The organism is Streptomyces sp. NPDC049954 (genome assembly GCF_040656295.1).
In the GTDB taxonomy this organism is placed as follows: Bacteria; Actinomycetota; Actinomycetes; order Streptomycetales; family Streptomycetaceae; genus Streptomyces.
The window spans coordinates 510264-566963 of record NZ_JBFALS010000003.1; the positions used below are offsets into that span (position 1 = coordinate 510264).

General features: G+C 71.2%; 51 protein-coding genes, 3 tRNA genes and 4 pseudogenes (2 of these 58 running past the window's edge). 24 read left to right on the forward strand and 34 right to left on the reverse strand.

The annotated features are described in order from the left end of the window. From AB0J21_RS08665 to dnaG, 4 genes are all read left to right on the forward strand, one after another. Positions 1–761 carry the 3' portion of a CbiX/SirB N-terminal domain-containing protein gene (locus AB0J21_RS08665; RefSeq protein ID WP_363145102.1) on the forward strand. Its footprint begins 394 nt before the window's first position, so only the last 761 of its 1155 coding nucleotides appear in the window; its start codon lies beyond the left edge, outside the window; it ends in the stop codon at positions 759–761. A gap of 64 nt (positions 762–825) precedes the next feature. Continuing rightward, a complete protein-coding gene (locus tag AB0J21_RS08670; protein ID WP_363145103.1) occupies positions 826–2310 on the forward strand; it encodes a deoxyguanosinetriphosphate triphosphohydrolase in 1485 nt (494 codons plus the stop codon). A 287-nt stretch (positions 2311–2597) separates the two neighbouring features. Further along, positions 2598–3866: an FAD-dependent oxidoreductase gene (locus AB0J21_RS08675; protein WP_363145104.1), complete on the forward strand. Its 1269-nt coding sequence runs from the start codon at positions 2598–2600 to the stop codon at positions 3864–3866. Positions 3867–3963: 97 nt separating this feature from the next. Then, a complete protein-coding gene (gene dnaG / locus AB0J21_RS08680) occupies positions 3964–5883 on the forward strand; it encodes a DNA primase (protein WP_363145105.1) in 1920 nt (639 codons plus the stop codon). A gap of 15 nt (positions 5884–5898) precedes the next feature. Here the strand turns inward: dnaG and AB0J21_RS08685 are convergent. Continuing rightward, positions 5899–6090 (reverse strand): annotated as a pseudogene (locus AB0J21_RS08685) (NADH-flavin reductase); the annotation flags it as partial. Between the two features lie 18 nt (positions 6091–6108). Here AB0J21_RS08685 and AB0J21_RS08690 point away from each other — a divergent pair. Further along, positions 6109–6480 (forward strand): MarR family transcriptional regulator, encoded by a 372-nt coding sequence (locus tag AB0J21_RS08690; RefSeq protein WP_363145228.1) that lies wholly within the window; start codon positions 6109–6111, stop codon positions 6478–6480. 323 nt (positions 6481–6803) lie between these two features. After that, positions 6804–7859, forward strand: coding sequence for an RNA polymerase sigma factor (locus tag AB0J21_RS08695; protein WP_363145106.1), 1056 nt, complete (start codon positions 6804–6806; stop codon positions 7857–7859). Positions 7860–7881: 22 nt separating this feature from the next. Here AB0J21_RS08695 and AB0J21_RS08700 read toward each other — a convergent pair whose 3' ends face one another. Then, positions 7882–8304: a MarR family transcriptional regulator gene (locus tag AB0J21_RS08700; RefSeq protein ID WP_363145107.1), complete on the reverse strand. Its 423-nt coding sequence runs from the start codon at positions 8302–8304 to the stop codon at positions 7882–7884. Between the two features lie 209 nt (positions 8305–8513). Between AB0J21_RS08700 and eno the strand changes: the two genes are divergently transcribed. Both eno and AB0J21_RS08710 read left to right on the forward strand, forming a co-directional pair. Continuing rightward, positions 8514–9875, forward strand: coding sequence for a phosphopyruvate hydratase (eno, locus tag AB0J21_RS08705; RefSeq protein WP_363145108.1), 1362 nt, complete (start codon positions 8514–8516; stop codon positions 9873–9875). A gap of 124 nt (positions 9876–9999) precedes the next feature. Next, entirely contained in the window at positions 10000–11532 is a 1533-nt protein-coding gene (locus tag AB0J21_RS08710) for an FG-GAP-like repeat-containing protein (protein WP_363145109.1), read from the forward strand. Positions 11533–11620: 88 nt separating this feature from the next. On the opposite strand, the gene AB0J21_RS08715 is transcribed toward AB0J21_RS08710, so the two are convergent. The 4 genes and pseudogenes from AB0J21_RS08715 to AB0J21_RS08730 all read right to left on the reverse strand — a co-directional run. Next, positions 11621–13546, reverse strand: coding sequence for an ABC transporter ATP-binding protein (locus tag AB0J21_RS08715; RefSeq protein ID WP_363145110.1), 1926 nt, complete (start codon positions 13544–13546; stop codon positions 11621–11623). Beyond that, positions 13546–15279, reverse strand: a complete 1734-nt coding sequence (locus AB0J21_RS08720) for an ABC transporter ATP-binding protein (RefSeq protein ID WP_363145111.1) — start codon at positions 15277–15279, stop codon at positions 13546–13548. Before AB0J21_RS08720 ends, AB0J21_RS08715 begins: the two co-directional genes overlap by 1 nt. Before the next feature lie 210 nt (positions 15280–15489). After that, positions 15490–16941 (reverse strand): FGGY family carbohydrate kinase, encoded by a 1452-nt coding sequence (locus AB0J21_RS08725; RefSeq protein ID WP_363145112.1) that lies wholly within the window; start codon positions 16939–16941, stop codon positions 15490–15492. Positions 16942–16966: 25 nt separating this feature from the next. Further along, positions 16967–17200, reverse strand: a pseudogene (locus tag AB0J21_RS08730) (hypothetical protein); the annotation flags it as partial. A 226-nt stretch (positions 17201–17426) separates the two neighbouring features. Between AB0J21_RS08730 and AB0J21_RS08735 the strand changes: the two are divergent. The 3 genes from AB0J21_RS08735 to AB0J21_RS08745 all read left to right on the forward strand — a co-directional run bounded on the left by AB0J21_RS08735 (position 17427) and on the right by AB0J21_RS08745 (position 17905). Beyond that, positions 17427–17499, forward strand: a tRNA-Asn gene (locus tag AB0J21_RS08735). 5 nt (positions 17500–17504) lie between these two features. Further along, positions 17505–17577, forward strand: a tRNA-Asn gene (locus AB0J21_RS08740). 254 nt (positions 17578–17831) lie between these two features. Continuing rightward, positions 17832–17905, forward strand: a tRNA-Ile gene (locus tag AB0J21_RS08745). Positions 17906–18055: 150 nt separating this feature from the next. Here AB0J21_RS08745 and AB0J21_RS08750 read toward each other — a convergent pair. Further along, the gene (locus AB0J21_RS08750; RefSeq protein ID WP_363145113.1) at positions 18056–18601 is read right to left on the reverse strand and encodes a hypothetical protein; all 546 of its coding nucleotides are present in this window, start codon (positions 18599–18601) and stop codon (positions 18056–18058) included. A gap of 170 nt (positions 18602–18771) precedes the next feature. On the opposite strand from AB0J21_RS08750, the gene AB0J21_RS08755 reads away from it, so the two are divergent. The 3 genes from AB0J21_RS08755 (at position 18772) to AB0J21_RS08765 (ending at position 20940) form a co-directional block, all read left to right on the forward strand. After that, entirely contained in the window at positions 18772–19461 is a 690-nt protein-coding gene (locus AB0J21_RS08755) for a DUF4192 family protein (RefSeq protein ID WP_363145114.1), read from the forward strand. 186 nt (positions 19462–19647) lie between these two features. After that, positions 19648–20124: a hypothetical protein gene (locus AB0J21_RS08760; RefSeq protein ID WP_363145115.1), complete on the forward strand. Its 477-nt coding sequence runs from the start codon at positions 19648–19650 to the stop codon at positions 20122–20124. An 18-nt stretch (positions 20125–20142) separates the two neighbouring features. Beyond that, positions 20143–20940: a hypothetical protein gene (locus AB0J21_RS08765; RefSeq protein WP_363145116.1), complete on the forward strand. Its 798-nt coding sequence runs from the start codon at positions 20143–20145 to the stop codon at positions 20938–20940. Positions 20941–21556: 616 nt separating this feature from the next. Here AB0J21_RS08765 and AB0J21_RS08770 read toward each other — a convergent pair. Together AB0J21_RS08770 and AB0J21_RS08775 are read right to left on the reverse strand one after the other, a co-directional pair. Next, positions 21557–22174, reverse strand: coding sequence for an FAD-dependent monooxygenase (locus tag AB0J21_RS08770; RefSeq protein ID WP_363145117.1), 618 nt, complete (start codon positions 22172–22174; stop codon positions 21557–21559). After that, positions 22129–22551 (reverse strand): annotated as a pseudogene (locus AB0J21_RS08775) (FAD-dependent monooxygenase); the annotation flags it as partial. The pseudogene AB0J21_RS08775 and the gene AB0J21_RS08770, both read right to left, overlap by 46 nt. 11 nt (positions 22552–22562) lie before the next feature. On the opposite strand from AB0J21_RS08775, the gene AB0J21_RS08780 reads away from it, so the two are divergent. Continuing rightward, positions 22563–23420 carry an NmrA family NAD(P)-binding protein gene (locus AB0J21_RS08780; RefSeq protein WP_363145118.1) on the forward strand — a complete coding sequence of 286 codons (858 nt, stop codon included), beginning with the start codon at positions 22563–22565 and terminating at the stop codon, positions 23418–23420. Positions 23421–23975: 555 nt separating this feature from the next. Here AB0J21_RS08780 and AB0J21_RS08785 read toward each other — a convergent pair. Together AB0J21_RS08785 and AB0J21_RS08790 are read right to left on the reverse strand one after the other, a co-directional pair. Next, complete coding sequence (locus AB0J21_RS08785; RefSeq protein ID WP_363145119.1) at positions 23976–24608, reverse strand: nuclear transport factor 2 family protein; 633 nt, start codon at positions 24606–24608, stop codon at positions 23976–23978. A 67-nt stretch (positions 24609–24675) separates the two neighbouring features. Next, the gene (locus AB0J21_RS08790) at positions 24676–25254 is read right to left on the reverse strand and encodes an NAD(P)H-dependent oxidoreductase (RefSeq protein ID WP_363145120.1); all 579 of its coding nucleotides are present in this window, start codon (positions 25252–25254) and stop codon (positions 24676–24678) included. A gap of 124 nt (positions 25255–25378) precedes the next feature. Here AB0J21_RS08790 and AB0J21_RS08795 point away from each other — a divergent pair, with 124 nt between their 5' ends. After that, positions 25379–26083 carry a GntR family transcriptional regulator gene (locus tag AB0J21_RS08795; RefSeq protein ID WP_363145121.1) on the forward strand — a complete coding sequence of 235 codons (705 nt, stop codon included), beginning with the start codon at positions 25379–25381 and terminating at the stop codon, positions 26081–26083. 197 nt (positions 26084–26280) lie between these two features. On the opposite strand, the gene AB0J21_RS08800 is transcribed toward AB0J21_RS08795, so the two are convergent. From AB0J21_RS08800 to AB0J21_RS08875, 16 genes are all read right to left on the reverse strand, one after another. After that, entirely contained in the window at positions 26281–27486 is a 1206-nt protein-coding gene (locus AB0J21_RS08800) for an oxidoreductase (RefSeq protein WP_363145122.1), read from the reverse strand. 58 nt (positions 27487–27544) lie between these two features. Further along, complete coding sequence (locus AB0J21_RS08805) at positions 27545–28399, reverse strand: NmrA family NAD(P)-binding protein (RefSeq protein WP_363145229.1); 855 nt, start codon at positions 28397–28399, stop codon at positions 27545–27547. 42 nt (positions 28400–28441) lie between these two features. Further along, positions 28442–29086: an NAD(P)H-binding protein gene (locus AB0J21_RS08810; RefSeq protein WP_363145123.1), complete on the reverse strand. Its 645-nt coding sequence runs from the start codon at positions 29084–29086 to the stop codon at positions 28442–28444. A 97-nt stretch (positions 29087–29183) separates the two neighbouring features. Then, complete coding sequence (locus AB0J21_RS08815; protein WP_363145124.1) at positions 29184–29648, reverse strand: hypothetical protein; 465 nt, start codon at positions 29646–29648, stop codon at positions 29184–29186. Positions 29649–29695: 47 nt separating this feature from the next. Then, entirely contained in the window at positions 29696–30541 is an 846-nt protein-coding gene (locus tag AB0J21_RS08820; RefSeq protein ID WP_363145125.1) for a fumarylacetoacetate hydrolase family protein, read from the reverse strand. A 128-nt stretch (positions 30542–30669) separates the two neighbouring features. Next, positions 30670–31230 (reverse strand): VOC family protein, encoded by a 561-nt coding sequence (locus AB0J21_RS08825; protein ID WP_363145126.1) that lies wholly within the window; start codon positions 31228–31230, stop codon positions 30670–30672. Between the two features lie 45 nt (positions 31231–31275). Further along, a complete protein-coding gene (locus AB0J21_RS08830; protein ID WP_363145127.1) occupies positions 31276–32130 on the reverse strand; it encodes an oxidoreductase in 855 nt (284 codons plus the stop codon). A 43-nt stretch (positions 32131–32173) separates the two neighbouring features. Beyond that, positions 32174–33382: a substrate-binding domain-containing protein gene (locus tag AB0J21_RS08835; protein WP_363145128.1), complete on the reverse strand. Its 1209-nt coding sequence runs from the start codon at positions 33380–33382 to the stop codon at positions 32174–32176. Positions 33383–33447: 65 nt separating this feature from the next. Then, positions 33448–34503: an ABC transporter permease gene (locus tag AB0J21_RS08840; protein WP_363145129.1), complete on the reverse strand. Its 1056-nt coding sequence runs from the start codon at positions 34501–34503 to the stop codon at positions 33448–33450. 43 nt (positions 34504–34546) lie between these two features. Beyond that, positions 34547–36157: a sugar ABC transporter ATP-binding protein gene (locus AB0J21_RS08845; RefSeq protein ID WP_363145130.1), complete on the reverse strand. Its 1611-nt coding sequence runs from the start codon at positions 36155–36157 to the stop codon at positions 34547–34549. A 131-nt stretch (positions 36158–36288) separates the two neighbouring features. Continuing rightward, positions 36289–37497: an acyl-CoA dehydrogenase family protein gene (locus AB0J21_RS08850; RefSeq protein WP_363145131.1), complete on the reverse strand. Its 1209-nt coding sequence runs from the start codon at positions 37495–37497 to the stop codon at positions 36289–36291. Between the two features lie 55 nt (positions 37498–37552). Continuing rightward, positions 37553–38092: a flavin reductase family protein gene (locus AB0J21_RS08855; protein WP_363145132.1), complete on the reverse strand. Its 540-nt coding sequence runs from the start codon at positions 38090–38092 to the stop codon at positions 37553–37555. A 40-nt stretch (positions 38093–38132) separates the two neighbouring features. Further along, entirely contained in the window at positions 38133–39092 is a 960-nt protein-coding gene (locus AB0J21_RS08860) for a dihydrodipicolinate synthase family protein (RefSeq protein ID WP_363145133.1), read from the reverse strand. Between the two features lie 11 nt (positions 39093–39103). After that, a complete protein-coding gene (locus AB0J21_RS08865; RefSeq protein WP_363145134.1) occupies positions 39104–39679 on the reverse strand; it encodes a VOC family protein in 576 nt (191 codons plus the stop codon). A 259-nt stretch (positions 39680–39938) separates the two neighbouring features. Beyond that, the gene (locus AB0J21_RS08870) at positions 39939–40595 is read right to left on the reverse strand and encodes a GntR family transcriptional regulator (RefSeq protein ID WP_363145135.1); all 657 of its coding nucleotides are present in this window, start codon (positions 40593–40595) and stop codon (positions 39939–39941) included. Between the two features lie 91 nt (positions 40596–40686). Beyond that, a complete protein-coding gene (locus AB0J21_RS08875; RefSeq protein WP_363145136.1) occupies positions 40687–41172 on the reverse strand; it encodes an Lrp/AsnC family transcriptional regulator in 486 nt (161 codons plus the stop codon). Between the two features lie 272 nt (positions 41173–41444). Between AB0J21_RS08875 and AB0J21_RS08880 the strand changes: the two genes are divergently transcribed. The 3 genes from AB0J21_RS08880 to AB0J21_RS08890 all read left to right on the forward strand — a co-directional run bounded on the left by AB0J21_RS08880 (position 41445) and on the right by AB0J21_RS08890 (position 45484). Then, on the forward strand, positions 41445–43778 hold the full coding sequence (locus AB0J21_RS08880; RefSeq protein ID WP_363145137.1) for a transketolase C-terminal domain-containing protein: 2334 nt from the start codon (positions 41445–41447) through the stop codon (positions 43776–43778). 273 nt (positions 43779–44051) lie between these two features. Beyond that, positions 44052–44834, forward strand: a complete 783-nt coding sequence (locus AB0J21_RS08885) for a CoA transferase subunit A (RefSeq protein WP_363145138.1) — start codon at positions 44052–44054, stop codon at positions 44832–44834. Beyond that, positions 44834–45484, forward strand: a complete 651-nt coding sequence (locus tag AB0J21_RS08890) for a 3-oxoacid CoA-transferase subunit B (RefSeq protein ID WP_363145139.1) — start codon at positions 44834–44836, stop codon at positions 45482–45484. Before AB0J21_RS08885 ends, AB0J21_RS08890 begins: the two co-directional genes overlap by 1 nt. A 354-nt stretch (positions 45485–45838) precedes the next feature. On the opposite strand, the gene AB0J21_RS08895 is transcribed toward AB0J21_RS08890, so the two are convergent. From AB0J21_RS08895 to AB0J21_RS08910, 4 genes are read right to left on the reverse strand one after another with little or no spacing between them, the layout of a single operon-like run. Then, a complete protein-coding gene (locus AB0J21_RS08895; protein WP_363145230.1) occupies positions 45839–47593 on the reverse strand; it encodes a biotin carboxylase N-terminal domain-containing protein in 1755 nt (584 codons plus the stop codon). Then, positions 47590–47844, reverse strand: a complete 255-nt coding sequence (locus tag AB0J21_RS08900) for a hypothetical protein (protein WP_363145140.1) — start codon at positions 47842–47844, stop codon at positions 47590–47592. Before AB0J21_RS08900 ends, AB0J21_RS08895 begins: the two co-directional genes overlap by 4 nt. 19 nt (positions 47845–47863) lie before the next feature. After that, positions 47864–48058: an acyl-CoA carboxylase subunit epsilon gene (locus tag AB0J21_RS08905; protein ID WP_363145141.1), complete on the reverse strand. Its 195-nt coding sequence runs from the start codon at positions 48056–48058 to the stop codon at positions 47864–47866. A 14-nt stretch (positions 48059–48072) separates the two neighbouring features. Then, on the reverse strand, positions 48073–49659 hold the full coding sequence (locus AB0J21_RS08910; RefSeq protein WP_363145142.1) for an acyl-CoA carboxylase subunit beta: 1587 nt from the start codon (positions 49657–49659) through the stop codon (positions 48073–48075). Positions 49660–49766: 107 nt separating this feature from the next. Here AB0J21_RS08910 and AB0J21_RS08915 point away from each other — a divergent pair, with 107 nt between their 5' ends. Continuing rightward, a complete protein-coding gene (locus tag AB0J21_RS08915) occupies positions 49767–50465 on the forward strand; it encodes a TetR/AcrR family transcriptional regulator (RefSeq protein ID WP_363145143.1) in 699 nt (232 codons plus the stop codon). Between the two features lie 123 nt (positions 50466–50588). Further along, positions 50589–51055, forward strand: a pseudogene (locus AB0J21_RS08920) (DUF6640 family protein); the annotation flags it as partial. Here the strand turns inward: AB0J21_RS08920 and AB0J21_RS08925 are convergent. After that, the gene (locus AB0J21_RS08925) at positions 50997–52565 is read right to left on the reverse strand and encodes an LCP family protein (RefSeq protein ID WP_363145144.1); all 1569 of its coding nucleotides are present in this window, start codon (positions 52563–52565) and stop codon (positions 50997–50999) included. The pseudogene AB0J21_RS08920 and the gene AB0J21_RS08925 overlap by 59 nt on opposite strands. Positions 52566–53195: 630 nt before the next feature. Here AB0J21_RS08925 and AB0J21_RS08930 point away from each other — a divergent pair. Then, positions 53196–53756, forward strand: coding sequence for a glycoside hydrolase family 25 protein (locus tag AB0J21_RS08930; protein ID WP_363145145.1), 561 nt, complete (start codon positions 53196–53198; stop codon positions 53754–53756). Here AB0J21_RS08930 and AB0J21_RS08935 read toward each other — a convergent pair. Further along, positions 53734–53931: a hypothetical protein gene (locus AB0J21_RS08935; protein ID WP_363145146.1), complete on the reverse strand. Its 198-nt coding sequence runs from the start codon at positions 53929–53931 to the stop codon at positions 53734–53736. The two genes, AB0J21_RS08930 and AB0J21_RS08935, sit on opposite strands and share 23 nt — an antisense overlap. A gap of 9 nt (positions 53932–53940) precedes the next feature. On the opposite strand from AB0J21_RS08935, the gene AB0J21_RS08940 reads away from it, so the two are divergent. Next, positions 53941–54342, forward strand: a complete 402-nt coding sequence (locus AB0J21_RS08940; RefSeq protein WP_363145147.1) for a LysR substrate-binding domain-containing protein — start codon at positions 53941–53943, stop codon at positions 54340–54342. 24 nt (positions 54343–54366) lie between these two features. Here the strand turns inward: AB0J21_RS08940 and AB0J21_RS08945 are convergent, their stop codons facing one another. Beyond that, positions 54367–55407, reverse strand: coding sequence for a rod shape-determining protein (locus AB0J21_RS08945; RefSeq protein ID WP_363145148.1), 1041 nt, complete (start codon positions 55405–55407; stop codon positions 54367–54369). 456 nt (positions 55408–55863) lie between these two features. Here AB0J21_RS08945 and AB0J21_RS08950 point away from each other — a divergent pair, with 456 nt between their 5' ends. Further along, a protein-coding gene (locus AB0J21_RS08950; RefSeq protein ID WP_363145231.1) for an MFS transporter crosses the window boundary here: on the forward strand, positions 55864–56700 show its 5' portion. The gene runs 375 nt beyond the window's last position; only the first 837 of its 1212 coding nucleotides appear in the window; it begins with the start codon at positions 55864–55866; its stop codon lies beyond the right edge, outside the window.

Sequence of the window (56700 nt, forward strand, 5' to 3'; positions counted from 1 at the left end):
CCGTGCGCGTCCTGCTGGAGCGGGTCCGTGAACTGCGCCCCGGACTCGACGTGCGCCTGGGGCACGTGGAACTCGACGCGCCGCTGCTCACCGACGCACTCCGGGCACTCGACCGGCCACGGAACAGCCGGGAGGTCCCCGGCACGGGCGGCGCCCCGCACACCGGGGGTCCCCCCGGCACGGGCGGCGCCCCCGCCTCCGGAGTCGTCCTCGTGCCGCTCCTGCTGAGTCGCGGGCGCCACGTCAAGCACGAGCTGCCGGCCGCCGCCCGCGCCCGGCCCGCCCTCCCGAGCCGCGTCGCCGCCCCGCTCGGCCCGCATCCGCTGCTCGTGGAGGCGCTGCGCGAACGGCTCGCCGACACCGGCTGGCGCGTGCGCGGCGCCCGCGAGCGGGCCACGAGCGGCGTCGTGCTCGCCGCCGCCGGCTCCCGCGACCCCGACGCGGCGGCCGACACCCGCGCCACGGCCGAACTCCTCGCCCAGCGCCTGGGCGTGCCCGTCGTCCCCGCCTACTCCTGCGCCGCCACGCCCACCGTGCCCGCCGCGCTCCGCGCGCTGGCCGCCCGGGGACGGCACCGGGTCGCCGTCGCCTCCTACTTCACGGCCCCCGGCCGGTGCGCCGCGCGGTGCGCCGAGGCGGCGCCCGGACCGGTCGCCGCGCCCCTCGGCGCACACCCCGCCGTCGCCCGGCTCGTCCTGCGGCGCTACGACGAGGCCCGGGCCGGCGCCCCGGCCGTGCCGCCCCTCTTCGGCGCCCCCTGACGCCCGCTCGGCCCCGTCCCCCGTCCGTCCCGGAATGTCGGTTCCGCCGTCTACCCTCGGACCCATGGCAGGAACCGAGGGACCAGGCAGGACGGCATCGGGAGCGGGACCGAACACGGAAGAAGAAGGACGGGCCGGGGCAGAGGGAAGGACCGCGCCGGCCGGCGGCGGGGACCGGCCCGCCCGGACCGGCGGCGCCCGCGCCGCCGGAGCGGGCGAGGACGCCTACCTCGCGCGCGCCGAGGCCACCGTCCCCGCCGAAGCCCTCGCCTACGACACGGCCGCCACCGAACGCTGGGCCCCCGAGCCCGACAAGCGGCCCGGCCGCACCTCCTTCCAGCGCGACCGCGCCCGCGTCCTGCACTCCTCGGCCCTGCGCAGGCTCGCCGGGAAGACCCAGGTCGTCACCCCGGGCACCCGGGGCCACGTGTGGGACGCGAGCCCGCGCACCCGGCTCACCCACTCCCTGGAGTGCGCGCAGGTCGGCCGGGAACTGGGCGCCGCGCTTGGCTGCGACCCCGACCTGGTGGAGACGGCCTGCCTCTCCCACGACCTCGGCCACCCGCCCTTCGGGCACAACGGCGAGCAGGTCCTGAGCGATCTCGCCTCGGACATCGGCGGTTTCGAGGGCAACGCCCAGTCGCTGCGGCTGCTCACCCGCATAGAACCCAAGCGCTTCGTGCGCTCCGAGGAGACCGGCCAGGACGAGAGCGTCGGCCTCAACCTGACCCGGGCCGCCCTCGACGCCGCCACCAAGTACCCGTGGCGCCGCGGCGAGCACCCCAAGGACCCGGCCTCCGTGAAGTTCGGGGTGTACGAGGACGACCTGCCGGTCTTCGCGTGGCTGCGGCGCGACGCCCCACCCCACGAGACCTGCTTCGAGGCCCAGGTCATGGACTGGTCCGACGACGTCGCCTACTCGGTGCACGACGTGGAGGACGGGCTGCACGCCGGGCACATCGACCCCGGCGCCCTGCTCGCCGACCCGGAGCGCGCCGAGATCGGGCGGGTCGCCCTCGACCGCGGCCACGTCCCGCGCGACGCCGACCCCCAGGAGCTGTCCGACGCCCTCGACCGGCTCCTCGCGCAGGACTGGTGGCCGCACGGGTACGACGGCTCCGCCCCCGCGCAGGCCCGGCTCAAGGACGCCACGAGCCAGCTCATCGGCCGTTTCTGCTTCGCCGCCGAGAGCGCGACCCGCGCGGCGTACGGGCCGGGCCGGCTGACCCGGTACGGGGCCCGCCTCGTCGTCCCGCGCGCCGCCCGCCTCGAATGCGGCACGCTCAAGGCCGTCGCCGACCTCTACGTCATCCAGCGCGCCGAACAGGAGGCCATCCGCGCCGAGCAGCGCGTCGTCGTCGCCGAACTCGCCGAGGCCCTCACCGCCCGCGCCCCCGAAGGACTCGACCCGCTCTTCCGCGCCCTGTACCGGGCGGCCCCCGACGACCGGGCGCGCCGCCGCGTCGTCATCGACCAGATCGCCTCCCTCACCGACGCCTCGGCCCGCTCCCTGCACGCCGACCTGACCGGCCCGGGGCGCGGCCGGTGAACACCCCACAGGTCAGGGCGTACGCGCGTGCGAGCCACCCCCCGTCCCGGTGAACGGAGGGTGGCTGCGACTCCCCGCATATCCGGAAGGCGCATGCCCCCGGTCCCCGCGCCCCGCCGCTACCCGGCCGCGACCTCGTGGGATACGGTCCGTCAGACCCCGTGGGCGGCACAGGGCGTCACGGGACCCGGCCCGATCGGCGGCCCCCCTCTTCCCCCTTCACGCCGCGTGCGGGACGCTCGCTTAGTGGTCGAGGGCCCGGGCCGAAGGTACTGAGGAGGCATCACGTGGTCGACGCGGATCAGACGTTCGTCATCGTCGGGGGTGGGCTGGCCGGGGCGAAGGCCGCCGAGACCCTGCGCGCGGAGGGCTTCACCGGCCGGGTGATCCTGGTCTGCGACGAACGGGACCATCCCTACGAACGACCCTCCCTGTCCAAGGGCTACCTCCTCGGCAAGGAGGAACGGGACAGCGTCTTCGTGCACGAGGCCGCCTGGTACGCGAGCGCCGACGTCGAACTCCACCTCGGCCAGCCCGCCGTCGCCCTCGACCGCGAGGCCCACACCGTCACCCTCGGCGACGGCACCCTCCTGCAGTACGACAAGCTGCTGCTGGCCACCGGCTCGGAACCCCGCCGCCTCGACATCCCCGGCACCGGCCTCGTCGGCGTCCACCACCTGCGCCGTCTGGCCCACGCCGAACGGCTGCGCCGCGTCCTGTCCGTCCTCGGGCGCGACAACGGGCACCTGCTGATCGCCGGGGCCGGCTGGATCGGCCTGGAGGTCGCGGCCGCCGCGCGCGGCTACGGGGCCGAGGTCACCGTCGTCGAGGCGGAGCCCACCCCGCTGCACGGCGTGCTCGGTCCCGAGGTCGGCCGGCTCTTCACCGACCTGCACAGCGACCGGGGCGTGCGCTTCCACTTCGGCGCCCGGCTCACCGAGATCATCGGCCAGGACGGCGTCGTCCTGGCCGCCCTGACCGACGACGGGGAGGAGCACCCCGCGCACGACGTGCTCGCCGCGATCGGCGCGGCCCCCCGCGTCTCCCTCGCCGAGTCCGCCGGCCTGCGCCTCGCCGCGCCCGGGGAGGGCGGCGGGATCGCCGTGGACGCCTCGCTGCGCACGAGCGACCCCGACATCTACGCGGCCGGGGACGTCGCCTCCGTCCCCCTCGACCTGTTCCCCGGCGCGCCCCTGCGCGTCGAGCACTGGGCCAACGCGCTCAACGGGGGACCGGCCGCCGCCCGCTCCATGCTCGGCAAGGACACCGTCTACGACCGGGTGCCCTACTTCTTCTCCGACCAGTACGACCTCGGCATGGAGTACTCCGGGTACGCCCCTCCCGGCGGATACGACCAGGTGCTCGTGCGCGGGGACGCCGGAAAGCGGCAGTTCATCGCGTTCTGGCTGCTGGACGGACAGGTCCGGGCCGGGATGAACGTCAATGTGTGGGACGTCACAGACACGATCCAGGCCCTCATCCGCTCCGGCGTCCGCCCCGATCCCGAGGCCCTGTCCGACCCGGGCGTGGAGCTCTCCTCGCTGCTGCCGGGCTGAGCGGGCGGCCACCGCCGGGCCGGGGACGCGAGCCCGTACGGTGCTCACGCACCGCGCACGGAGAAGCACCCGGCTCGCGGCACCGTAGAATTTCCGCGTGGCTGGCAGGATCAACGACGACGACGTGAAGGCGGTCAGGGACGCGGTCCCGATCGACGCCGTCGTCTCTGAGTACCTCCAGCTGCGCAACGCGGGCGGCGGCAACCTCAAAGGCCTGTGCCCCTTCCACGACGAGAAGTCCCCCTCCTTCCAGGTCAGCCCCAGCAAGGGCCTGTTCCACTGCTTCGGCTGCCAGGAGGGCGGCGACACCATCACCTTCGTGATGAAGATCGACCACCTCTCCTTCTCCGAGGTGGTCGAGCGGCTCGCCGCCAAGGCCGGCATCACGCTGCGCTACGAGGAGGGCGGGTACAACCCGAGCCAGCAGCGCGGCGAACGCATCCGCCTCATCGAGGCCCACCAGGCCGCCGCCCAGTACTACGCGGAACAGCTCGGGGGCGCCGAGGCCGAGATCGGCCGCCGCTTCCTCGCCGAACGCGGCTTCGACCAGTCGGCCGCCGAGCACTTCGGCGTCGGCTACAGCCCGGCCGGCTGGGACCACCTCACCCGCCACCTGCGCGGCAAGGGCTTCAGCGACAAGGAACTCATCACCTCCGGCCTCGCCCAGGAGAGCCGCGGCGGCCGCCCCATCGACCGCTTCCGCGGCCGCCTCATGTGGCCCATCAGGGACATCGGAGGCGAGGTCGTCGGCTTCGGCGCGCGCAGGCTGCGCGAGGACGACAACGGCCCCAAGTACCTCAACACCCCCGAAACCCCCGTGTACCGCAAATCGCAGGTCCTCTACGGCATCGACCTCGCCAAGAAGGACATCGCGAAGAGCAGCCGCGCCGTCGTCGTCGAGGGCTACACCGACGTCATGGCCTGCCACCTGGCCGGCGTCACCACGGCCATCGCGACCTGCGGCACCGCCTTCGGCACCGAGCACATCAAGATCCTGCGCCGCCTGCTCATGGACAACGGCAGCGCCCGCGTGATCTTCACCTTCGACGGCGACTCGGCCGGGCAGAAGGCCGCGCTGCGCGCCTTCGAGGACGACCAGAAGTTCGCCGCCGAGACCTACATCGCGATCGCCCCCGACAACATGGACCCCTGCGACCTGCGCCTGGCCAAGGGCGAGGAGTCCGTACGGGAGCTGGTCGAACCCCGCGTCCCGCTCTTCGAGTTCGCGCTGCGCCACATCGTCTCCCGCTACGACCTGGAGACCCCGGCCGGCCGCGCCGCCGCCCTCGACGAGGCCGCCCCGGTCGTCGCCCGGGTCAAGAACGTGGCCCTGCGCCACGCCGTCGCCGTCCAGCTCGCCGGCATGCTCGGCTACGGGGTCATGGACCAGCAGGAAGTCGTCAAACGCGTCGCCAACGTGGCCCGCTGGGCCCGGGAGCACGGCGGCGAACGCCCGCCCTCCGGCGGCTCCCGGCGCGGCTCCACCGCGACCGCCGAGGTCCCCGCCCGCCCGGCCGCGCCCGCCGGACCCGCCCTGCACCTGCGCAACCCCGCCCAGATGACCGAGCGCGAACTGCTCAAACTCGCCCTCCAGCGCCCCGAACTGGTCTCCCCGGCCTTCGACGCGTACGGCGTGGACGAGTTCACCGCCCCCGCCTACGCGGCCGTCCGGGAGGCCATCGCCGACGCGGGCGGCGCCGAGGAGGGCACCCGCGACTCGATGGCCTACCTCACCGCCGTACGCGAGGCGGCCCCCGACGACCGGGTCCGCGCCATGGTCACCGAACTCGCCGTCGAGGCCATCCACCGCCGCGTCGTCGACGAGATCTACGCCGGTGAACAACTCGTCCGGGTCCGGCTGCGCGCCGTCCAGCGCCGCGTGCGCGAACTCCAGGGCGCCTTCACCCGCGTCAGCGCCCAGGGCGACCCGGCGAGGACCACCGAGATCCAGAACGACCTGTGGGTCCTTGAGCAGTACGGCCGCGCCCTCCAGCAGGAGGGGGCGGCGGCGCTCTGAGACGGGTCCGGGCGGTCAGTACCCGACCGTGAACCGCCGCCCCGCGTGCCGGGGCCGCTCCGCCTCGTCCAGCAGAGCCACGGCCAGATCCCCGACCGAGACCGCCGAGCGGCCGTCGGCGTCCACCACCAGCTCCTCGACGCCCACCCGGTAGCGGCCCGTGCGCGCACCGGGCTCCAGGAGCGCGGGCGGGCTCAGGTACGTCCAGTGGGAGCCGTGTCACCGATGGCGGTCCTCGGCCGGCTCAAGCGCCTGAACCGGTTCGCCGAGGCCGAGACGCGCCGCACCTTCGCCGCGCACGGCCTGGACGCGGCCTCCTTCGACGTGCTCGCCACGCTGCGCCGCAACGGACCGCCCTACCGGCTGACCCCCGCCGCCCTCATGCGCGACGCGATGGTCACCTCCGGCGCCGTCACCCAGCGCCTCGACCGGCTGGAGCGGCGCGGGCTCGTCGAGCGGGCCCCGAGCCCCGACGACGGCCGCGTCGTGCTCGTCACCCTCACCGACGAGGGGCACGCGGTCCTGGACGCGACCCTGCCCGACCATCTCGCCACGGAGGCCCGCCTGCTCGCCGGACTCGCCCCCCGCCCGGCGTGAGACGCTCGCCGAGGCGCTGCGCACCCTGCTGGAGTCCCTGGAGTCCCTGGAGCCCCGGAAGTCGTAGCGCGGTCAACTCCCCATGTGTGGCAAGGGTTTCGGGGTCCCGCCCCGTCCACGCTCCCGCGCGCTCGCGGCCCCAGAAAGTCCCCGCACGCCCCTCGTGGGCGGTCCGTGTCGTGCCCCACACTGAGGGCGGTGCCCCAAGCCCGAGGCGTGGACGGCTCGGCCCTCGTGAGTGACGGGCCGCGCTCGACGGGTCCGGCGGGGGAGCACGGCGAGACCGCGCCGGCCCGCGCCCGGCCGTACGTTCCGCAACGGCAGTGATCACTCTGGAGGCCGCCCCCGTGCGCACGCAGACCCTCCCTCAGACGGACGGCCCGATCGCCGTACCGGTCCAGCGGCAGGCCCCCGGGGCCCGGGCGGCCGCCTCGCGGGCGCCTGCCCGTCCACGGGACGAGGCCGCGGGCCCCTCCACGGACCTCTTCCGCCAGTACCTGCGGGAGATCGGCCGCATCCCGCTGCTGACCGCCGCCGACGAGGTCGACCTCGCCCGGCGCGTGGAGGCCGGGGTGTTCGCCGAGGAGAAACTCGCCTCGGGAGCCCAGCTCGGCACCCGCCTCGCCCTGGACCTCGACCGGCTCGTCGTCCTGGGCCGGGTGGCCAAACGCCGCCTCATCGAGGCCAACCTCAGGCTCGTCGTCTCCGTCGCCAAGCGCTACGTCGGCCGCGGCCTCACGATGCTCGACCTCGTCCAGGAGGGGAACCTCGGGCTGATCAGGGCGGTCGAGAAGTTCGACTACACGCGCGGCTACAAGTTCTCGACCTACGCGACCTGGTGGATCCGCCAGGCGATGTCCCGCGCGCTCGCCGACCAGGCCCGCACCATACGGGTCCCGGTGCACGTCGTGGAACTCATCAACCGCGTGATCCGCGTCCAGCGGCGGCTGCTCCAGGAGCGCGGCACCCGGCCCACCGACGAGGAGGTCGCCGCCCACCTCGGCCTGCCGCCCTCCCGGGTCGGCGAGGTCCTGCGGCTGGCCCAGGAACCCGTCTCGCTGTACGCCCCGGTCGGCGAGGAGGACGACGTCTCCTTCGGAGACCTCATCGAGGACGCCGACGCGGCCTCACCCGCCGAGTCCGCCGCCTTCCTCCTGCTGCGCCAGCACCTCGACGCGGTCCTGTCGACCCTCGGCGAACGGGAACGCAAGGTCGTCCAACTGCGCTACGGGCTCGCCGACGGCCGTCCCCGCACGCTGGAGGAGATCGGCCACCTCTTCGGCGTGACCCGCGAACGCATCCGCCAGATCGAGTCCAAGACCCTCGCGAAACTCCGCGACCACGCCCACGCCGACCAGCTGCGCGGCTACCTGGACTGAGGGCGCCCTGCCTGTGCGCGGGTCAGCGCGCGGCGAGCCGCTCCATGAGGGCGGCGCTGCGCGCCAGTACCTCCCGCTCCTCGCGGGTGAGTTCTGCCTCGATGGCCTGCGCGAGCCACCCGGCCCGGCGGCCCCGCTCCGCCTCCAGCGCCGCCCGTCCCGCGGGCGACAGCTCGACCAGGGTCTTGCGGCCGTCACTGGGATGTTCCCTGCGGGTGACCAGGCCCTGTTCCACGAGCAGCCCCACCGCGCGGGCCATCGACTGCGGACGTACCCGCTGGTCGGCGGCGAGATCGCTGGTGGTCATGGCGCCATCGCGGTCCAGCGCCCCGAGTACGGCGACCTGGCCGAGCGGGATGCGGTCCTCGTGCTTCACGCGCCGCGTGAGCTTGCCCATCGCGGTGCGCAGGTCGGTGGCGACGGCGGCGGGTTCCGGGCTGGGCACAGGACACTTTAACGCGCGATCACCACCGGGACTGAACAGCCCCGCTGTGCAGCTGACCTGCGCAGACATGCTGAACAGCCAAGCTGAACAGCAAATCTGAACAGAGAGACTGAACAGCATTGCTGTAGAGTCCGTCCTGTCGCGGCGCGCGCCAGTGCTGTCGCAGCAGGGTCGCGGCGTGTCACGTGGAACAACGGGAAGGACCTCCCATGGCCTCCGCAGCAGTCGAGACCACCGCCCTCCACTCCCTCACCCCCGTCCGCTCCGGGACCGCCATCCGCTCCGTCACCGCCCGCCGGGTGCTCGACAGCCGGGGCAATCCGACGGTCGAGGCCGACGTCCTCCTCGCCGACGGGTCCTCCGGCCGCGCCATGGTCCCCTCCGGCGCCTCCACCGGCGCCCGGGAGGCCGTGGAACTGCGGGACGGCGACCCGGAGTTCTGGCACGGCAAGGGCGTCGACCGGGCGGTGGCCCACGTCAACGGCGAGATCGCCGCGGCGGTCGTGGGGCGCGAGGCCGAGGACCAGACGGGCCTCGACGCGGCACTCGTCACGCTCGACGGCACGCCCGACAAGTCCCGGCTCGGCGCCAACGCGCTCCTCGGCGTCTCCCTCGCCACCGCCAAGGCGGCCGCGGCGGCCCACCGCCAGCCGCTCTACCGCTACCTCGGCGGCGCCGGCGCCCGGCTGCTCCCGCTGCCGATGATGAACATCGTCAACGGCGGCGCGCACGCCGACAACCCGCTGGACTTCCAGGAGTTCATGATCGCGCCGGTGGGGGCGCCGACCTTCGCGGAGGCCGTCCGCGCCGGGTCGGAGATCTTCCACACGCTGCGCCGCGACCTGCTGGCCGCCGGGCACTCCACGGGCGTCGGCGACGAGGGCGGCTTCGCCCCCGCGCTGCGTACGGCGGAGGAGGCGCTCGACTTCGTCGTGGCGGCCGTCGAACGCGCCGGATACCGCCCCGGCACGGACGTCGGCCTGGTCATGGACCCGGCGTCCTCCGAGTTCTTCCGGGACGGCGCGTACGTGTACGCGGGGGAGGGCGTGCGACGCAGCCCCGCCGAGCACGCCGCGTACCTGGCCGGGCTGATCGACGCCTACCCGGTGGTCTCGGTCGAGGACCCGATGGCCGAGGACGACCTGGAGGGCTGGCGCGAGCTGACCGCCCGCGTCGGCGACCGCTGCCAGCTCACCGGCGACGACGTGTTCTGCACCGACGAGGCACTGGTGCGCGAGGGCATCCGCACCGGCGTCGGCAACTCGGTCCTCGTCAAGGTCAACCAGGTGGGCACCCTGACCGAGGCCCTCGACACGGTCACCACCGCGCACCGCGCGGGCTGGACGGTGGTCATGTCCCACCGCTCCGGCGAGACGGAGGACACCACCATCGCCGACCTCGCGGTGGCGACCGGCTGCGGCCAGATCAAGACCGGTTCGCTGTCCCGCTCCGACCGCACCGCGAAGTACAACCAGCTCATCCGGATCGAGGAGGAGCTGGGCGCCTCGGCGCGGTACGCGGGCGGATCGGCGCTGCGCCGCGTCCGAGCGGAACCTTCGCCCGGAGCGTGAAGCTCTCGTGGACACCCGGCAGGCGTCTACAACCGATCACGGGGCCCCCGCGTCCTGTTCTGTGAACAGGTTCCTCACCTCACAGGATCGTGTGGACAGGGCAGGACGACCGAAGGAAGTCTCGATGTCAGTAATGCGAAGCCTTGGTGCCGACGGCCCCCGCGGCGCCGGACGGGTCCGGGCGGCGGGCCCCCGCCGGGCGGCGGCCTCGCTGGGCGCGGCGCTCCTGGTGGCGGGGGGCCTGAGCATCTGCACGCTCACCCCCGCCCAGGCCGCGCAGGGCAAGGCCGCCGCCGCGGACGACTTCAACGGCGACGGCTACGCGGACCTCGTCATCGGCGCCCCGGGCGGCACCGTCTCGGGCAAGGCCCAGGCGGGCTATGTCGCGGTCACGTACGGATCGGCGAAGGGGCTCGACCCCGCGGACAAGGAACTCGTGAGCCGCTCCACGAGCGGGGTGCCCGGATCGGCCGCAGCCAAGCAGCGGTTCGGGCAGTCCGTCAGCAAGGGCGACCTCGACGGGGACGGCTACAGCGACCTCGTCATCGGTTCCGCCGACGGCGCCTCCGGCGGGGTCGTGCTGTGGGGTTCGGCCTCGGGCCTGACCGGCGGCACCGCGCTCCCCGGCTTCGGCACGGCCCCGCAGGCCGGGGACTTCGACGGGGACGGGAAGGCCGACCTCGCGCTGTTCGGCGCGGCCGACGTCGACGGGGACGACCCGGTCACCCAGCAGGCCGGCCTGTGGAAGGGACCGGTCTCCCGGGCCGGCAAGCCGGCCGCGCGCCTCGACTTCCTCGACAAGTCGCAGTGGTGGGGGTACGACAGCGACGGCGCGGCCTGCGCGACGGACGACAGCTGTGTCTCCGGACCGCACTCGGTGGCCGGACCGGTGACCCCGAAGGCCGTCGGCGACGTCAACGGCGACCACCGCCAGGACATCGCCGTCTGGGAGTACGAGGGCGACGGGATGTGGGCCAACCAGGTCCTGCTCGGCGGCCCCACCGGCTTCGAGGAGGGCGGCGAGGTCGGCGCCCTCGGCTCCACCGGCGGGGACGGGGCCGTCGGCATCGGTGACGTGGACGGCGACGGCTACGGCGACGTCGTGATCGGCAGCGGAACGGACACCGCGAAGGTCACCCTCGCCTACGGATCGGCCAAGGGCACCGCGTCCGGCCGTGAGACGACCTTCGACCAGACGCTGCCCGGGTTCTACGGGGCGCAGGAGAAGGGCGACCACGTCGGCTCCTGCGTCTCGGTCGCCGACGTGACCGGCGACGGCCGCGCGGAGATCGCCCTCGGCATCAGCGGGGAGGACTTCAGCGGACTGACCGACGCGGGCTCCGTCGCCCTGCTGCACGGCTCCGCCTCCGGGGTCACCGCAGAGGGCAGCCAGGTCATGCACCAGAACACCGCCGGCGTCCCCGGAGTCGCCGAGAAGGGCGACAAGTTCGGCGCGGCCTGCGCCCTCCTCGACGTCAACGGCGACGGCCACCGCGACCTGACCGTCTCCTCGACGGCGGAGAACGCCTCGGCGGGCGCGGTGTGGTCCCTGAACGGCACCACCACGGGCCTCACCACGACGGGCGCGAAGGCCTTCGGCCCGACCGACGTCAAGGCCCCGGCCGACAAGGCCCAGTTCGGCACGGCACTGCGCTGAGACGAAGGGGGGCGGGCGCCCGGTGCGCCCGCCCCCCACCACCCGTCAGGCCCCCGGGCACGCGTCCCCGCGCCCCCGGAGGAACACCTCACTCCACCTCGGCGACCGCCTGCGCGAACTGCGCCGCGTACAGCCGCGCGTACGCCCCCTCGGCCGCGAGCAGTTCCTCGTGCGTCCCCTGCTCGACGATCGCGCCGCTCTCCATGACGAGGATCGTGTCCGCGTCGCGGATCGTGGACAGCCGGTGCGCGATGACGAAGCTCGTCCGTCCCGCCGCCAGCCGCGCCATCGCCTTCTGGATCAGCACCTCGGTGCGCGTGTCCACCGAACTGGTCGCCTCGTCCAGGACGAGTATCACCGGGTCGGACAGGAAGGCCCGGGCGATCGTGATGAGCTGCTTCTCACCCGCGCTCACCCCGGTCCCCTCGTCGTCGATGACCGTGTCGTACCCCTCGGGCAGCGTCCGCACGAACCGGTCCGCGTGCGCCGCCCGGGCCGCCTCCTCGATCTCCTCGCGGGTGACGTCCTTCGGCGCCCCGTACGCGATGTTCTCCGCTATCGTCCCGCCGAACAGCCAGGTGTCCTGGAGGACCATGCCGATCCCGGCGCGCAGTTCGTCGCGCCGCATCCGCGCGATGTCCACGCCGTCCAGGGTGATCCGGCCGCCGGTCACCTCGTAGAAGCGCAGCAGCAGGTTGACGAGCGTCGTCTTGCCCGCGCCGGTCGGCCCGACGATCGCGACGGTGTGCCCGGGGTCCACCTCCAGCGACAGGTCCTCGATGAGCGGCTTGTCCGCCTCGTAGCGGAAGGACACGTGCTCGAACTCGACGCGCCCGCGCAGCTCCTCCGGCCGCTCGGCCTCCTCGGGGTCCGCGCCCTGCTCCGGCGCGTCCAGCAGCTCGAAGACCCGCTCCGCCGAAGCCACCCCGGACTGCACGAGGTTGGCCATCGAGGCGACCTGCGTCAGCGGCATCGAGAACTGCCGCGAGTACTGCACGAAGGCCTGCACGTCGCCGATGGACAGCGTGCCCGAGGCGACCCGCAGACCGCCGACCACGGCCACCAGCACATAGTTGATGTTGGAGACGAACATCATCAGCGGCTGCATGATCCCGCTGTTGAACTGCGCCTTGAACGCGGCGTCGTAGAGCCCCTTGTTGTGCTCCTCGAAGGCCCGCGCCGACTCCTCCTGGCGGCCGAAGACCTTCACCAGGGCGTGCCCCGTGTACATCTCCTCGATGTGCGCGTTGAGTTCCCCGGTGCTCTTCCACTGCCGCACGAACTGCGGCTGCGAACGCTTGCCCACCCGCGTCGCCACGAGCGCCGACAGGGGCACCGTGACCAGCGCGACCAGCGCGAGCAGCGGGGAGATCCAGAACATCACCACGAGGACGCCGATGATGGTCAGCACCGAGTTCACGAGCTGCCCCAGCGTCTGCTGGAGGGTCTGCTGCAGGTTGTCCATGTCGTTGGTCGCGCGGCTGAGGACCTCACCGCGCTGCCGCTTGTCGAAGTACGACAGCGGCAGCCGGGCCAGCTTCGACTGGACGTCCTCGCGCAACTGGCGCACGACCAGGTTGATCGCCCGGTTCGACAGCCGGGTCGACACCGCCATGAGCAGGCCGCCCACCGCGAACACGGCCGTGGCCAGCAGCAGCACCTCGCCGATCGCGTCGAAGTCGATGCCCTGGCCGGGGGTGAAGTGCACCCCGGACAGCAGATCGGCCAGCCCGCCGTCGCCCCGCTCCCGCGCCGCCCGGACCGCCTGCTCCTTGGTGATCCCGGACGGCTGCGTACGCCCGATGATCCCCGCGAACAGCAGGTCGGTGGCGCGCCCGAGGATCTTGGGGCCCGACACCGAGCACGCGACGCTCAGCACGCCGAGGACGAGCATCCCGTACAGGAGCCGTTGCTGCGGACGGAACCGTCCCAGCAGCCTCTTCCCGGAGCCCTTGAAGTCCGTGAGTCCCTGGGCGCCCGCGCCCGCCGCCATCCGTCCGCCCGGACCGGCCATCACGCGGCCTCCGCTTCCGTCAGCTGGGAGAGAACGATCTCCCGGTACGTCTCGTTGTCCGCCATCAGTTCGTGATGGCGCCCCACCCCCACGACCCGGCCCTCGTCGAGGACGAGGATGCGGTCGGCGTCCCGGATCGTCGCCACCCGCTGGGCGACGATCACCACGGTCGCCCGCGCCGTCTCCCGGCCGAGCGCCGCGCGCAGCGCCGCGTCCGTCGCGTAGTCGAGCGCCGAGAACGAGTCGTCGAACAGGTAGATCTCCGGACGGCGCACCAGGGCTCGCGCGATGGCGAGCCGCTGCCGCTGACCGCCCGACACGTTGGTGCCGCCCTGCGACACGGGAGCGTCCAGCCCGCCCTCCAGCCGCTCCACGAACTCCTTGGCCTGCGCGACCTCCAGCGCGTGCCACAGCTCCTCGTCGCTCGCCTCCGGGTTCCCGTAGCGCAGGTTGGTCGCGATCGTCCCCGAGAAGAGGTACGGCTTCTGCGGGACGAGCCCGACCGTGCGCGCGAGCAGCGCCGGGTCCAGCGTCCGCACGTCCACCCCGTCCACCAGGACCTGCCCGCTCGTCGCGTCGAACAGCCGGGGCACGAGGCCCAGCAGCGTCGACTTCCCGCTGCCCGTGGAACCGATCACCGCGGTGACCTCACCGGGCCGCGCCGTCAGCGACACGTCCTTGAGGACGGGCTCCTCGGCGCCGGGGAACAGGAAGCCCGCGTCCCGGATCTCCAGGTGCCCGTGCCGGCGCAGCTCCGTCACCGGCGCGGAGGGCGGCACGACGCTGGACGAGGTGTCGAGGACCTCCTCGATGCGCTCGGCGCACACCTCGGCGCGCGGCACCATCATGAACATGAAGGTGGCCATCATCACGGCCATCACGATCTGCATGAGGTACGAGAGGAACGCGGTGAGCGCGCCGATCTGCATGCCGCCGCTGTCGATCCGCTGCGCGCCGAACCACACGACCGCGACGCTCGACAGGTTCACGACCGTCATCACGGTCGGGAACATGAGCGCGAACAGCTTGCCGGTGCCGATCGACACCTCGGTCAGATCCGAGTTCGCCGTCCCGAAACGCCCCTGCTCGTAGTCGTCCCGTACGAAGGCGCGGATGACCCTGTTGCCGGTGATCTGCTCGCGCAGCACCTGGTTGACCGTGTCGAGCCGCTTCTGCAGGGTGCGGAACAGCGGCCGCAGCTTGCGCACGATGAGGCTCACCGAGATGCCGAGCACCGGGATCACCGCGAGCAGGACGCCCGAGAGCGGGATGTCCTGGCCGAGCGCCAGCACGACCCCGCCGACGCACATGATGGGTGCCGACACCATGAGCGTGAACGACATCAGCGTGAGCATCTGGACCTGCTGCACGTCGTTCGTGGTCCGGGTGATGAGCGTGGGAGCGCCGAACTGCCCCAGCTCGCGCGCCGAGAAGGTCTGCACCCGGTCGAAGACGGCGGCCCGCACGTCCCGGCCGACCGCAGAAGCGGTCCTGGCCCCGAAGTAGACCGCCCCGACGTTCCCCGCCATCTGCACGACGGAGACGAGGAGCATGAGCGCCCCGAAGCCCATGATGTAGCCCGTGTCGCCCTTCACCACCCCGTTGTCGATGATGTCGGCGTTCAGCGTGGGGAGGTAGAGCGCGGCGCAGGTCTGGAGGAACTGCAAGGCCACGAGCAGGGCGATCGGCCGTTTGTAGGGGGACAAAGAAGACCGTAGAAGTCGTATGAGCACACTGCGCCCTGTCGGAGAGATGGAATGCGGCCACCCCATCCTGCGGGACGGGTCCCCGTGCTGTTCAAGCGATTAATTCAAGGACCGGTCAAAATCCCCGGAAGGTGACCGTCCGAGGTCTTAGGACCACCGACGGTCCGCCGCGCACGCCCCAAGGGCCTTTGGGGCCCGCCCTCGCGACTCTGCAACAGAGTCCTCGCGGCGCGCCCCTCACACCGCGTCGAAGGCACCCGGGTGCGTCTGCTCGCGCACCGCCCCGTACTGCTGGCGCACGGCCGCACCGACCGCCCGCTCCTCCTCGTCGGCCTCCAGCACCTGCGAGGAGGCGCCCTGCCAGGCCGGCGGGGTACGCGGGTCCAGCCGGCCCTCGCTCACCCCGAGCGCCCAGGCCGCCTGCCGGGCCGCACCGAGCGCCGCGTACTCGGCCGGCTGCGGTACGGCGACCTGCGCGCCGAACAGCGAGGGGGCCGCCGCGCGCACCGCGGGCAGTTCGGCGGCCGCGCCGAGCAGGAAGACCCGGCGCACCTCGACGCCCCGGCCGCGCAGGACGTCGAGCGCGTCGGCGACCGAGCACAGCATCCCCTCGAACGCCGAGCGCGCGAGGTGTTCGGGCTTCATCGACTCGCGCCGCAGCCCGCTCAGACTGCCCGCCGTGTGCGGGAGGTACGGCGTCCGCTCGCCCTCCAGATAGGGCAGCAGCACGAGACCGTGCGCACCCGGCGTCGACTTCGTCGCGAGCGCCGAGAGCCCCTCCAGATCGGTGCCGAGCAGTTCCGCGGTGCCGCGCAGCACCCGTACCGCGTTCTGCAGGTGGACGACGGGCAGGTGCATCCCCGTCGCGTCGGCCAGCGAGGTGATCATCCCGCCCGCGTCGGCGAGGGCCTCCTCGTGCACCGCCATGACGGAACCCGAGGCGCCCAGCGACACCACGGCGTCACCGGTGCGCACCCCGAGCCCGAAGGCCGCCGCCATCGTCTCCCCGGTGCCCGCGGAGATCAGCAGCCCCTCCGGGGTGGTCCCGGCCGCGTCCGAGGGGCCCAGCACCTCGGGCAGCGCGGCCTGGTGGCCGAGGGCCAGTTCGGCCAGTTCGGGCCGGTAGGCACCGGTGGCCGCCGACCAGTAGCCGGTGCCGGAGGCCCCGCCCCGGTCGGTGGTGCGGCGCGCGGGGCGGCCCAGCAACTGCCACACGAGCCAGTCGTGCGCCTGGAGCAGGGACTGCGTGCGGCGCGCGGCCTCCGGCTCCTGGCGCGCGAGCCAGCGCAGCTTGGTCACCGGCTGGGCGGGCCTGGGCACACAGCCCACGGCCTCGGCCCAGGCCTGCCGCCCGCCGAACTCGTCGAGCAGACCGGCCGCCGTGCCCTGCATCCGCTTGTCGTTGCCGATCAGCGCCGGGCGCACCGTGGCGCCCTGCTGGTCGAGCGGTACGAGCGTGTGCTGCTGGGCGGAGACCCCGATCGCCCGGACCCCTTCGAGCACCCCGCCGGTCGCGGCCTCACCGAGCGAGAGCAGCCACGACTGCGGGTCGGTCTCGTACGGGTCGGAGCCCTCGGGCCCGGCCGGGTGCGGAGCGTAGCCCTGACGCAGCACGGCTCCGGTGTCCGCGTCGCACACGACGATACGAGTGGATGCGGACGAACTGTCCAGTCCCGCGACTATCCCCATGACAGCGAATTCTGCCCCACGAACGCCGCGGGACCGCACCCGGCATCCGGTCGGTCACCTTCACGGAGACCACGTGCAGGGCCTTCCCCGCGGCGACCCGTCCCTGCTGCGTGGCGGTCTCGGTCGCGTTGCGCACGGCGGGGTTCTGCGAGACCTGCCGTGCGTAGCCCGCGATCTTCTCGTAGCGCTCACGCCCGGCCTTGGTCCCCAGGACGTAGCCCAGGGCCGCGCCCGCGACGAATGCGATCCGGTAGCGCATGGTGGCGGCCACCCTTTCCCTCAAGTTTCGGTCCGTCCGGCCCAGCCGTCCGGTCTGCCAATGAACAGCCTCACAGGTGCCTCGGCAGTGAGGGTTCCCCGTCCGGCGATCCCCAGGCCCCTACCGATTGGCAAAGCACCCCCCTGCTTGCGCTAATGTATGTGTCGCAGCGAACGCGCGCCGCACGGCGAAGCCGCAGGTGGGTACGTTCGGTGCAAGAGGTCGATCCCCTGTAGCTCAATTGGCAGAGCAGCCGGCTGTTAACCGGCAGGTTACTGGTTCGAGTCCAGTCGGGGGAGCGCGGTCTCCTGTAGCTCAATTGGCAGAGCAGCCGGCTGTTAACCGGCAGGTTACTGGTTCGAGTCCAGTCGGGAGAGCAGAACGGAAGGGCCCCCTCGGGGGCCCTTTTCCGTATGCCCGGCCGGCTTCCCACATGCCCGGCGACCCCGTGCCCGCGCCCTCGCACCCGCGAACAGACCTCCGATTCGGCACGATCCACCCTGAACCGGAACCGTCCGCTCCAGGCCGTGGTCTTCAAGGTCGTGTGTGGCCGACCATCCGAGGCGGGAGATCGTATGACCGGCTATGCTGCGGCAGACGGCGCGCACACGTGTACGCGACGCGCCGGGCCGGGGCGGTAGCTCAGCCGGTTAGAGCAGCGGACTCATAATCCGTCGGTCGTGGGTTCGAGCCCCACCCGCCCCACCCCGAGGTTCACCAAAAGAACCGTTTCTACCTGCACAAACGCAGGAACGGGGGTCACCACTCCAGGGTGGTGACCCCCGTTCCCGCGTTCGGACCAAGATCCAGGGGACACACAGGGGACACGGGACGGCTCAGGGGGCAGGAGTCCCCTTACGCGGCCTTCCGTCGCCTGTTCAGAGCCTTGCGCTGGGTCCGGGTCGCAGCCGGGGGCAGCCCAGTCGGCAATGTCCACTCCGCTGCGTCCGGCGACTCGGTCCGGGCGACGGTGAAGCGCGTGAGGGAGAAGTCCGCCCGCTGCTCCTCCGGGTACTGGTCGTTGAAGTTCTCCACCCGGACCAGCCCCAGCTCGTTGGCGGTGGAGTGGTCCCGTATCCACCTCACGGCCGCGTTGGCGGCGTCGTCCTGGCCCCGGCCGGCGAGGCTGATCACGCCGAGGACGTCTGCCCCGGGCTGCGGCTGTGCTCCGACAGCCCAGGTGTCACCTGACCGCCGAGCGCCGTGGGCGAAGAAGACGGCGACCCCGTTCTGCCAGGCCGACTCGGGGATGGCCGGCGCGGTGCGCTCCTCGAAGGGGATGTCGCGGGGGACGACGGCCATGACCGACTCGGCCTCGGCCCGCATCATCTCGGGCAGCACGCTGGTGTAGGTGTCGGAGGTGACCTGGCGCGAGGAGTGGCCCAGCTTCTCCTGGCCCACCTTGATGTCGTGGCCCGCGAGCAGGGCGAGGCCCCCTGGGGCACCGCCGCACTCCTCGCCCCCGTCGCCGACCGCCTCACGACCGAACTCACGGAGCGCCGCGCCGTCGTACTCCAGACCATCGGTCTCGTCGCGAACCGGTGGTGGGCGTTCGAGTGCACCACCGAAGGGTGCTGCGAGGGCCAGCCGCTCCCAACTGCCGATGTCTCCACCAGCGTTGCGGCACAGATGGCCCGCCTCGGCCGCACCCCGGCCCCCGCACCCGCGACATCGTCCAGGAGTTCCGGGCGGCGGCCCCCGCCGACACCGACTTCCTCAAGACCCTGGACACGGCCGTCGACCAGTTCAACACCCGGCGCACGACCAGCGCCGGACGCGACGCCATCCTCACCTCGACCTGCGCCCAGATCGACGCGGCCGGGACGGCCGACATCATCGGCGGCGCCCTGGCCGACTTCCGTAACGGCTCCTCGCAGCTCACGGACGAGATCGCCGCCCGCATCACTCTTGGCCTCCAAGACCGCGAGACCCGAGACGCCGTACTGTCCACCGGCGACGAAAGCGACCTGCCCGTGGAACGGCAACTGTGGGCGTACCTGGTCCGATGCTGTGTACCCCCGCACACCGACAAGGCCGCGCCGCTCCTTGTCCTCCTCGGCTGGGTCGCCTGGCGACAGAACGACACCGTCACAGCCAGCCACGCCTTCTCGGACGCCCTCGACATCGACCCCCACTACACGCTCGCCAAGCACCTGCTCGAAGGCATCCGCACCGACTGCGCCCCGGCCGGGCTCCTGGCAATCTTCCGCGAAGCCGACCAGCGATTCGCCGCGGGACGCGCCGACCTCGACAACCTCTGACTCCCCCGGCGGCCCCGGCAGCTTCGCCGGGGCCGCCCCCGATCCGGAGACCTCATGCCCACCCCTTCGATGGATGGCTCACTCGACGAACGGATGTCTCCTGCGCGAGAGGGTTCGAGTGGTGCGAAGACGCGGGATGAATCGTGATGTCCCTGCTGATCCTGGAATCTGCTGGAGCATGTTCCGATGCGCGTGCAATCTCTCGCCGTCACGATCTTGGTCACCTCGCTCACGGCCGTGATCTCCCTGTCGAGTCCAGCTTGGGCAGAGGAGCCCTTGCCGTCGGCCGGCTCCAAGGCCGCCTCAGTCGATCCCGTCGAGATCTTCGAGACTGGCGGGGACTACGTCCACGTCTCCAGCAGGCGGCCACGGACGGCGTCAGCGCACGGCTGGTGGCAGGACGGAAACAGCAGAGGTGCCAAGGCGAAAGTCACCGTGGAGCTTGAGGTCAAGCACGGGAGCAGCTGGCGCAAAGTGGCATCCGGCTCCAGGACCGTCATGCCGGGTGGTGGCAGTTCCCGCAGAGCGAACGTCCGCTACACCTGCGCGGGGACCAAGAAGACGACCTGGCGCAGTCGGGTGGACGTCGACATCATCGGGGTCGCCGACTCGCCCGACAAATTGGAAACCCCGGCGAAGACGTTGTCCTGCGGAGTCAGCTGAGAGCGAGAGGACAGGACTGTGCAGGAGGACGAGGCAGAGGGGGCGGACAGCTTCACGATGGCTGTGGCGCTGTACGGCGTGCTGCGCGAGTATCCGTGGATCGGACAGGTCACGGCGGATCACGACCTGGACGAGGACCTGTTCAGCCTGGCGGTGAAACGTGCGGCGGCCTACGGCTTCAGTTCGACCCGATTGAGCGCCGGGGCCGAGCTGGGCGGGCAGCGATGGGGTCATGCGGACGCCGGTGGCGACTGGTCACAGGACGGACAGGTTCGGGAGCTGGCCTCGCTGACCGTCTACCCCGCGACCGGACTGCGGGCGCAGCACCTCCCCGTTTTGCCGATGACCCGCGTCCTGGCCGACGCGCTGAACCGGGTGGGGGAAGTGGACTTTCGCGGCTTGAGCACAGCGGTGCCCATGCACCTTGCGCCGGACACCCAGTTCGACCTCGTCGGCGAGGCTGCCTGGTACGCCCTGGCTGCGCCGGACTCCCGTACCCGCGCCACCGTCACCGTCACCGTCACCGAGGCTGCGGCGGCGAAGGAGGTGTGCGAGCTGACGCGCGAACGTGGGCACGATCTACTGCGAGTGGAACCCGCATCGCAGAACGAAAGGCTGCCCGTCCTCCGTGGCATCGGTCATGATCTGGAGTCACCCAGGCTTTCGGCGTTCACGTGCGACGTTCCGGAGTGGACACCAGAGGCAGCGGCGTGGCTCGCTGAGGTTTTCATCGACTCCCTACGCTGCGTTGGCGCAGGGCCCATTGCCGGGATCGAGATCGCCCTTCCGGGTACTACACTTGCCAACGGCGGCTGACCTGCGAAAAGCCGCCCCGCTCCACACTCCGGGCACAGGAGGTGGAAGCCCTCTTCGCCGGTAAGGCACTCTGCGCAAGGCGTCTCCATACCGATCTCAAGCAGGTACAGCGGCTGCGTCAGAGGGACCAGCCAGGGGCCAGCAAGGGGCCGGAAGGTCCCGGACGGATCAGGAAGGATGAAGCCCTTTCCCCCGTGCACGGGCGGTGCCGCTCCAGGGGCGCGGCCTTCTCCGGTCCCGCGCCTGGTCCTGCCGGTGACGGGGGGAACCGAGGCGTCGTCTCGTCAGGTCTCTGTGCACCGGTCGGCCCTGTGGGGCTGGTCAGGCCTGCCTGACGGGTGAGCGCGGCTCGCGGGCGAGGATCTGGCCGAGGGCGTCCCTGAGCACGGTCTTCGGGTCGTCCACCCCGTCGACCGAGCGGAAGGCGATGCACCGGTCGGGGCGGACCAGGATGGCACCGCTGTCCGATATGCCCCGGCGCTGGAGCCAGGCGAACCGGATTTCGCGGCCTCTACCCAGGCGTGGCCCTGGACGCCGGTCAGCAGCAGGAACTTGCCGCCGTGGACCAGGCTGCCGAGCGCGAGCCGCTCGCCCCGGCTTTTCACGAACGCGTGGATCAGCGGGTGACCGGGCCGGGTACTGGGCTCGTAGAGGGCGACCTCGTCGACCGGTACGGGGGCCGGGGTGCCGTCGGGCACGATCGTGGCGGACTCGTGGCGGTAGCCGGACTCGACGTTGTGGTGGTGGAACTCGATGCTCCGCGACTCGATCGCCCGGCCGACCGCGTGCCGCTTGGCGGCCGAGTCGGGGCCGTCCTCCCACAGGGGGCCAGCCCGGCCCAGTTGTCCTCGGGGCTCCTGTCGGGGGAGAGGTTCAGGGCCCGGTCGACACTGAGGTGGTTCAGCGCGTTGGCGATCGACTTGTCGATGTTGTTCTGGTCGACGGGCCTGCGCTCGGCATCGTAGGTGTCCAGCAGCGCCTCGCCCGCGCGGCCGGCCAGGACGGCCGCCAGCTCCCAGGACAGGCTGTGCACGTCGTGGATGGCCGAGGTCAGTCCGAGTCCGCCGGTCGGCGGGTGGCGGTGCGCGGCGTCACCCGCGAAGTGGACCCGGCCACGCGGAACTTGTCCGCGATCAGCTCGTGGCGGATCCGGACCCCGCCCGGCCTGAGCCGCTCGGCGTGGGCCTTGAGAACCGGTTCGAGGCGGATCTGCGACAGGTTCACCGATCGGCACGGGCTGGCCGCGATGTGACCGGGGTCCGTGAAGTCGACGCCCCAGGAATCGAGTTCGCCCAGCTTGCGGCCGTAGTAGTCGTGCCGCCCGGCGACACCGGCGTGCCAGGCGGTGGCCCGCATGTTCTCCGCGGGGGTGCCGCGCTCGTAGACCTCGTCCGCGACACCGGCCTCGGTGAAGAGCTCCAGGGCGCGCTGGTTGAGGACGTGTGCCTTCGGGCGGGGCGAGGTGGTCGGCAGGGAGCTGACCACGAGCGAGTCCACCCCCAGGGTCGACAGAGTCGCCGCGTGCGAGGGCGTCCGGCAACCCAGGTGCTTTCCAAATGACTGCCCAAGGTGTTTGATATCAAATATCACAGCGATGGCTGAGTCGATCATCTGGAGATCTCGTGATCCTGGTAACCGCAGCGAGTGGCCGCACCGGCCGGAGTCTGATCCGCGCGCTGACGCGCCATGGCAAAGAGGTCCGGGCCGCTGACATCGCACCCTCGGTCCACGAGGTCCGCGACCTCGGTGCGGCCGAGACCGTCGTGGCCGACCTCCTGGTCCCCGCCGACCTGCGCAAAGCGATGAGCGGGGTGGATTCGGTCATCCATATCGGTCCGTTGTTCCACCACCGCGAAGCCGACATCGGCCGTGCCGTCGTCGCGGAGGCGCGCCGCCACGATGTGCAGCACTTCGTGCAGTTCTCCGTGGTCCACCCGCAGATCGAGCAGCTTCTGAACCACCAGGCCAAGCTGGCGGTCGAGCGTGCCGTGATCGCGTCGCCGATCCCCTTCACGATCCTCCAGCCCATGCACTACCTGCAGAACATCGACGTCGCCGACTCCGTCGCGTCCGGGATCTACGCCAAGCCGCACTCGGCCGAGTCCCGGCTGGCGCACGTCGACCTCGATGACGTCGCCGAGGTGGCGGCGCGCGTGGTCGGCGACCCTCACCACCATTACGCGACGTACGAGCTCTCCGGCAGCGACTACGTGACCGGGCACGAAATCGCCGGGGTTCTCGCCGAGTTGTCGGGCCGACCGGTCGTGGCCGAGTTCCAGGACCTCGACGACCTGGTGAGCCCGCAGCGCGAGCGGCTGGCGGAGGCCGATTTCCCGTACGACGTCATGTACCGGCTGTTCGGCCATTACAGCCGCTACGGCATCACGGGCAACCCCAACGTGCTGACCTGGCTGCTCGGCCGCCCGCCGACCACGCTGCGCGAGTACGTGCAACGCGAACTGGACGCACCCAGGCCCTGACCACCGGCTTCGCACTGCCCTGCGGCCCGGCTGCGGGGGCGGTGCACCGCCCGTCGACCGACGGCCCTCAGGGGCGGCTTCACCGCGCCGCGGTTTCCTCACGCCCACCGATTCGACGGCGACACGAGCGTCGACTCGCTCCCCGGCCTGACCGGACACCGCTCCCCGGCCTGACCGGACACCGCGGCCCGGCCACCGAGGCGTCGCCGTCGCGGTCCGCGAAGCCCTGGAACACGGCGCCTCCTGACCGGGACGAGCGACACCGCAGCCCCCCGCAGCAGGCCCACGCACAGCAACCCGGCGGCCTCGGCCTACTGACACCCCGAAGCGTCGGACATGGTCAGTACCCGAAGCCGGGACAAGGCGATCGTCACCCGGTTCAGTCAAGAGGTCACCGAAGGAGGAGACGCCGGCGTCTGCACCGGGACGAACTTCCCGGACGTCATCCACCACAGATGCCGCCCAGCAGGGAACGCCGCCAGGACCTGACGGCGCGGCGGTCTTCTTCGACGACTGCGGTGACCCCCTCGAAGCCGACACCTGGACACCTGCGGCTTACGCGTCGTTGAGCCACTCCCAGATCGCCTCGTAGAGCGCCGCCAGTTCTTCTGGACGGTCGTCACCGAGATCGTTCTGGCTGGGAGAGCGGCCCTCCCGGGCGATGTTCCAGGCGAGCAGCGCGTAGCTGGGGCGGTACTGGGCGAGGTCCTCTTCGGGGATGCGGATGGACTGGCCCGGGATGGACGGGGACAGGGTGGCGTACTCGTAGACGGCGTCGAGCGTGCGGATGCGCCAGATGTCCCCCCGCCGTTCCAAGCGGTAGTTCAGACGGGTGTGGGTGACCAGGTCGCCCCGCACGCCTTCGACCTCGACGGGGAGGCGCATCGCGACGGGCAGTTCGGTGTACGCCCTGGCGCCCCGGACGTGGACGACCGGGGCGAACAGGTGGTGGAGCGCGACCGCTCCACGTTCGGCCATCGCGGCGGAGCCGGCCACGAAGCCGGCCCCGTCTCCCTCGTACCAGCTCAGGCGCACGGTGGAGTCGTCCCAGAACTGGTCCTCCATCTGGTGCCACCAGCCGCGGTCGCGGCCCTGCCGTTCGGCCAGGACGACGTGGGTGACAAGGGCGATGTCGGGGCCGCTCCCGGCGGGGTTCTGCCCGTGTGCCGATGCTCGTGTCGCTTCCATATGTTTCCTCTCGCCGGAACGACCCGCCCCGGTGGGCGGGCCGTCGCGCGTGCTCGTCGTCCCTGTCTCAGTGGTTCGCGGGCCGCAGCTTCGCGGTCATTCGTGCCAGTTCTCCGAGCATGGCCGTGGCTGCCTCCTCCAGTCCTTCTTCTTTGACGACCTCGCCGTCGGCTGTGACCTTGTGCATCGCGAACGGGATGTTCACCGCTTCGAGCACCGGCACCATGCGCAGGGTCGTGACGACCTGCTTGAGCTGCTGGACCGCTCGGGTGCCGGCGCCGACGCCCCCGTAACTGACGAATCCGACGGCCTTGTCGGCCCATTCGTGGCACAGGTAGTCCAGTGCGTTCTTCGTCGCGGCGCTGTACCCGTAGTTGTACTCGGGGGTGACGAGGACGAACGCGTCCGCGCGTTCCACCGTCGCGCTCCAGTCGTGGGTGTGCTGGTGGACGTACTGCCTCAGCCGGGGGTGGTTCGGCTCGTCAAGGAGCGGCAGGGCCACCTGGGCGAGGTCGATCACCTCGACCTCGAAGGACGACTGCCGTTCGGCCACCTCGGCGAACCACGCGGCGAAGGCCGGGCCCAGGCGGTTCGGGCGCGTGCTGCCGATGTGTATCTGCAGGAGTGGACGTGTGGGCTCGGACATGGGTGCTTCCTTCGGTTGTTCGGTAGGTCGGCCAGTGGTCCGCAGGGCACGGCAGTTGTCGTGCTCCAATCAGGCGGATGCGACCACTACACTTGGTGACAGCAGGCAATCGGAAAGCAGGAGCATGAAGAAATCGCCGGTCAAGCCGATCGAAGCCCGCTCGGTCTCGAACCTGGTGACCGACGAACTGCGGCGTTCGATCATGTCGGGAGACCTCGCGCCCGGTGAGACGGTCTCCCTGCGCAAGCTCGCCGACATGCTGGGCGTGAGCTTCATCCCGGTCCGGGAAGCCTTGCGGAATCTTGAGGCCGAGGGCCTCGTGATCACTCAGCCGGGGCGGAGCGCCTATGTGGCGCCGCTCCACCTGGACGACCTCCAGGGGATCTACCGGCTTCGTCGCACGATCGAGCCGGAACTGGCCGGCCGCGCCTGCCGGATCATCTCCGATGCCGAACTCGACCGGCTGGAGGCCGAGGCGGAGGACTTCGGGGACGAGCAGAACACCATCCACACGATCTACGAGGCGCATCGCGCATTCCACGCCGCACTGCTCACCCCCGCGGCCACCGAGTGGGACCGGCGGATTCTGAATCTCCTGTGGCAGGCGGCCGAGCGATACGTCCGGATCGGCTTCAGCAAGATCGATCCGGCCCCTGAGGACAAGCGGCGTCGTCAGCATGCCCATGAGGACCTCATCGATGCCTTCCGTACACGTGATCCCGGTGTTGTCGCCAAGGCGGTCCTGGTGCACCTCTCCCGCAACGAGGAGACCGCGCTGCGCGCACTGAGCAGCGATCCGGAGATCGCGACCGCGTCCGGCACCGGCTGAGCGGCAACTGCTGAGGTGCCGAACGTCCCCGCGTGTCGCGGAGCCCCGAGGGGACGTTCGGCCGAGGCGCGCTCGGTACCGCGGCCGTGCCGTCCGGCCCAGCTCGTGGGTGGTGGAACGGGTGCCCTAGTGCCACGGCAGGCAATGTTTGCCCCCGTCGCGGCGTCCGGCACGGGCAAACATCGCCTGCCACGGCACTAGATCATGTGCGTGATCTTCACGTCGGAGCCGACGAGGGCCTTGCCGTAGATCTCGTAGCAGACCATCGGCAGGATGCCGGCGTGGCGGGAGGCCACCTCCGAGTCCCGCCAGATCCGCTGCAAGGGGTTGACCTCGGCGAACGAGCCGGAGCCGTGGGCGTAGAGCAGGATGTCGATCGCCTTGACGACGTTCTCGACGGCCCACCCCACGTCCGCGCGGATCCGGGCGCGGTCCAGGAGGTCGAGCTTCCTGCCGTCCCGCGCCGCGCTGTCCATGTCGTCGGTTACCCGGTGGGCGTGGAAGTGCGCGGTGTCGAGGTGCATGGACGCTTGCGCCAGCTGGATCTGGACGGCGACGGAGTCGGCCTGCCGGGTGTAGATGGTGTTGGTGACGCCCTTGGTGGCCGCCTTCTCCCTCACGATGTCCAGCGCGGCCCGGCCGAGACCGAGCTGCGGCCCGACCATGCCGACGGTGAAGAAAGGGCCGAGCGGCGACTGGTAGAGGAACTCGTCGGTGTGCTCGGTCGGGAAGTCGCCTTCCATGGCCGGGCCGACCGGCATGATGCGGTGCTCCGGCACGAAGGCGTCGGTGGCGATCAGGCAGTTGGAGCCGGAGGCACGCATGCCGGCGACGAACCAGGTCTCCTCCAGTTCGAGGTCGCTGCGCGGCACAAGGGCCATGCCCATGCCCACGACCTCGCCGGCCTCGTCGGTGACCGGAATGCTCAGTACTGCCCAGTCGGCATGCCAGGAACCGGAGTTGTAGAACCATTTCCCGGTGACCTGAAAGCCGCCCGGTACCTTCTTTGCCTCCACCCGGGGGGAGAACACACCGGACACCAGGGCTCGCGGGTCATCGGCCCACACGTCGTTCTGCGCCCGGTCCGTGAAGCAACTGGCGAGCCAGGCGCCGGAGTTCAACAGGGACACCACCCAGGCCGTACCGCCGTCGGCTTCACCCACCGCGGCCGAGACGTCGACGAGGGCCTTCATCGAGGACTCGTAGCCGCCGAAGCGCCGAGGCTGGAGGAGCTTGAAGAGACCGGCGTCCTGGAGGGCCTGGATGCTCTCCTCAAGGACGCGGCGGTTCTTCTCTCCCTCGGCGGAGTTCTTGCGCAGCAGAGGCTGGAGGTCCCTGGCCCGTGCCACCAGCTCGGTCACGCTCGGTGAGGAGGACGCTTTCGGGTCGAGTGAAGTGCTCATGCGTTGTCCTTGGAGGTCATCGCCCGCTCGGGGCTTCGTAGGGGCGTGGGACGGGATGTCAGACGGTCGAGGAGGCGGCCCGGAGTTCCCGGGTCACGTACTCGCGCAGAGTTGTCGGAGGGCGGCCGAGCAGCCATCCGAGCACGTTGGGATTGCCGGTGATGCCGTAGCGGCTGTAGTGGCCCCACAGCCGGTACATCGCGTCGTAGGGGAACTCGTCCTCCTCCTTCCGCTGCCGGTCACCGCTCGCGAAGTCGCTGATCGGCAGGAGTTGCGTGGTGATGGTCCGCCCCGCCACCTCCCCGATGACCGCCGCGATCTCGTGCCCGTCCACGTAGTCGGACCCGCACAGTTCGTACGTCGCGTAGTGGTGGCGCGGGTCGCCGACGACCTTGGCGGCGACGGCCGTGACGTCCTCCAGGTCCACCTGGGCGAGGCGGGTGTGGTGGGAGAACGGCTTGCCGTGCACCCCCGAGGCCACGGTCGCGGCGACGTCGATGTTCTGGAGGTAGTGCATGGGCTGGAGGATGGTGAAGGGGATGGGCGACTGGAGAACGGCCCGCTCCACCGCCAGTTTGGCCTGATGGTTGAGCAGCGCCTCGATCTGCGGGTGCACGACGGAGAACTGCACGAAGTGCCCGACACCGGCCCGCCGCGCCTCGGCGACCACCGCGCGGCCGATGTCGGCCTCACGGTGGTGGAACAGGGGACCGATGTGGATGACGGACTCCACCCCGTCCACCGCCTTGCGCAGCTCGGCGGGTTCCAGGAGGTCGGCCACCACGGTCTCCTGCGCGCCGAGATCGCGCAGTTCATGGACGGAGGGCGCGATGTCCGCGGCCCTGACGCTTTTGCCCTCACGGAGGAGGGCTCGTACCAGGCTGCGGCCTGTCCGGCCGCTCGCCGCTGTCACCAGAATCAAGGTGTGCCTCCACAGGGTGTTGCTGTACGCGGGTCAGTAGGCGACGGTGAAACGCGCGCGCCGGTGGGCGGGACGCTCGATCTCGTCCACGAGGGCGGCCGCGAAGTCGGCGCCCGAGATCGTGGAGCGGTCCTCGTCGTCCTTGAGCAGGACGTCGCCGCCGATACGGAAGGTGCCTCGCTTCTCGCCGGGCGCCCACCTGCCGAAGCTGAGGGGCGGGCTCAGCACGAACCAGTCCAGCGCGGGGTCGCTGCTGCGCAGCGCCTCCAGGACGGTGTCGCTGATGAGGGAGTGGGCCCGGAACTGCGCGGGAAACTCGGGTGTGTCGAACACCTTGGGGCCGTCCGGCCCGGCGAGCAGGGAGCCGGCGCCGCCGACCACACCGAGCCGGGCACCGCGGGCGAGAGCGATGCCGGCGATCTCGCGGACCACGTCCTCGAAGCGGTCCTCCAGTTCCCCGACGGCCGCCAGGGCGCAGACGACGACCTGCGAGTCGGCGACGGCCAGTTCCAGGTCCTCGCGCTTCAGGGCGGAGCCGGTGACGGAGGCGATCTTGTCGTGCGGCTCCTCGCCGGCGTGCCGGCTGAAGGCGACCACCTCGTGCCCTCGTGCGGCGGCTTCGGCTGCCACGGCGCCGCCGGCGTAGCCGGTGCCCCCCAGCACGGTGATGCGGGTCATGAGTTCTCCTGAACGATTGGTGCCGGAGAGGGGCTCTCTGCTTCTCCGGTGGCCGTTCGTGGCGCTGTCGCACCCCGGTGGCCCTGGCGGATGCAGGTCAGTGGTCCTGGCGGGCGGCGGCCCGCTCGGTGATGGCCTCGTATGCCTCGCGGACGGCCGGGACCAGCTCACGCGACTGCTCCAGGTCCGCCCGCTCGCCACGCAGCTTGAGGATGTCGCCGCCGCGGCGGTCGGCGGGGATTTCGGCGGTGCGCGCGGTGACGAGCGCGTGGAAGTGGGGGAAGGCCTCGCCGAACATCAGCAAGTAGGTGGCCTCCGAGCCGGTGGCCTCCGTGACGGCGGCGACCAGGTCGGCGGCCCGCTTGCCGAAGGTCTCCCGCTCGGCCTCGTCGAGGCCCGTGATGCGCTCCGCGTGGCGCTGGGCGCGCAGGAAGTACCAGCCGGGAACGTCGTAGCCGGGCACTATCTCCGCGGCCCACAGGTCGTCGCGGAAGACCACGTCCGACTCGGGGGCGCTCTTGAGGTCGCAGATCAGGCAGTTCTTTTCCATGAGAATTCCCATCGGCCGACTGTTCGGCGAAGTGACGGAGGAGGGCGTGCGGCGCGGTGTCAGGTGCGGGCGCGGAAGGTCGTGCGCAGCGCGCCAACGCCCTCGACGCTGGTGACCAGTTCGTCGCCAGGGCCCAGCAACACCTTGGGATCGCGGGCGAAGCCGATGCCGGCCGGGGTGCCGGTGAAGATCACGTCACCGGGCCGCAGCGTGACGACCTGCGACAGCCGCGAGATGATCTCACCGACGGAGAAGATCATGCGCCCCGTGCGGGAGTCCTGCATCGACGTGCCGTTGAGTGTGCAGCCGATCGCGAGGTCGTCGGGGTCGGCGAACTCGTCGACGGAGACGACCGAGGGGCCGATCGGCGCGAAGCCGGGGAACGACTTGCCCATATTGAACTGCGGGGTGGGCGGGCGCAGTTGCGTCTCACGCTCGGAGAGGTCCTGCCCCACGGTCAGGCCGGCCACCCGGTCCCACGCCTCGGCGGCATCGACCCGGTAGGCGTGCCTGCTCATGACGACCACGAGTTCGGCCTCGAAGTCGACGGACCCCTCGGGCAGTTCGACGTCGGCGACCGGGCCGGTGATCGAGGAGGGGAACTTGGTGAACACCACCATCGAGTCGAGGGACGCGTCAAGTCCCGCCTCCTCGGCGTGATCGCGGTAGTTGAGTCCTATCGCGAAGACCTGTCCCGGCCGCGGCACCGGCGCGTCCAGCCGTGCCTCGTCCAGTGGCTTGACCGGCGCGTCCTTGACGCCGGACGCCCACGCGGTCAGCTCGGACCATCGCTCGTAGACGTCCTGGATGTCCGGTGAGAACAGGCCGTCGCTGGCCTCGTGCACATCGACGACACCGTCGTCGGTGAGCAGTCCGAGCCTGCCCTCCAGATTGACGATCCGCATTCTTGCTCCCTTTCCGATCACTTGCCCAGGGCCGGCTTCCGGTCAGCGGGCGTGGCAGTGATATGTGATAGCGAGATCTCTCGTGACCGCCCCGTACGGGCGGCTCTCCGGGCCGGCCGGAGCCGGTCTCAGTCGGCCATCGGGTGGGGCAGCTCGGGGCTCGTCTCCTTGGCCCACTGCCGGGTCTGGAGCTGGGCGGCCGGAACGCCGGACCGCAGCGCCTCCACCATCAGCTCGGGCCGGTAGCGCACCCCGATCGGGTCGTTGTCGTACTCCTCGCCCTCCATGTACGCAGTGGCCTCGTCAGCGGTGGCGAAGTTGTCGACCTGCATCTCGACGTGGTTGCCGTCCGGGTCCTCGTAGTACAGCGACGTGGTGACCCCGTGCTGGACGGGCCTCCACGGTTCGATGCCCTTGGCCTTCAGCTCGACGTAGCGGTCGAGGAGTTCGTCGAGCGAGTCGAAGGTGTACGCGACGTGGTTCACCAGCGACGCGTTCTTCGGCCTGGGTTCGAGGTCGGGGATGTGGGCGAGGGCGATGCGGTGGTGCTCGTCGTCGAAGGTGATGAAGGTCAGGCCGTGACCCTCGTAGACGACGTGGGCGTTCAGCAGCGAGCAGTACCACTCGCGCATCGCCTCGTGCTGTGAGGTCTGGAACACGACGTGAGCGAATTTGGGCGTGGAGGGCATTCTCGGGTCTCCTGTGGTGGGGCGTGCGGGGCCGGGTGTCGTGGCTCAGTCTGCGATGGCGTCCAGTTCGGCGACGGCCTGCTCGGGCAGCGTCAGGGCGGCGCTGCGGACGTTCTCCCGCAGGTGTTCCACCGACGAGGTGCCGGGGATCAGCAGGATGTTGGGGGAGCGCTGGAGAAGCCAGGCGAGGGATACGGCCTTGGGGGTCGTCCCCAGACGTGTGGCCACCTCGTCGAGCACCGCGGACTGCACCGGGTTGAAACCGCCGAGCGGGAAGTACGGCACGTAGGCGATGCCCTGCTCGGCGAGCGAGTCGATGAGCGCGTCGTCGGCCCGGCCTGCGATGTTGTACATGTTCTGCACACACACCACGGGCGCGATGGTCTGCGCCTCGGCGATCTGCTCGGCCGTCACCGTGCTCAGCCCCAGGTGCCGGATCAGCCCCTGTCGCTGCAGTTCGGCCAGCACGGAGAACCGTTCGGCCACCGGCTCCTTCGGCCCGCCCATCCGGAGGTTGACGACATCGAGGGAGGCCAGGCCCAGGCGGCTCAGGTTGTCCCGGACGGCCTGGCGGAGTTGCCCGGGCTCGGCCGCTTGCGGCCACCCGCCCCTCTCGTCCCGCAGGAAGCCGACCTTGGTGACGATGTGCAGGTGCTCCGGGTACGGGTGCAGAGCCTCCCTGACGATCTCGTTGGTGACGTGCGGCCCGTAGTAGTCGCTGGTGTCGATGTGGGTGATGCCGAGGGCGAGTGCCTCGCGCAGGACCGCGAGGGCGGCGGCGCGGTCGGCCGGCGGACCGAAGGCAGCCTTGCCGGTCAGCTGCATGGCCCCGTAACCCATCCGGGTCACGGTGAGGTCGCCGCCGAGTACGTAGGTTCCCCCGGCGATGGTGTCCGTCATGTCGAGTGCTCCTGATCGGTGCTCGTGATGTCCGTGCGACGGATCAGCTCGCGCCCCACAGCTTGTGGTAGGTGTCGCGGAACGAACCGTCGGTGAACCAGGCCCCGTTCTTGAACCCCTTCACGCTGCGGCCGTCGACGGAATCGATGTTGCTCTTGTTGAAGATACGTCGCGGGATCATGTACGCCGAGGCCTCGGGCACGTCGGCGCCGGACATCAGGCGCAGCAGGCGATCGGTGTTGTTCCAGGCCACGAGGGCCGGGTCGACGGCGACGTCCGCGAGCTGGGAGCCGCCGGCGATGCGCTGCATGGCTGTGACGTCGGAACCGTAGCCCACCAGCTTGACCTTGTTCGCGCGGCCGGAGAGGCGGATCCCCTGGATGGCGGGCGGGCTGGCCGGCTGGTCGTAGCTCACGTAGACGTAGTCGATGGCGGGATCGGAGTTGAGCGCGACGCTGACGGTCGTCGGGATCTTCTGCACCGCGGTCGACTCCCAGCCGGCCGTGGTCACCTTGCAGCCGGGGCAGCGCTTCTCGAACTCGTCCAGGACGGCGTCCGAGGAATCCTTGGTGGTGCTGGTCGAGGTCGTGTTCACGAACAGGACGTTCGCGTCGCCGCCGGAGTCGGCGATGATGGCGTCCGCCATGAGGCGGCTGCCCACGTCCTGGCCGTTGTCGGTGGTGACGACGTGGTCCGCCCACGCCGCGGGGACCGGGTCCGACACGTCGGAGGCGACGACCGGGATGCCGGCCTTCGCGGCCCCCTCGTAGGCGTTCCTGGCCAGGGCGAACGGCAGCGAGTCCGTGACGATGCCGGCCGAGCGGGCGGCGACGGCCTGGTTGAGGCACTGTGCGGCCACGGTGGGCTGCGCCTGGGCGTCGCAGACCTGGACCTTGATGCCGAGGGGTTTGACAGCCTCGGTGATCTGCTCCAACTGTGCCTGGAAGTAGGTGGCCTTGAGCGTGATGGGCACGTAGCTGATGGTCCGGCCCCGGAACTTGTCCAGGCCGGACACCTCCCCGCCCGGTGCCTTGACGTCGTTCAGCGCCGGCAGGTGCTTGTCGACCGCCGCCTTGGCGTGGGCGACGCCCTCCTCGCCGGACACGCCTTTCGCGGCGGGACCGGCGTCGTCGGTGTCGCCGCACGCGGTGAGCGCGGCGGCCGTGAAGGCGGCCACGGCGACCAGGCTGATCCTCGCCCGTCCGGCGGCGCGGCGCGACGACAGGTGATTGCGGCTCGGGTTGATCTTCATTGATGTGCCTCGAGTCGAATGGGGCCGACCGCCACCGCCCCGCGGCGGCGGTCGACCGAGGGCGGTCAGGACTGGCGCCGGTCCCGGCGGAACAGCGTGGACAGGACGATGGCGATGATGAGGGCGGAGCCGTAGAAGACGTCGCTGATCCAGCCCGCGAAACCGAGGAGTTGCAGGCCGACGATGCCGGTGGCCAGGAAGTAGATCGCGATCATGCTGCCGGCCGGGTTGAACCGCCCCGGCTGGATGACGGCGGTCCCGAGGAACGTCGCCGACAGCGCGGGGAGCAGGTACGAGGGGGCGCTGGCCGGGTCGAAGCCGCCGACGCTGCCGACGAGGAGGACGCCGCCGACGCCGCACAGCAGCGACGACGAGAGGTAGGCGCCCAGGCGGATCCGGTTGACCCGGACCATCGCGAGCCGTGCCACGTTGCGGTTGGAGCCCACGAACAGCATGTGGCGTCCCAGGGGCGTGGACGTCATGACGTAGGTGAAGAGGACGGCGACGGCCAGCCCGTAGAAGAAGCTGATCGGCAGTCCGAGGACGTCGGTGGCGGCGAACTTGGTGAGCTGGGGGCTCTCCAGGAAGACGCTGCCACCGTGGGAGATGCGCGAGGAGAGACCGGTGAGCAGGGTGGCGACGCCCAGGGTCGTCACGATGGGGTTGATGCCGATCTTGATGATCAGCAAGGCGTTGAAGCCTCCGATGCCCACGGCTGTCACCACGGCGATGAAGGCCGCGAGCCATATGTTGAGGCCTTGTTCGGTGACGAGGACGGCGACCAGGGTGGCCGACAGGCCCGCGACCGCGGCCACGGAGAAGTCGAACTCGCCCACCGAGAAGGCGCACAGCGCGCCGAGCGCGATGAACACCAGGGCCTGCTGCGAGCCGAAGATGGTCTGGAGCGTGCCGACGGTGAGGAACTTGTCGGGCGTGAGCAGACCGAAGGTGAGGAACAGCAGGACCCAGACGAGGATCAGGCTGCCGCGGCGCGCCGCGTCGGCCGCGAGGGCCTTGCCCCGGCCGGGGCCCGCGCCGTGCGGCGCGGGCTCGGAGGTGGCGGGTGCCTGCCCGGCCGCCCGCTCGCCCTTCGTGGTGGTGAGGCTGTCGTGGGCGGTCACGGTGGTCTCTCCTTCATGGCCCGGCGTCGGCTGACGGGTGGGGTCAGGCATAGGTGGCCTCCGTGATCGCCTCGGCGGACATGTCGTCGCGCAGTTCGAGGGGGGCCCGGTCGGAGCGCAGGACGATCACGCGGTCGCAGACCACGGAGAGGTCCTGCACCTCGATGGAGCAGATCACGACGGCCTTGCCCTCGTTGGCGGCCTCGCGCAGGGCCCGGAGGATGTCCAGACGGGCGCCGACGTCCACGGCCTGTGTCGGCTCGCACGCGATGAGGGCGCGCGGCGCGTTCAGAAGCCATTTCGACAGCAGCAGTTTCTGCTGGTTGCCGCCGCTGAAGGCGGCGGCGGGGGCGTGCGGTTGCGCCGGGGTGATACCGAAGATCTCGACTGCCTTGCGGAACTCCCGCTGCTGCCAGCCGGGGCTCAGGAAGAGCCGCCCCCGCTTCGTCACCCGCGGCAGGGTCACGTTCGACATGGCCCCCACCTCGGCGGCCAGGCCGTCCTGCATCCGCTTCTGCGGGATGACGGCCAGCCCCGCGTCGTGCAGCGCGACGGCATCGGCGCCCGGCAGCGAGAACTCCCGTTCCCCGACCCTGAGCCGTCCGCCGCCCTTGCGGTGGCCGCCGGCGAGGAGGTCCTCGATCTCCTCCAGCCCGCAGTCGCCGGCGCCGGTGATGCCGACGACCTCACCGGCGTGCACCCGCAGGTCGAGATCGTGCAGCGTGGTGCCGGACAGGCCGGTGGCCTCGAAGACGGTCTCCGGCAGCACGCCGTCCTTCCGGGGCGCGGCGCCGATCCGGCCGCTCGCCAGCTCCCGGCCGAGGATGAGCCTGCTCAGCTCCGCCTCGTCGAGGTCGGCGACGGGCACGCCCGTGGCGGCTGCCCTGCCGTCGCGCAGTACCGTCACCCGGTCGGCGAGGCTCATCACCTCGTCCAGCCGGTGGCTGACGATGAGGATGCCGGTGCCCGAGCGCGCGATGGCCCGCAGGATGTCGTAGAACTCCGGCAGGGTCTCGCGCGGCAGCGACTGGGTCGACTCGTCGAACACGATGCATCCCGTGCCGGGGTGCTGGCCCTGGACGGCCCGGGCGATGGCGACGACCGCCCGCCGGCCTGTCTGCAGCGTCCCGAGCCTGGCGTGGGGCGAGATGTCCGCGTTGAGCCGGGCGAAAGTCTCCTCGGTGCGCCGGTACTCCTCGTCCCAGTCGATCCTCCGGGACAGCCGTCCCGGATCGTACTGGCCCACCCGGACGTTCTCCACGACCGTGAGGTCCTCGACGAGGCCGAGGTCCTGGTGGACGAAGGCCAGGCCGTGCCGGCTCAGGTCGGCGGGGCGGACGGGCTGGGAGAGCGTGTGGCCTCCCACCCGGACATGTCCGGCGTCCGCGGTGTGGACCCCGGAGAGGATCTTGATCAGGGTCGACTTCCCGGAACCGTTCTGACCGACGAGTGCGTGGATCTCCCCCGGTGCGATGGTGAGGTCCACGTCGCTCAGGACGGTGGCCCGCCCGAAGCGTTTGGTCAGCCCCCGGATCTCCACCGCGACCCGGCCCGGCGCACCGCCCGGACCGGCACCGGGCGTGCCCGGCGCCTGGCCCGTGGAGGCGCCTGCGGCCGGGGCGGGTGGTGAGACCTGTTCGTTCTTGCTCCGCATCTGCTCTCCTGCCTCCGGGGCAACGCTGACCCTGGGGCTCATTCCGCAGTGACCCCGTCACGCGAAAACGGAAGATATATGTAATAACGCTGCGCAGAGGCCAGCGGCGCGGTCCGGGAAGCCGGGGCCTCTCAGAGCATCGGGGTGATGTTCCCGTCCTGGGCCAGCAGTGCCGTCCCGTACATCTCCAGACTGACGGCGGGCACGATGTAGGCGTGCCGGCCCGCCACCGCGGAGTCGCGCCAGTGACGCTGGATGACGTTGTTCTCGCCGAAGCCGGCCGCGCCGTGCGCGAACAGCAGCAGGTTGATCGCCTCGGTGATGTTCTCCACCACCCAGCCGGCGTCCGCCCGCGCCCGCGCCCGCATGAGTTCGTCGGGGTAGACGCCCTCGCGGGCCGCCGCGTCGACCGCGTCGACGGCGCGCTCCAGGTGCAGCGCGGCGGTGTCGACGAGCATGGCGGCCTTGGCGATCTGGTGCCGGAAGACCGCGGACTCCGACTGCGTCTTGTAGAAGGTGAACGAGAGCGGCTTCGTGGCCGCCTTCGCGCTCACCAACTCCAGGACCTTGCGGCCCATGCCGAGCTGCGGGGCGGCGACACCCAGCGCCAGCACGGGGGTGAAGGCGCTGCGGTAGAGCACCTCCTCGGTGTGCTCCGTGCCCACCTCGCCCTGCCACGCCTTCGGCGCGGAGATGATGCGGTGATCGGGGACGAACACGTCCTTGGCGATGAGGCAGTTGGAGCCGGAGGACTTCATCCCGGCGACGAACCAGGTCTCCTCGAACCCGAGGTCGCTCCGCGGGATCAGCGCGATGCCGTGGTCGATCGCCTGCCCGGCCTCGTCGACGACCGGCATGCCCAGCACGGCCCAGTCGGAGTGCCAGGAGCCGGAGTTGTAGTACCAGCGGCCGTTGACGACGAAGCCGCCGTCGACCTTCACGGACTCCGAACTCGGTGTGACCACGCCGGAGATCTTGGCGTCCGGGTTGCCCTTCCAGACGTCGTCCTGGGCCTGCTCGGGGAACAGCCCCGTCATCCAGGCGCACTGGTTGCACAGGGTCACCACCCAGGCGGTGCCCCCGTCGGCCTCGGCGACGGCCGCCGCCACCTCGACCTGCGTGCGTACGGACATCTCGTGGCCGCCGTACCGCTTCGGCTGGGCGATCTTGAAGATGCCGGCCTCGGTCAGCGCCCGGATGCTCTCCTCGGACACACGCCGGTCCTGCTCGCCCTGTGCCGCGTTCTTCTCCAACAGCGGGTGCAGCGCGCGGACCCGCGCCACCATCTCCTCGGTGCTGGGGACACTCGCCGTGCTCGGCGCTTCGGTCGCGGATGCCATGTGGTGCTTCCCTTTCGGTCTCGGGCCTGTCGTACGGTTCGGGTCGGGGGAGTCGTCAGCGGGCGAGCGCGGCGATCGAGTCGGTGATCGGCGGCCGCCGGCGTTCGTGGTAGTGGGAGTGGGTGCCGAAGGTGCGGTAGGCGTAGACGAGGGGCGGCAGCTCGGCCCGGCTCGCGCCGACCACGTGTCCCAGCAGGAGGATGTGGTCGCCGCCCTCCACCGCCTCGTACAGGTCGCATTCGAGCCAGCCGGCGGCGCCGTCGAGGCGGGGCAGACCGTTGTCGAAGTGCCATTCGGCGGCCGCGAAGCGGTCCACGTCGCGGGTGGCGAACAGCACCGCGAGTTCCTGCTGGGCGTGGCCCAGGAGGTTCACGCCGAACCTGCCCTCGGCCTGGATCCTTTCCAGGACACGGGAGTTGCGGTCGAACGCCACGGTGACCAGCGGGGGGTCGAGGGACAGCGAGGCGAACGAACTCACGGTGGCACCCACGGGGGTGCCGTTGCCGACCGTCGTGACCACGGTGACCGGTGCGCAGACTCCGGCCATCATGTCGCGGAACACCTGCGGCGCGACGCTTCGACCGAGGGTCGTCATGGTGTGCTCCTTCGAGTCGGCGGGAGGAGGTGGCCGGGGGTCATGCGAGGCCCTCGGCCTCGTACAGCCCGACGGCGTCGATGATCCCGGTGAGCGCCTTGAGGGCGTCGTCGCCCAGGTCGACGTACGGCTTCCTGGGGTGGCCACCGGGCAGGCCCATGATCCGCAGCATCGCCTTGTAGACGACGACCCGCGGCGCGGAGTACTTGGCGGTGAACCGCCCGAGTTCACTCCACAGCGCCGTCATGACGCGATAGTGGTCGCCCGCCGCGGCGAGGTCACCGCCGAGCAGGGCGTCGTACAGGCTCCGGCTCAGGCGCGGTGCGACGTTCTGGAGGTTGTCCAGCGCGCCCGTCGCCCCGGCCGGGGCGGCGAACACCAGCTTCTGGAGCATCGTCAGCACGGTGGTGCGCGGCGCGAACCGCGTGACGAAGTCAGCGATGTTCTGCTGGTCCGAGTGGTTCTTGAACACCCCTGTCACATGTGGGTGTTCGGCGACCGGCAGCTCCAGGACGAAGGCCGGAACCTCGAATCCGGTCATGAGGTTGCTGGAGAGGACGACCGGCACGTCCACCGACGAGAGGACCTCGTCGTAGAACCGCTCCAGCATCTGCGGACTCGGGGCGAACGAGTGGCCCAGGGTCGGCGGATACAGCTGCACCGCGTCGGCTCCCCGCCGCCGCGCCTCCTTCATGAACGCGATGTTGAGCGCCGCCGTCGGGAATTCCAGACCGCTGGCGATCACGGGGACCCGTCCGGCCGTCTCCTCGACGACGATCTCCAGGGCGCGGAGGATCTCCGCGTCGCTCATCTGCGCGCCCTCGCCGGTGGCGGGGCTCGCCGGCCAGAACCCCATGTTCTCGTCGGCCATCCGCCGTGCGTGTTCCCGTAGGGCACCCTCGTCGAGGTCGCCGTCGCGGGTGAAGGGGGTCAGCCCCATCACATGGCATCCCGGCAGGAGATCCGCGGGCTGAGTGGTCCGTGGTACGTCGTGCTTCATGTGCGTGTCCCTCAACTGCCCTGGCCCATGAGGACGGGCATCGGAGCGGGCAGACCTGACCTGAGCGCCCAGGCGCGGTCCGACAGTTCCTCGACCGTGGCTCCGGCGCGCCGGGCTTCGAGTAGAGCCTCCGGATCGAAGGCGGGGCCGACGGAATCGGCCCGGTACTCCGAGCCCTTCATGTAGGCGGTTGCGTCGTCCGGCTCCGCGAAGCGGTCGATCTGCATCTCGACCATGTTGCCGTCGGGGTCGCGGTAGTACAGAGAGGTGGTGACGCCGTGCGCGATGCAGACCGCGGGCAGGACTCCCTGGTCACGCAGCCGGACGTACCTGTCGAGCAGGTCGTCGAGGTTGTCGAAGGTGTACGCCACGTGATGCATCGCGGCCGTGTCGGGGGTCTTGCGCTTGAGCGTCGCCGGCGGATGGATCAGCGCGACGCGGTGGTGTTCCTCGTCGAACGTGATGAAGGAAAGAGCCTCGTCCGTGTGGACGACGTGGCCGTCGAGGACCGTGCAGTACCAGTCCCGCATGGCCTGCGGCTGTCCTGTCTGGAATACGACGTGGGCGAACTTCGGGCTCACTGGCATGACGGCTCTCCTGAGTTCTTCCGTCGACTCGTACGGGCGACGTTGACGTCGCGCTCTGCGTGCTCCGAGGACCGGGTGATGCAGACCACGGTAGCTTTGATATGTGATAACACCAACCCTCTGGACGGCCTATTTTTTTCGGCCGGACCACGGTCTCAGGGCAGTGCGCCGTGGTGAACAGGGTGCACGATGTGGTGGCAGCGGACCTGGCCGCCGGCGACCCGCATGCGGACGCGGCCGCTGTCCGGTGGGCGGCGGGTCAGCCGGCGATGGCCGCGACGCCGTCCTGGGCGATGCGCTCGTTGACGTCGAGATGCGCGAGGACGGCTTGGGACACGAGCCCGGGGTCGCGCTGCGCCACGGCGTCGAGGAGGAGGGCGTGGGCGGCCCTCCTGCGGCGGGGTTCGTCGGGATCGCTGTCGCGTCCGCCGAAGGAGAGCCGTACGTAGCGCTCGGCCGCGTGCCAGAGCATGCCGAGCACGCGCAGGTCCCAGTCGGTGGCGGCGGGACGGAGCAGCTCCAGGTGGAACTGGTGGTGGGCCTCATGGATTTCGTCCGGGCCGAGGCGCGCGTCCGCGAGGACGGCCAGGTTCGCGGCGAGTCGGGCGTGGTCCGGGCCGGTGAGCATCAGGCAGGCCCGCCCGGCGAGTCCGGGTTCGATCCGGCGCCGCATGCGGTAGACGGCGCGAAGATCCTCACGGCTGAGCGGGGCGACCATGGCGCTCCTGCCGCGGGCGGTGACGACGAGGCCCTGACCTTCCAGCCGTATGAGGGCCTCGCGCACCGGGATGTTGCTCACGCCCAGCCGGTCGGCGATCTCGCGCAGGGAGAACTCCTGGCCGGGGCGCAGTTCGGCGGCGAGGATGGACCGGCGAACCTCCTTGGTCACCTCTTCGACCACGGAGAGCGGTCTCACGCGTCGTCCACCAGGAGTGCCTCCAGCCACGACGGCCCTCCCTGGGGGCAGCTGATCGGGCGCTGATGTTATCAAAAATATCGAGCCCTCTTCAGGTGCTCGCCTCGGCTGCCCGCCGCAGCAGCGGTCCGACGCGATAGCCGACCAACTGCCGCATGACCAGGGCGGTGCTGGTCTTCTCCACGCCGCCGATGCCGAGGATCCGTCCGGCGATCCGGTAGAGATCGTCCGCGTCGGTGGCCGCGACCTGGATCAGCAGATCGCTCTCCCCGCTCAGCCCGTGCGCTTGGAGGACCTCCGGAACGGCGGCCAGGGCGGCGGCGACCTCGTCGAGCCTGCGCTGGACGACCTGGGTGGTGATGAAAGCGGTCAGCGGACAGCCGAGGGCGGCCGGATCGACGCAGTGCTCGAAGGAGCGCACGACCCCGCTCCGGTCGAGCGCGCTCAGCCTCGCCTGGACCGTGTTGCGGCTGAGCCCGGCCTGACCGGCGAGCGCGACGACGGTGGCCCGAGGGTGTTCCGCGAGCGCCAGCAATACCTTGGCGTCAGTGGAATTGACCCGGGTGGAGTTGGGCACGATGCGCACCTTTCCCGGCGGTGGTTAGTCGGCATTGGGCATCCTGCACTGTTATGACGCAGGTCCTTGCCATTCTCCGGACCGAATGGTGTGCTCAGATATAACAGTGGGCCGGACCCGCTACTGCTGCGGGTGTGACAACGGCCCCTGCCCCCATGGACGTTTCCGTCCCGCGCGGTCGCCCGGCCCGCCGTACCCCGGGCACGTCCACTGTCGCTTTCCCGCCTCGCCCCGGCTCCCACCGCCGGGCGGGCCGTGAGGAGTTGCCTTCCATGACCACCGCCCCAGCCCCGCCCACCGTGTCCAGCCCTCGGCACGACGGTTCCTACGACGTCCTGCGCGACGTCGAGGACCGCGTGCTGTGGCTGTCCAGCGCCGTCGTCCACCACGCCAACCGGGTGCGGCCCAACCCCACCGGACTCAAGGTCGGCGGCCACCAGGCGTCATGCGCCTCGATGGTCTCGATCATGACCACGCTGTGGTTCCGCCACCTCAGGGCCGAGGACCGGGTGTCCGTCAAGCCGCACGCCTCACCGGTCCTGCATGCCATCAACTACCTTCAGGGCGGCCTCGACGCCGCGTACCTGCCGACCCTGCGCGCCTTCGGCGGTCTCCAGAGTTACCCGAGCCGTGCCAAGGATCCCGACCCCGTCGACTACTCCACGGGCTCCGTCGGCATCGGCGCCACCGCCACCATCTGGGGGGCCATCGCCCGCCGCTATGCCTCCGGGGGCCCGGGAACCCCAGCGGGCCGCCAGTACGCCCTGGTCGGTGACGCCGAACTTGACGAGGGCGCCGTCTGGGAAGCGGTCCTCGACCCGCAGGTGGCGAGCCTCGGCGAACTCGTCTGGATCGTCGACCTCAACCGGCAGTCCTTGGACCGGGTCGTCCCCGACATCAATGCCGAGCGCCTGAAGGGCATGTTCTCGTCGGCCGGCTGGCAGGTGCTCACCCTCAAGTACGGCACCCTGCTGGAGGAGCAGTTCGCCCGCCCCGGAGGCGTGGAGCTTCGCCGCCGTATCGATTCCATGCCGAACCCCGAGTACCAGCGGCTGCTGCGCTGCTCGCCCGACGAGCTGCGCAGGCGCCTGCCCGGCACCGGCGGCGATGCCGGACCGATCGCCGGTCTCCTCGAACAGCTCGACGACAACGCTCTGACGGACGTCGTGGGAAACCTGGGCGGCCATGACCTCGCCGCGCTCGACGACGCGCTCTCCTCGGTCGACGATCACCGGCCCACCGTGATCTTCGCCTACACGATCAAGGGGTACCGCCTCCCCACCCACGGCCACCCGCAGAACCACTCGTCGCTGCTGACCGACGCGCAGATCGACGAACTCGCCGCTCAGACCGGTACGGACCCGGCGCAACCGTGGGAGACCTTCCCCGCCGACTCGCCGGCCGGACTCCTGTGCGCCGAGACGGCGAAACGACTGGCCCGCGCCCCCGTCCCGAACGTGAGCCCACCCCCGGTGCCCACCGACATCGGCCGCACCCCCACCGGCAACGCGACCACCCAAGCCGCCCTCGGCCGGGTACTGCTCGACCTGAGCCGCGCCGCCCCGGAGACGGCGCGGCGTGTGGTCACCGTCAGCCCGGACGTCAGTTCCACGACCAACCTGGGTGGCTGGGTCAACAAGGTCGGCGTCTGGGCCCCGGCCGAACGGGTCAACTGGTTCCACGACGACGCCGAAACACTGCTGCACTGGCGGGAGAAGCCCACCGGCCAGCACATCGAACTCGGCATCGCCGAGACCAACCTGGTCGGACTGCTCGGTGAACTCGGCGCCACCTGGAGCCGCTGGAGCGAGCCACTGCTGCCCATCGGCGTGATGTACGACCCGTTCGTCCAACGTGCCCTTGAGCCCTGGTCGTTCGGCATCTACGCCGGGGGCCAGTCCATCCTGGTCGGCACCCCGTCCGGAGTCTCGCTCGCACCCGAGGGCGGAGCCCACCAATCGATCACGACTCCCTCGCTCGGCATCGAGCAGCCCGGATGCACGACCTGGGAGCCGGCCTTCGCCATCGACACCGAGTGGGTCCTGCTGGCCGCGCTCGGCCAACTGGGCAGGGAAGACGGCGGCTCAGCCTACCTACGGCTGTCCACACGGCCCGTCGACCAGACGCTGGCCCAGGTTCCCACCGATCCCGCCGCACGAGAGCGTCGTCGTCGGCAGGTCGTCGCCGGGGCGTACCCGCTGCGCCGGACCGAGCGACCGCAGGTGACCGTCGCGGCCATGGGAGCCATGGCGACCGAGGCCCTCCAGGCGGCCGACCGGCTCCAGCAGCAGGGCATCTCCGCGGACGTCACCTGCGTCACGAGCCCCGGTCTGCTGTTCCGGGCGCTTGAGGCACGCTCCGGTCACGGCCACGCCGACACCTGGATCCTCGACCAGGTCTTCCCCGCCTCCCGCGCCACACCTCTGGTCACCGTCCTGGACGGCCACCCGCACAGCCTGGCCTTTCTCGCGAACATCAACCGGGTTCCGCTGCGCACGCTCGGGGTGACCCGCTTCGGTCAGTCCGGGGCGCTGGAGGACGTCTACCGGTATCACGGCATCGACACCGACAGCATCGTGGGCGCCGCGCTGGAGCTCACTGACTAGTCCGACCGGTCTCCGGTCTCCTCGAATCCGGATCTCACTCAGGTAAGGAACGTTCATGAGAGCTCTGAGCGGTGTCGAGCGCGTCTGGGGTGGCGCCAAGGCGACGCGGCACGTGCCGTCGCCCCCGCCTCGGGCCGGGCGTCACCTGACCCCCGGTGGACGGACCGGTGAGGTCGTCCCTCGTGAGACGAGTGGCACGGCGAGGACGACGGCGCGGGAGGCCGCCGGAACCGCCGCCCAGGACCGAACCGCCACCCCAGGGAGAGGAATCGAATGAACAAGACCTTCGCGTCCGCCGCGGAAGCGGTGACTGACATAGGGGACGGTGCGTCCCTGGCCGTCGGGGGGTTCGGCCTGTGCGGCGTACCCGCCACACTGATCGCCGCGCTTCACGACCAGGGCCCCCGCGACCTGCACGTGATCTCGAACAACTGCGGTACCGATGATCACGGGCTCGGTGTCCTGCTGGGCGCCGGCCGCATCGCCCGGGTCATCGGCTCCTACGTCGGGGAGAACAAGGAGTTCGCCCGGCAGTATCTGTCCGGCGAGCTGGAAGTGGAACTCGTGCCGCAGGGCACGCTGGCCGAGCGGCTGCGGGCCGGCGGCTGCGGCATTCCCGCTTTCTACACCCCCGCCGGAGTGGGGACGCCCCTGGCCGAGGGCGGCATCCCCTGGCGCCACCGTCCCGACGGGAGTGTCGCCGTGACCTCGCCGGTCAAGGAGGTCCGGATCTTCGGGGGCCGCCAGTACGTCCTGGAGGAGGCCATCACCTGCGACTTCGCCCTGGTGCGCGCCGCTCGCGCGGACCGGCACGGCAACCTTGTCTTTCACCAGTCGGCCCGCAACTTCAATCCGCCGGCCGCCATGGCCGGCCGCATCACCATCGCCGAGGTCGAAGAGCTGGTCGAGCCCGGCGTGCTGGATCCGGACGAGATCCACCTGCCCGGTGTGTTCGTACAGCGTGTCGTCCCGCTCACCCCGGAGCAGGCGGCCCACAAGCCCGTCGAACGGCGAACGATCGCCGCGTCCCTCTCCGGCAAGGAGGCTGAGCGCTGATGCCTTGGACCCGCGCAGACATGGCCGCCCGCGCGGCGGCCGAACTCGCCGACGGCTCATATGCCAACCTCGGCATCGGCCTGCCCACGCTCATTCCCGACCACATACCGCCCGGGGTGCACGTGGTCCTGCACTCCGAGAACGGCATCCTGGCCACCGGCCCTTACCCCACCGACGACCAAGTGGACCCCGATCTGATCAACGCGGGCAAGGAGACCGTCACGACCCTCCCCGGTGCCTCGTTCTTCGACTCCGCCCTGTCGTTCGGCATGATCCGCGGCGGTCACCTCGATACGGCCGTCCTGGGCGCCATGCAGGTCTCCGCCCAGGGCGACCTGGCCAACTGGATGATCCCCGGCAAGATGGTCAAAGGCATGGGCGGTGCCATGGACCTGGTCCACGGCGCGCGTCGGGTCGTCGTGCTCATGGAGCACACTGCCAGGGACGGGACACCCAAGCTCGTCGACGAGTGCACTCTGCCCCTCACCGGACGCGCCTGCGTGGACCGTGTCATCACCGATCTCGGTGTCCTCGACGTCACCGATCACGGGTTCCTCCTCGTGGAGACCGCGGATGACGTGTCCCCCGCGGACATCGCCGCGCGGACCCGGGCTCCGCTGTACACCGCCGACCTGGAGCGCATCGGCTGACCAGCGGCACGCCCGACCATCCCACTCGCTCCGAATACCGTTCACACGCACCGACCCCGGGTCATCAGCCCGGGGCCGGTGCGTGTGCGTGGGCAGGGCAGGGCACGAGCGGCATCGGGCACCCACCAGGAACCTGAGGTACGTCTCACGGAGCGCCTGGGTCGTCGCCAGCCCTCCGGTCATCCGCTCACCAGGCATGACGAAGCGGACCCGGAGTGACAGATGTCAGTCGGCAGGACGGGCCCCGCACTCCGGATCCGCATCGTCGCCGCCCGATGCCAGAAAGAGACACCGGCGGGTCTTGGGGGTGTTCGCCGGCCGTTGGCGCCGGGGCGCCCGGTACCCGGCCCCGGGTCAGTCCTTGATCTCGCAGATCGCGGCGCCGGAGGACACCGAGGTGCCGACCTCTGCCGCCAGACCCTTCACCGTGCCGGAGCGGTGGGCGTTGAGGGGCTGTTCCATCTTCATGGCTTCGAGGACGACGACGAGCTCGCCTTCCTCGACCTCCTGGCCCTCTTCGACGGCGATCTTGACGATCGTGCCCTGCATCGGGGAGGCGAGGGTGTCGCCGGACGCGGCGGAGCCGGACTTCTTCGCGGCGCGGCGCTCGGGCTTGGCGCCGGCGGCGAGGCCGGTGCGGGCCAGGCTCGTGCCGAGCGAGGAGGGCAGGGAGACTTCCAGGCGCCTGCCGCCGACCTCGACGACGAGGGTCTCGCGGCCGGACTCCTCATCGGTGTCCTGGTCCGCCGGGACCGCGTACGGCTCGATGTCGTTGACGAACTCCGTCTCGATCCACCGGGTGTGGACCCGGAAGGGGTCGGCGGTGAACGCCGGGTCGGCCACGACCGCGCGGTGGAAGGGGATCGCGGTGGCCATGCCCTCGACGGTGAACTCGGCCAGCGCACGCCCGGCGCGCCGCAGTGCCTGCTCACGGGTCGCGCCGGTCACGACCAGCTTGGCGAGCAGGGAGTCCCACGCCGGGCCGATGACGCTGCCGGACTCGACCCCCGCGTCGAGGCGGACCCCGGGGCCGGCGGGCGGGGCGAACAGGGTGACGGTGCCGGGGGCGGGCAGAAAGCCGCGGCCCGGGTCCTCGCCGTTGATGCGGAACTCGAAGGAGTGACCGCGAACGGCCGGGTCGTCGTATCCGAGTTCCTCGCCGTCGGCGATGCGGAACATCTCGCGTACGAGGTCGAGGCCGGTGACCTCCTCGGTGACCGGGTGCTCCACCTGGAGGCGGGTGTTGACCTCCAGGAAGGAGATCGTGCCGTCTGTGCCGACCAGGAACTCGACCGTGCCGGCGCCGACGTAGCCGGCCTCCTTCAGGATCGCCTTGGACGCCGCGTACAACTGCGCGTTCTGCGCCCGGGACAGGAAGGGGGCCGGGGCCTCCTCGACGAGTTTCTGGTGGCGGCGCTGGAGCGAGCAGTCACGGGTGGAGACGACGACCACGTTTCCGTGGGTGTCGGCCAGGCACTGGGTCTCCACGTGCCGCGGCTTGTCGAGGTAGCGCTCAACGAAGCACTCCCCGCGCCCGAACGCGGCGACGGCCTCACGGACCGCGGAGTCGTACAGCTCCGGGATCTCCTCCAGCGTGCGCGCGACCTTCAGCCCGCGCCCGCCGCCGCCGAACGCGGCCTTGATCGCGATCGGCAGCCCGTGCTCCTTCGCGAAGGTGACGACCTCGGCGGCACCCTCGACGGGGTCGGGGGTGCCGGCGACGAGCGGGGCGCCGGCGCGCTGGGCGATGTGGCGGGCGGCGACCTTGTCGCCGAGGTCCCGGATCGCCTGCGGGGGCGGGCCGATCCACGTGAGACCGGCGTCGAGCACGGCCTGGGCGAACTCGGCGTTCTCCGAGAGGAAGCCGTAGCCCGGGTGGATCGCGTCCGCCCCGGAGTCCTTGGCCGCCTGGAGCACCTTGGCCATGTCCAGGTAGCTGGCGGCCGGGGTGTCACCGCCCAGAGCGAACGCCTCGTCGGCCGCCCGCACATGCAGAGCGTCGCGGTCCGGGTCTGCGTAGACGGCCACGCTCCCGAGTCCCGCGTCCCGGCAGGCACGGGCGACACGGACAGCGATTTCGCCACGGTTGGCGATGAGCACCTTCGTCAGCATGTCGGCTCCTGGACGTCCCCGCGGTCGGCGCCCAGCACATCGGCGGTCGCGAGGACGTGCTGGGGAGCCGGGCGCGGGCCGGGGCGGCTCACTTCGTGCCCGGCGTCGCCCAGCGCCCGGGCGACCATCCCGGCACCGTGGTCGTGATCGTGATCGTGGCCGTCGGGCCCGGGCTCGGCGATCACCACCCGCAGCCGGGGCGGCACCGCTGTGCCGACGACATCTGCGCCCTGTCGCAGGATGCTCATGGTCTCTCCGATCGGAAGTTCAGCGGGGGAGGGCCGGAGTGAGCCAGCCGACCGGGCCGTAACCGTGCGGCGTGCCCAGAAGGAGGCGACGGGAAGCCCAGGCACCGGGACGGCGGGGAGCCGGTCCCGGGCCCGCCGTGCCGACTGCCGACAGCAGGACGACCGCGGCGGCCAGCTCCTCCGGGGTCGGGTTGCCCCGTACGACCTTGATCATGGCCAGGACCCTTTCTAGAGGGGGATGTTGCCGTGCTTCTTCGGGGGCAGCGACTCCCGCTTGGTCCGCAGCTGCCGCAGTCCCTTCACCACCTGGGCCCTGGTCTCGGACGGCATGATCACCGCGTCCACGTAGCCGCGCTCGGCCGCCACGTACGGGTTGAGGAGGGCGTCCTCGTAGTCCGCCATGAGTTCGGCGCGGGTGGCGTCCTGGTCCTCGGCGGCGGCGATGGTGCGGCGGTGCAGGATGTTGACGGCGCCCTGCGCGCCCATGACGGCGATCTGGGCGGTGGGCCAGGCGACGTTGATGTCGGCGCCCAGGTGTTTGGAGCCCATGACGTCGTACGCGCCGCCGAACGCCTTGCGGGTGATCACCGTGATCAGCGGGACGGTCGCCTCCGCGTACGCGTAGATCAGCTTGGCGCCGCGGCGGATGATGCCGCCGTACTCCTGGTCGACACCCGGCAGGAAGCCCGGGACGTCGACGAAGGTCAGCACGGGCACGTTGAAGGCGTCACACGTGCGGACGAACCGTGCGGCCTTCTCGCTCGCGTTGATGTCCAGGCAGCCGGCGAACCGCATCGGCTGGTTGGCGACGACGCCGACCGGGTAACCCTCCACCCGGCCGAAGCCGGTGAGGATGTTCGGCGCGAACAGGGCCTGGGTCTCCAGGAACTCGCCGTCGTCCAGCACATGCCCGATCGCGGTGCGCATGTCGTACGGCTGGTTCGCCGAGTCCGGGATGAGCGTGTCCAGCTCGCGGTCCTCGTCGCTGACCGCCAGGTCCGCCTCCTCCGGGAAGGCCGGGGCCTCGGAGAGGTTGTTCGACGGCAGGTACGACAGCAGGGACTTGACGTACTCGATGGCGTCCTTCTCGTCCCCCGCCATGTGGTGCGCCACGCCCGAGGTGGTGTTGTGCGTACGGGCGCCGCCCAGCTCCTCGAAGCCCACGTCCTCGCCGGTGACCGTCTTGATGACGTCGGGCCCGGTGATGAACATGTGCGAGGTCTGGTCGACCATGACCGTGAAGTCAGTGATCGCGGGGGAGTAGACCGCGCCGCCCGCGCACGGTCCGACGATCAGGGAGATCTGCGGGATCACACCCGAGGCGTGCACGTTGCGGCGGAAGATCTCCGCGAAGAGGCCCAGCGCCGCGACACCCTCCTGGATGCGGGCGCCGCCGCCGTCGTTGATGCCGATGACCGGACAGCCGGTCTTCAGCGCGAAGTCCATCGCCTTGACGATCTTCTCACCGTAGACCTCGCCGAGCGAGCCGCCGAAGACGGTGAAGTCCTGCGAGTACACGCAGACGGGGCGGCCGTCGACCGTGCCGTACCCGGTGACGACACCGTCCCCGTACGGCCGGTTCTTCCCGATGCCGAAGTTCGTCGAGCGGTGCCGGGCGAACTCGTCCAGCTCCACGAAGGAACCCTCGTCGAGCAGGAGACCGACGCGCTCACGCGCGGTCAACTTGCCCTTCGCGTGCTGCTTCTCCACCGCGCGCGCGGAACCCGCGCGGGTCGCCTCGTCGATACGGCGCCGCAGGTCCGCGAGCTTGCCCGCGGTGGTGTGCGTGTCGCTGCGTGCGATGGCCTCGGGCATGCCTGACCTCCCGGAGGGTCGGTACTGGGTACTGTTATAACAGTACGGAGTTCCGTCCGGGCGGACAAGTGGTGTCCGGACGACGGGGCAGGGGATGATGCGTTCACATGACCAGAGGATCCACGCGGGCCAGACTCGCGCAGGCCGCCTTCGTCCTGTTCGACGAGTGCGGGTACGAGCAGACGACCGTCGACGACATCGCCGAGCGGGCCGGTGTGGGGCGCACCACGTTCTTCCGGCACTACCGGTCCAAGGAAGCGGTCATCTTCCCCGACCACGACCGTCTGCTCACCGCGGTCAGGGAAAGGCTCGGCAGTTCCTCGCACCAAACGGCGCTGGTGGCCGTATCCGACGCGGTCCGGATCGTCTTGCTGCACTATCTGGACGAGGGCGAGCTGGCGCGCCGCAGGTACGCCCTTACCAGCGCTGTCCCCGCCCTGCGCGAACGGGAGATCGTGAGCGTGGCCCGCTATCAGCGCCTGTTCCGTGAGTTCATCGCGGACTGGCTGGCCGAGACGGGGACGGCGGCGCCACTGAGGGCGGAACTCATGGCGGCGAACGTGGTCGCCGCACACAATCACGTGCTGAGGCGGTGGCTCAGGGGTGAATCGGCCGACCCCGTCTCGGAGGTCGACGAGGCACTGCGCGAAGTCGTCGCACTTTTTCCGGTGCCGCCCGTTCGAGCCTCTGACCCCGGAACGGCCGGCGACACCGGCACCACGGTCGTCGTTCTGAGGAGCGGGGCGGACGTGGACGAGTTGCTGCCCTCACTCCGGCGCCTGCTGGAAGAGGCAGCCGGGGCGTGAGCCTCGCAGGTCGCCCCGTCGTCGCCCGGCGACGCACCAGGCAACGAGCGCAGGCCCGCAGGTTCCGCGCCGACGCGACGGACCGATCTCGCTGCCAGCTGTGATCGCCGGAGTGGCCCCTGCCTCGCGGACTGGAACGAGACCCACCTCCACAATCCGGACTGGCCGCCGCACGCCAGATTCCCCAACGCCCAGCCATGAGCCCGGGCGCCGGGCCGGCCGGAGCCGCTCTCCCGCAGCTGTGGCGCCCGGCTGATTCCGCGGCAGGCGCCAGGGCCGCGCTGGACAGCGGGGCCGTGTCCGCCGCGCTGTACCGGGTGACGCAGACCCCCGCACTCGCGTACCCCGGCTCCCGCGCCGTCGGCCCGCCCGGCGAGCAGGTCTTCCCGCAGGCCGTTGGCGAGCGCGTGGGGACGTCGTCCGGCACGGCGCGACCCCACGCAGGAGCACCGGACCCGGAACGTCCCCCGTTCCCGGCCGTGCGAAGAGCGCGGGCCCCGGCGGGGACGTCACCGCCGGCCCCGCGACGGGTCACCCGTACGACAGGTCCTCGCAGATGCCGCGGTCGGCGGAACGAGCCTGGCTGCTGACCTTCGAAGGCAGCGGGGCGGGTGCCTCGGGGGCGTCGGAGGCCGCGGGGACGGCGGCGTAGTCCTGGCCCGCGATCAGGTTGATCTGTACGCCGTCGAGTTGCTGGAGCTGGGCGCCGGGGAAGAGTTCGGCGAGCTTCTGGGCGCCGGCCTCGAAACCGGGGCCGTACTGGACGACGGTCGTGGCGTGGTTCTGGGAACCGGCGGTCGCGGTGCCGGTGACCGTGAACTGGTGGGCGCGCAGAAGGGTCGTGGCCCGGGCGGCGAGGCCCGTGGTGGTGGTGCCGTTGTAGACGGCCACGGTGACGCCCGCCCCGTCCACGGCCGCGGCGCCGGTCGTCGGGGAGGGGCTGGCGCCGGCCTTCTTCGTCTTCTTCTTGTCGGTCTCCTGGCCGTCGAGGGTGCGGTCGGCCTTGAGGGTGGCCCAGAGCGCGTCCACGTCCGGGTGCTGGAGGGCGACCCGGGCCCCCTCGTAGCGCCAGGGAGTCGTGATGAACTGGATGTTGGCCAGGTCGATGCTCTTGAGGGACATGGCGAAGGACAGCAGCTTGCTCGCGGAGCCGAGCCCCGGGTCGACGGTCAGCGACTTGGTCGCCGCGTTGGCGAGCGGGAGCAGCGTGGTGGGGCTGAAGCCCTTCTTCTTGACCTGGCCGATGAGGCTGGAGATGAAGGCCTGCTGGCGTTTGGTGCGGCCGATGTCGGAACCGTCGCCGATGCCGTGCCGCAGCCGTACGTAGTCGAGGGCCGCCTTGCCGGAGACCTTCTGCTCCCCCTTGCGGTAGATGAGTTCGCCCGGCGTCGCGCGGTGCGGGTTCAGGTCGTTCTGGTAGATGTCGTTCGGCAGGCACACCGGCACCCCGCCGACCGCCGAGGTCATCGCGGAGAACCCCTCGAAGTTCACGACGACGGTGTGGTCCACGCGCAGGCCGGTGAGCGATTCGACGGTGTTCTGGGTGCAGGCCGGGTTGCCCTCGACCGTACTGCCCATGGAGAAGGCCGAGTTGAACATGGCGTTGGACCGGGTCGGGGTCCACGAACCGTCCGGGAGGCGGCAGGGCGGTATGTCGACGAGGGAGTCGCGCGGTATCGACACCCCGACGGCGTGCCGGTGATCGGCGTAGACGTGCAGCAGGATCGTGGTGTCCGAACGCCCCACCGCGTCCTTCCCCCCGCCGAGCGAGGCGTTGTCCCCGGACCGGCTGTCGGAGCCGATGAGCAGGACGTTCTGCGCGTCACCGGGGGTGTCGTCCGGGCGCTGGTGGCTGAGACCGGCGCCGTCGAAGGTGTCGATGTTGGAACTGAGCCGCAGGTAGACCGTGGTGCCCGCGGCCACCGCCAGTGCCGCCACCGACGCGCCGATCACCCAGAACAGCTTCTTACGGCTGCGGGCACGGGCCCTGCCGCGTCCGCGCGGGCGCTCTCCCCGGCGGCGACGGGACCGCTCGGGGGCGGCGCCCCGGTGTCCGCGGCGACGGTCGGGGCTCTCGGGTGCGGGCGGCTGGCCGGTCATGAATCACGCAATCGTCCGGGCGCCCGGAGGCTGGGCGCGGCACTTGGTTCCGGTGAGGGCTGGCGGTGCGGGCGGTGGTGCGGGCGGTGGTGCGGCGGTGACGACGTGACGGCCGCGGCGGGCGCGGGGCGGCACCGACGGCACCTGTGGGCGCCTCCAGGGGCGGGTCGGGAGGACAACAACGTAGAACCCGGAGGCGAGGGTGAACCGGGCGGGGTGAGTCTAAGGGGACGCATGACCGGCGCGGGAGGGACCTTGTCCCCCGTCCGGGGCGGTCGGTCGGGACCCGGCTCGCGCCGAAGCCCGTCCGCTGCGTACGCGGAAAGCCAGGGGGGCCTGTGCGCGGTTCCCGCGCCCGGAGCGAGCCTGTCACCCCGGAGTGGCAAATTGTCGTACTGAAGGAACGTTCGGCCGTCGCGGGGCCGGGCCGGAGAGACCGCCGGTCGGGCGACCCCCGCGCGCTGCCCGAGGACGCGCGCCCCTCGAATGATCCCGAGGGCTTCCATGATCCGGGTGAATCCGCTGAACTCGCCCGGCCGGGGCACCTGGAGGGACAGAATGGAGATCGCGGACCGAGACAACCGGTCGTGTCCGACCGGTGCCGGGCGCCCGGGGGACGAGGAGCAGCGCATGGCAGTCAAGGGCATCGACGTCAGCAGCTATCAGGATTCCTTCAGCACCGACGGCATGTCCTTCGTCTTCATCAAGGCGACGGAGGGCCGTTCGTACATCAACCCCAAACAGTCCGGACAGGCCAAGCGCGCCCGGGACGCGGGCTGCGTGGTCGGCTTCTACCACTTCCTGTGGCCCGGCAACATCCAGGCGCAGGCCGAGTACTTCGTGGAGAAGTGCGCGAGCGTCCACTACGACGTGCTCGCCTGCGACTGGGAGACCACCGGGGACGGCACCGCGGCGAGCAACGCGCAGAAGGACCAGTTCCTCCGCGCCGTGCAGAAGTTGCGCGGCGAGACGCACCGGGTCGTCCTCTACTGCAACCGCGACTTCTGGCTCAACCGCGACACCACCTCCTTCGCCGGGGACGGGCTGTGGATCGCCGACTACAACGGCAAACCCGGCAAACCCGGGATCAAGGCGCCCTGGCGGTTCCACCAGTACACGAGCACCCCCATCGACACGAACCTCGGCAACTTCGAGGACCGCGCCGCGCTCAGGAAGTGGGCGCGGAAGTAACCCGGCAGGCCCGCACCCGCCCGTCGTCCGCCCCCGCCTCGCCGAGTGCCCGGACCGCCCGTTCCACCACCGCCTCGCCCGCCGCCAGCAACGGCAGCCGTACGGCGGGCGTGGGGATCAGGCCGGCCCGGTGCAGCAGCGCCTTGACGACCGAGGGGTTCGGCTCAGCGAACACACTCGCGGAGTGGACCGACAAGGCGGGGGCCAGCCGCGTCCCGGGGCGCACCGGACCCTCGCGGAGTGCGGTGACCAGCCGTGGATCACCGCGACGGAGGGGACCCTGTGCCGCACGATGACCGTGCGGGCCTGCCGCTCCGCCGGATTCGTGCCGCGCACCCGGCACCGGGTCGACGACTTCGACACCGTGCTGACGCTCGTCGCAGCCGGGCAGGGCGTCGCCCTCGTACCGGAGTCGGCGGTGGAACAGCCGCCCAGCGGCGTCGCGTTGAGCGCCCTGGACACGGTCCGTCGTACCGCCGTCGCGCACCGGGCGGGTGCGGGCGGGCGGCCCGCCGTCGCCGTCGTGGCCGAGGCGCTGCGCGCGGCGGTGCCGGACGCGCTGCGTGAACCGGCGGGGCGGCGCTGACGGCCCGCCGTGTCCCGGGGGCCGTTACCGCGTGGCCAGTGGGTTCAGCGTCATCGGGGCGACCCGGCCCTCCAGCATCGCGCCGAGGCCCATCACCGCGCACACGTCGGGGCGTTCGGCGATCCGGACGTGCATGCCGGTGGCCTTGGACAGCATCTGGTCCAGGCCCGGCAGGAGGGCGCTGCCGCCGACCATCGTGATGCCGCTCTCGGCCAGATCGGCCACGAGGTCGGGCGGGCACACCCGCAGGACCCGGCTGATGCCGTCGATCACCGAGGTCAGCGGGGTGTGGATGGCCTCCCTGACGGCCGCCGTGTCCACCGTCACCGCGCGGGACAGTCCGGTGACCACGTCCCGGCCGTGGATCTCCGTGGAGTGCGGCCCCTGCGCGGTGAGGCCCGCGCCGCTCAGCGCGAGCTGGAGCGGGCGCACCGACTGGGCCGGGAGCAGCAGGGAGTGGCGCCGGCGCAGGTGCTGCACGACCGCGTTGTCGATCGCGTCCCCGCCCACCGGGACGCGCTGCGCCGTCACGATCGAGCCGAGGGACAACACCGCGATCTGCGTCGTCGCGGCCCCGCACACCAGGACCATCGTGGCCTCGGGCCGCTCCACGGGCAGTCCGCAGCCGACCGCAGCCGCGATCAGCGTGTCGACGAGTTCGACGCGGCGCGCGCCGAGGCCCACCAGGGTCTCGACGGTCGCCCGGCGGGCCAGCGGGTCCGACTCGTGCGGGGTGCAGGCGGCGGCGCGCAGCCGGGGCTTGCGGCGCAGGGTGCGGCGCAGCTTGTCGCCGAGCAGGTTGCGCAGCATCCGCTGGGCCATGTCGATGTCGACGACGGTGCCGCCCGAGACGGGCCGTACCACGCGGATGTAGTCGGGGGTGCGGCCCGTCATGCGCTCCGCGAACTCGCCGACCGCGAGGAGCCCCCCGGTCCTGGTGTTGACCGCGGCGACGCTCGGTTCGTCGACGACAAGACCGGCGCCCTTCACGAACACCCTGGTCCGCGCGGCACCCAGGTCGACCGCGATGTGACAGCGGCGCAACTGCTCAAGACTGACGGCCACGGCATTGCCTCCCGAGGAACCGGCCGGAAGGAGCCACCGGACGGCGCCCCTGTTCGCATCGTGGTACCGGACGGGCCGCGGCGCGCGCCGGACTGCTCCGGGCGGGCGCCCCGGACACCCGGTCCGCCGGGCCGCGCGCGGCCCGTGCGGCGCCGTGCGCACCGGTCCGCTCCCTGGCCCGTCCGGGTGAGCGCCTGTGGTAACGGGTTAACATCCCCTGTGACCCGTACAACCTCCGGGAGCGTCCCCTCCGGGGGGACCGAGCCCGCCCCGCCCGCCTCCACCGCCCCGCAGGCCCCCGTGGTCCCGGACGCCGAACAGGGCCTCGACCCCTCCGACGCCGCCGCGATACCCGCCGGGGCTCCGCGCCCCGCCGTCCCCTCCCAGCCCGTCCCGACCGAGGAGAGCGCCGGGGACGGCCCGCAGCAGCCCGGGCGTCGGCGGGTCTTCGCCGACCTGACCCCGCTGCGGGTCTCCGCGGACTTCCGGCGGCTGTGGGTCGGCAACACGATCTCCTGGATCGGGCAGGCGATGACCGCGCTGTCCGTCTCGCTCCAGGTCTACGACCTCACCGGATCCAGCTTCTCCGTCGGCCTGGTCGGCCTGTTCTCCCTCGTCCCGCTCGTCGTCTTCGGGCTGTACGGCGGGGCGATCGCGGACACCGTGGACCGGCGCACCCTCGGCCTGTACAGCGCGATCGGCTCGTGCGCGCTGTCCTTCGCCCTCGCGGGCGGCGCGCTGGCCGGCTTCCACCACGTGTGGTTCCTGTACGCGATCGTCGCGCTCCAGGCGGTGTGCGGGGCGATCAACGCCCCCGCCCGCTCCTCGATGATCCCGCGCCTGGTGGCGCCGGAGCACCTGCCCGCCGCGAACGCCCTCAGCTCGATGACCACGACCTCGGGCACGCTCGTCGGGCCGATGCTCGGCGGGGTGCTCGTCGGACTGTGGGGCTACCAGTCCGCGTACCTCATCGACGCCCTCGCCTTCAGCGTCTCGCTGTACGCGATGTGGCGGCTGCCCTCGATGCGCCCCGACCGCGGCCGGGGCGCGGCGAAACGCGCCTCGGTCCTGGACGGGCTGCGCTTCCTCGCGACCCGCCCGAACCTGCGCACCACCTTCGTCTCCGACCTGTGCGCCATGATCTTCGCCTCGCCGCGCGCGCTGTTCCCCGCTGTCGCGGTCCTCTGGTACGGCGGCGACGCGGGCACCGTCGGGCTGCTCGTCGCGGCGCCCGCCGTGGGCGCCCTGCTCGGCGGAGTGCTCTCCGGCTGGCAGGGCAGGGTGCGGCGGCAC

Excerpts from the sequence above, each read along its gene's own strand:
- AB0J21_RS08670 (WP_363145103.1), top strand. The coding sequence starts at position 826 with ATGGCAGGAACCGAGGGACCAGGCAGGACGGCATCGGGAGCGGGACCG.
- AB0J21_RS08690 (WP_363145228.1), top strand. The coding sequence starts at position 6,109 with ATGGCGGTCCTCGGCCGGCTCAAGCGCCTGAACCGGTTCGCCGAGGCC.
- eno (WP_363145108.1), top strand. The coding sequence starts at position 8,514 with ATGGCCTCCGCAGCAGTCGAGACCACCGCCCTCCACTCCCTCACCCCC.
- AB0J21_RS08710 (WP_363145109.1), top strand. The coding sequence starts at position 10,000 with ATGTCAGTAATGCGAAGCCTTGGTGCCGACGGCCCCCGCGGCGCCGGA.
- AB0J21_RS08715 (WP_363145110.1), bottom strand. The coding sequence starts at position 13,546 with ATGGCCGGTCCGGGCGGACGGATGGCGGCGGGCGCGGGCGCCCAGGGA.
- AB0J21_RS08725 (WP_363145112.1), bottom strand. The coding sequence starts at position 16,941 with ATGGGGATAGTCGCGGGACTGGACAGTTCGTCCGCATCCACTCGTATC.
- AB0J21_RS08760 (WP_363145115.1), top strand. The coding sequence starts at position 19,648 with ATGCGCGTGCAATCTCTCGCCGTCACGATCTTGGTCACCTCGCTCACG.
- AB0J21_RS08785 (WP_363145119.1), bottom strand. The coding sequence starts at position 24,608 with ATGGAAGCGACACGAGCATCGGCACACGGGCAGAACCCCGCCGGGAGC.
- AB0J21_RS08790 (WP_363145120.1), bottom strand. The coding sequence starts at position 25,254 with ATGTCCGAGCCCACACGTCCACTCCTGCAGATACACATCGGCAGCACG.
- AB0J21_RS08795 (WP_363145121.1), top strand. The coding sequence starts at position 25,379 with ATGAAGAAATCGCCGGTCAAGCCGATCGAAGCCCGCTCGGTCTCGAAC.
- AB0J21_RS08800 (WP_363145122.1), bottom strand. The coding sequence starts at position 27,486 with ATGAGCACTTCACTCGACCCGAAAGCGTCCTCCTCACCGAGCGTGACC.
- AB0J21_RS08810 (WP_363145123.1), bottom strand. The coding sequence starts at position 29,086 with ATGACCCGCATCACCGTGCTGGGGGGCACCGGCTACGCCGGCGGCGCC.
- AB0J21_RS08815 (WP_363145124.1), bottom strand. The coding sequence starts at position 29,648 with ATGGGAATTCTCATGGAAAAGAACTGCCTGATCTGCGACCTCAAGAGC.
- AB0J21_RS08820 (WP_363145125.1), bottom strand. The coding sequence starts at position 30,541 with ATGCGGATCGTCAATCTGGAGGGCAGGCTCGGACTGCTCACCGACGAC.
- AB0J21_RS08825 (WP_363145126.1), bottom strand. The coding sequence starts at position 31,230 with ATGCCCTCCACGCCCAAATTCGCTCACGTCGTGTTCCAGACCTCACAG.
- AB0J21_RS08830 (WP_363145127.1), bottom strand. The coding sequence starts at position 32,130 with ATGACGGACACCATCGCCGGGGGAACCTACGTACTCGGCGGCGACCTC.
- AB0J21_RS08835 (WP_363145128.1), bottom strand. The coding sequence starts at position 33,382 with ATGAAGATCAACCCGAGCCGCAATCACCTGTCGTCGCGCCGCGCCGCC.
- AB0J21_RS08845 (WP_363145130.1), bottom strand. The coding sequence starts at position 36,157 with ATGCGGAGCAAGAACGAACAGGTCTCACCACCCGCCCCGGCCGCAGGC.
- AB0J21_RS08850 (WP_363145131.1), bottom strand. The coding sequence starts at position 37,497 with ATGGCATCCGCGACCGAAGCGCCGAGCACGGCGAGTGTCCCCAGCACC.
- AB0J21_RS08855 (WP_363145132.1), bottom strand. The coding sequence starts at position 38,092 with ATGACGACCCTCGGTCGAAGCGTCGCGCCGCAGGTGTTCCGCGACATG.
- AB0J21_RS08860 (WP_363145133.1), bottom strand. The coding sequence starts at position 39,092 with ATGAAGCACGACGTACCACGGACCACTCAGCCCGCGGATCTCCTGCCG.
- AB0J21_RS08865 (WP_363145134.1), bottom strand. The coding sequence starts at position 39,679 with ATGCCAGTGAGCCCGAAGTTCGCCCACGTCGTATTCCAGACAGGACAG.
- AB0J21_RS08880 (WP_363145137.1), top strand. The coding sequence starts at position 41,445 with ATGACCACCGCCCCAGCCCCGCCCACCGTGTCCAGCCCTCGGCACGAC.
- AB0J21_RS08885 (WP_363145138.1), top strand. The coding sequence starts at position 44,052 with ATGAACAAGACCTTCGCGTCCGCCGCGGAAGCGGTGACTGACATAGGG.
- AB0J21_RS08890 (WP_363145139.1), top strand. The coding sequence starts at position 44,834 with ATGCCTTGGACCCGCGCAGACATGGCCGCCCGCGCGGCGGCCGAACTC.
- AB0J21_RS08900 (WP_363145140.1), bottom strand. The coding sequence starts at position 47,844 with ATGAGCATCCTGCGACAGGGCGCAGATGTCGTCGGCACAGCGGTGCCG.
- AB0J21_RS08905 (WP_363145141.1), bottom strand. The coding sequence starts at position 48,058 with ATGATCAAGGTCGTACGGGGCAACCCGACCCCGGAGGAGCTGGCCGCC.
- AB0J21_RS08910 (WP_363145142.1), bottom strand. The coding sequence starts at position 49,659 with ATGCCCGAGGCCATCGCACGCAGCGACACGCACACCACCGCGGGCAAG.
- AB0J21_RS08915 (WP_363145143.1), top strand. The coding sequence starts at position 49,767 with ATGACCAGAGGATCCACGCGGGCCAGACTCGCGCAGGCCGCCTTCGTC.
- AB0J21_RS08925 (WP_363145144.1), bottom strand. The coding sequence starts at position 52,565 with ATGACCGGCCAGCCGCCCGCACCCGAGAGCCCCGACCGTCGCCGCGGA.
- AB0J21_RS08930 (WP_363145145.1), top strand. The coding sequence starts at position 53,196 with ATGGCAGTCAAGGGCATCGACGTCAGCAGCTATCAGGATTCCTTCAGC.